This is a genomic window from Pseudomonas sp. NPDC087346, from assembly GCF_044744235.1.
Taxonomy (GTDB): domain Bacteria; phylum Pseudomonadota; class Gammaproteobacteria; order Pseudomonadales; family Pseudomonadaceae; genus Aquipseudomonas.
The window spans coordinates 1-54,883 of record NZ_JBIUXX010000033.1; the positions used below are offsets into that span (position 1 = coordinate 1).

General features: G+C 58.2%; 59 protein-coding genes and 1 pseudogene (1 of these 60 cut by a window edge). 20 read left to right on the forward strand and 40 right to left on the reverse strand.

The annotated features are described in order from the left end of the window. Positions 1-230 precede the first annotated feature (230 nt). The gene (locus ACIOZM_RS19250; protein WP_258449127.1) at positions 231-551 is read right to left on the reverse strand and encodes a phage holin family protein; all 321 of its coding nucleotides are present in this window, start codon (positions 549-551) and stop codon (positions 231-233) included. 125 nt (positions 552-676) lie between these two features. Between ACIOZM_RS19250 and ACIOZM_RS19255 the strand changes: the two genes are divergently transcribed. Then, complete coding sequence (locus ACIOZM_RS19255; protein WP_401216381.1) at positions 677-952, forward strand: hypothetical protein; 276 nt, start codon at positions 677-679, stop codon at positions 950-952. A gap of 57 nt (positions 953-1,009) precedes the next feature. Here the strand turns inward: ACIOZM_RS19255 and ACIOZM_RS19260 are convergent, their stop codons facing one another. The 16 genes from ACIOZM_RS19260 to ACIOZM_RS19335 form a co-directional block, all read right to left on the reverse strand. Continuing rightward, positions 1,010-1,288 (reverse strand): hypothetical protein, encoded by a 279-nt coding sequence (locus ACIOZM_RS19260; protein WP_401216382.1) that lies wholly within the window; start codon positions 1,286-1,288, stop codon positions 1,010-1,012. A 50-nt stretch (positions 1,289-1,338) separates the two neighbouring features. Beyond that, positions 1,339-1,704, reverse strand: coding sequence for a hypothetical protein (locus tag ACIOZM_RS19265; RefSeq protein WP_401216383.1), 366 nt, complete (start codon positions 1,702-1,704; stop codon positions 1,339-1,341). Between the two features lie 263 nt (positions 1,705-1,967). Next, the gene (locus ACIOZM_RS19270) at positions 1,968-2,432 is read right to left on the reverse strand and encodes a hypothetical protein (protein ID WP_401216384.1); all 465 of its coding nucleotides are present in this window, start codon (positions 2,430-2,432) and stop codon (positions 1,968-1,970) included. A gap of 152 nt (positions 2,433-2,584) precedes the next feature. Continuing rightward, positions 2,585-2,974, reverse strand: a complete 390-nt coding sequence (locus ACIOZM_RS19275; protein ID WP_401216385.1) for an antiterminator Q family protein — start codon at positions 2,972-2,974, stop codon at positions 2,585-2,587. Continuing rightward, positions 2,971-3,255, reverse strand: coding sequence for a hypothetical protein (locus ACIOZM_RS19280; protein ID WP_401216386.1), 285 nt, complete (start codon positions 3,253-3,255; stop codon positions 2,971-2,973). The genes ACIOZM_RS19275 and ACIOZM_RS19280 overlap by 4 nt, the downstream gene beginning before the upstream one ends. Then, entirely contained in the window at positions 3,252-4,625 is a 1,374-nt protein-coding gene (locus tag ACIOZM_RS19285) for a replicative DNA helicase (RefSeq protein WP_401216387.1), read from the reverse strand. Before ACIOZM_RS19285 ends, ACIOZM_RS19280 begins: the two co-directional genes overlap by 4 nt. Further along, positions 4,622-5,425 (reverse strand): ATP-binding protein, encoded by an 804-nt coding sequence (locus ACIOZM_RS19290; RefSeq protein WP_401216388.1) that lies wholly within the window; start codon positions 5,423-5,425, stop codon positions 4,622-4,624. The genes ACIOZM_RS19285 and ACIOZM_RS19290 overlap by 4 nt, the downstream gene beginning before the upstream one ends. Beyond that, positions 5,406-6,113 (reverse strand): helix-turn-helix domain-containing protein, encoded by a 708-nt coding sequence (locus ACIOZM_RS19295; protein WP_401216389.1) that lies wholly within the window; start codon positions 6,111-6,113, stop codon positions 5,406-5,408. Before ACIOZM_RS19295 ends, ACIOZM_RS19290 begins: the two co-directional genes overlap by 20 nt. Then, a complete protein-coding gene (locus ACIOZM_RS19300) occupies positions 6,110-6,334 on the reverse strand; it encodes a hypothetical protein (protein ID WP_401216390.1) in 225 nt (74 codons plus the stop codon). Before ACIOZM_RS19300 ends, ACIOZM_RS19295 begins: the two co-directional genes overlap by 4 nt. Then, the gene (locus ACIOZM_RS19305) at positions 6,331-6,948 is read right to left on the reverse strand and encodes a hypothetical protein (RefSeq protein ID WP_401216391.1); all 618 of its coding nucleotides are present in this window, start codon (positions 6,946-6,948) and stop codon (positions 6,331-6,333) included. Before ACIOZM_RS19305 ends, ACIOZM_RS19300 begins: the two co-directional genes overlap by 4 nt. Beyond that, complete coding sequence (locus ACIOZM_RS19310; RefSeq protein WP_401216392.1) at positions 6,945-7,727, reverse strand: phage antirepressor KilAC domain-containing protein; 783 nt, start codon at positions 7,725-7,727, stop codon at positions 6,945-6,947. The genes ACIOZM_RS19305 and ACIOZM_RS19310 overlap by 4 nt, the downstream gene beginning before the upstream one ends. Beyond that, positions 7,724-8,014 (reverse strand): hypothetical protein, encoded by a 291-nt coding sequence (locus tag ACIOZM_RS19315; protein ID WP_401216393.1) that lies wholly within the window; start codon positions 8,012-8,014, stop codon positions 7,724-7,726. Before ACIOZM_RS19315 ends, ACIOZM_RS19310 begins: the two co-directional genes overlap by 4 nt. Continuing rightward, a complete protein-coding gene (locus tag ACIOZM_RS19320) occupies positions 8,011-8,367 on the reverse strand; it encodes a hypothetical protein (protein ID WP_401216394.1) in 357 nt (118 codons plus the stop codon). Before ACIOZM_RS19320 ends, ACIOZM_RS19315 begins: the two co-directional genes overlap by 4 nt. Before the next feature lie 1,129 nt (positions 8,368-9,496). Next, the gene (locus ACIOZM_RS19325) at positions 9,497-9,745 is read right to left on the reverse strand and encodes a hypothetical protein (RefSeq protein WP_401216395.1); all 249 of its coding nucleotides are present in this window, start codon (positions 9,743-9,745) and stop codon (positions 9,497-9,499) included. Further along, the gene (locus ACIOZM_RS19330) at positions 9,742-10,068 is read right to left on the reverse strand and encodes a hypothetical protein (protein ID WP_401216396.1); all 327 of its coding nucleotides are present in this window, start codon (positions 10,066-10,068) and stop codon (positions 9,742-9,744) included. Before ACIOZM_RS19330 ends, ACIOZM_RS19325 begins: the two co-directional genes overlap by 4 nt. 505 nt (positions 10,069-10,573) lie before the next feature. Continuing rightward, complete coding sequence (locus ACIOZM_RS19335) at positions 10,574-10,873, reverse strand: Cro/CI family transcriptional regulator (RefSeq protein ID WP_401216397.1); 300 nt, start codon at positions 10,871-10,873, stop codon at positions 10,574-10,576. Positions 10,874-10,981: 108 nt separating this feature from the next. On the opposite strand from ACIOZM_RS19335, the gene ACIOZM_RS19340 reads away from it, so the two are divergent. The 8 genes from ACIOZM_RS19340 (at position 10,982) to ACIOZM_RS19375 (ending at position 16,222) form a co-directional block, all read left to right on the forward strand. Beyond that, positions 10,982-11,734, forward strand: a complete 753-nt coding sequence (locus ACIOZM_RS19340) for a LexA family transcriptional regulator (protein ID WP_401216398.1) — start codon at positions 10,982-10,984, stop codon at positions 11,732-11,734. A gap of 82 nt (positions 11,735-11,816) precedes the next feature. After that, a complete protein-coding gene (locus ACIOZM_RS19345) occupies positions 11,817-12,131 on the forward strand; it encodes a LuxR C-terminal-related transcriptional regulator (protein ID WP_401216399.1) in 315 nt (104 codons plus the stop codon). A gap of 127 nt (positions 12,132-12,258) precedes the next feature. Next, positions 12,259-12,444, forward strand: a complete 186-nt coding sequence (gene csrA / locus ACIOZM_RS19350) for a carbon storage regulator CsrA (protein WP_401216400.1) — start codon at positions 12,259-12,261, stop codon at positions 12,442-12,444. A 241-nt stretch (positions 12,445-12,685) separates the two neighbouring features. Further along, the gene (locus ACIOZM_RS19355) at positions 12,686-12,883 is read left to right on the forward strand and encodes a hypothetical protein (protein ID WP_401216401.1); all 198 of its coding nucleotides are present in this window, start codon (positions 12,686-12,688) and stop codon (positions 12,881-12,883) included. Further along, positions 12,876-13,226 carry a hypothetical protein gene (locus tag ACIOZM_RS19360; RefSeq protein WP_401216402.1) on the forward strand — a complete coding sequence of 117 codons (351 nt, stop codon included), beginning with the start codon at positions 12,876-12,878 and terminating at the stop codon, positions 13,224-13,226. The genes ACIOZM_RS19355 and ACIOZM_RS19360 overlap by 8 nt, the downstream gene beginning before the upstream one ends. A 186-nt stretch (positions 13,227-13,412) precedes the next feature. Then, the gene (locus ACIOZM_RS19365; protein ID WP_401216403.1) at positions 13,413-14,594 is read left to right on the forward strand and encodes an Arm DNA-binding domain-containing protein; all 1,182 of its coding nucleotides are present in this window, start codon (positions 13,413-13,415) and stop codon (positions 14,592-14,594) included. A gap of 52 nt (positions 14,595-14,646) precedes the next feature. Next, positions 14,647-15,717, forward strand: coding sequence for a hypothetical protein (locus tag ACIOZM_RS19370; RefSeq protein WP_401216404.1), 1,071 nt, complete (start codon positions 14,647-14,649; stop codon positions 15,715-15,717). Next, the gene (locus ACIOZM_RS19375; RefSeq protein ID WP_401216405.1) at positions 15,710-16,222 is read left to right on the forward strand and encodes a hypothetical protein; all 513 of its coding nucleotides are present in this window, start codon (positions 15,710-15,712) and stop codon (positions 16,220-16,222) included. The genes ACIOZM_RS19370 and ACIOZM_RS19375 overlap by 8 nt, the downstream gene beginning before the upstream one ends. 172 nt (positions 16,223-16,394) lie before the next feature. On the opposite strand, the gene ACIOZM_RS19380 is transcribed toward ACIOZM_RS19375, so the two are convergent. Further along, positions 16,395-17,435: a DMT family transporter gene (locus tag ACIOZM_RS19380; protein WP_401216438.1), complete on the reverse strand. Its 1,041-nt coding sequence runs from the start codon at positions 17,433-17,435 to the stop codon at positions 16,395-16,397. Positions 17,436-17,625: 190 nt separating this feature from the next. On the opposite strand from ACIOZM_RS19380, the gene ACIOZM_RS19385 reads away from it, so the two are divergent. Beyond that, entirely contained in the window at positions 17,626-18,057 is a 432-nt protein-coding gene (locus ACIOZM_RS19385) for a hypothetical protein (protein WP_401216406.1), read from the forward strand. A 10-nt stretch (positions 18,058-18,067) separates the two neighbouring features. Here the strand turns inward: ACIOZM_RS19385 and ACIOZM_RS19390 are convergent, their stop codons facing one another. Then, positions 18,068-19,006: a YeeE/YedE thiosulfate transporter family protein gene (locus ACIOZM_RS19390; protein ID WP_401216407.1), complete on the reverse strand. Its 939-nt coding sequence runs from the start codon at positions 19,004-19,006 to the stop codon at positions 18,068-18,070. A 140-nt stretch (positions 19,007-19,146) separates the two neighbouring features. Between ACIOZM_RS19390 and ACIOZM_RS19395 the strand changes: the two genes are divergently transcribed. Next, on the forward strand, positions 19,147-20,553 hold the full coding sequence (locus ACIOZM_RS19395) for a DUF2252 domain-containing protein (RefSeq protein WP_401216408.1): 1,407 nt from the start codon (positions 19,147-19,149) through the stop codon (positions 20,551-20,553). 51 nt (positions 20,554-20,604) lie between these two features. Here ACIOZM_RS19395 and ACIOZM_RS19400 read toward each other — a convergent pair whose 3' ends face one another. Next, positions 20,605-22,446, reverse strand: a complete 1,842-nt coding sequence (locus tag ACIOZM_RS19400; protein WP_401216409.1) for a hypothetical protein — start codon at positions 22,444-22,446, stop codon at positions 20,605-20,607. A gap of 260 nt (positions 22,447-22,706) precedes the next feature. After that, a complete protein-coding gene (locus ACIOZM_RS19405) occupies positions 22,707-23,285 on the reverse strand; it encodes a GNAT family N-acetyltransferase (protein ID WP_401216410.1) in 579 nt (192 codons plus the stop codon). A 169-nt stretch (positions 23,286-23,454) separates the two neighbouring features. On the opposite strand from ACIOZM_RS19405, the gene rimJ reads away from it, so the two are divergent. Both rimJ and ACIOZM_RS19415 read left to right on the forward strand, forming a co-directional pair. Next, positions 23,455-24,024, forward strand: coding sequence for a ribosomal protein S5-alanine N-acetyltransferase (gene rimJ, locus ACIOZM_RS19410; protein WP_401216411.1), 570 nt, complete (start codon positions 23,455-23,457; stop codon positions 24,022-24,024). 87 nt (positions 24,025-24,111) lie between these two features. Next, the gene (locus ACIOZM_RS19415; protein WP_401216412.1) at positions 24,112-25,551 is read left to right on the forward strand and encodes an ArnT family glycosyltransferase; all 1,440 of its coding nucleotides are present in this window, start codon (positions 24,112-24,114) and stop codon (positions 25,549-25,551) included. 117 nt (positions 25,552-25,668) lie between these two features. Here the strand turns inward: ACIOZM_RS19415 and ACIOZM_RS19420 are convergent, their stop codons facing one another. Next, a complete protein-coding gene (locus ACIOZM_RS19420) occupies positions 25,669-26,490 on the reverse strand; it encodes a phosphatase PAP2 family protein (protein ID WP_401216413.1) in 822 nt (273 codons plus the stop codon). Continuing rightward, entirely contained in the window at positions 26,487-27,158 is a 672-nt protein-coding gene (locus tag ACIOZM_RS19425; protein ID WP_401216414.1) for a histidine phosphatase family protein, read from the reverse strand. The genes ACIOZM_RS19420 and ACIOZM_RS19425 overlap by 4 nt, the downstream gene beginning before the upstream one ends. A gap of 387 nt (positions 27,159-27,545) precedes the next feature. Here ACIOZM_RS19425 and ACIOZM_RS19430 point away from each other — a divergent pair. Next, a pseudogene (locus ACIOZM_RS19430) lies at positions 27,546-28,424 on the forward strand (methyl-accepting chemotaxis protein); the annotation flags it as partial. A gap of 201 nt (positions 28,425-28,625) precedes the next feature. Beyond that, positions 28,626-29,330 (forward strand): methyl-accepting chemotaxis protein, encoded by a 705-nt coding sequence (locus tag ACIOZM_RS19435; RefSeq protein WP_401216439.1) that lies wholly within the window; start codon positions 28,626-28,628, stop codon positions 29,328-29,330. Between the two features lie 181 nt (positions 29,331-29,511). On the opposite strand, the gene ACIOZM_RS19440 is transcribed toward ACIOZM_RS19435, so the two are convergent. The 6 genes from ACIOZM_RS19440 to ACIOZM_RS19465 form a co-directional block, all read right to left on the reverse strand. Beyond that, on the reverse strand, positions 29,512-30,885 hold the full coding sequence (locus ACIOZM_RS19440; protein ID WP_401216415.1) for a DUF1329 domain-containing protein: 1,374 nt from the start codon (positions 30,883-30,885) through the stop codon (positions 29,512-29,514). Between the two features lie 131 nt (positions 30,886-31,016). Beyond that, a complete protein-coding gene (locus ACIOZM_RS19445; protein ID WP_401216416.1) occupies positions 31,017-32,975 on the reverse strand; it encodes a DUF1302 domain-containing protein in 1,959 nt (652 codons plus the stop codon). Positions 32,976-33,023: 48 nt separating this feature from the next. Further along, entirely contained in the window at positions 33,024-34,313 is a 1,290-nt protein-coding gene (locus ACIOZM_RS19450) for a phospholipase (RefSeq protein ID WP_401216417.1), read from the reverse strand. A gap of 230 nt (positions 34,314-34,543) precedes the next feature. Next, entirely contained in the window at positions 34,544-36,112 is a 1,569-nt protein-coding gene (locus ACIOZM_RS19455; protein ID WP_401216418.1) for an FGGY-family carbohydrate kinase, read from the reverse strand. Between the two features lie 20 nt (positions 36,113-36,132). Beyond that, positions 36,133-37,725, reverse strand: a complete 1,593-nt coding sequence (locus ACIOZM_RS19460; RefSeq protein ID WP_401216419.1) for a glycerol-3-phosphate dehydrogenase/oxidase — start codon at positions 37,723-37,725, stop codon at positions 36,133-36,135. A 5-nt stretch (positions 37,726-37,730) separates the two neighbouring features. Continuing rightward, positions 37,731-39,326, reverse strand: a complete 1,596-nt coding sequence (locus ACIOZM_RS19465) for an FAD-binding oxidoreductase (protein ID WP_401216420.1) — start codon at positions 39,324-39,326, stop codon at positions 37,731-37,733. A gap of 211 nt (positions 39,327-39,537) precedes the next feature. On the opposite strand from ACIOZM_RS19465, the gene ACIOZM_RS19470 reads away from it, so the two are divergent. Then, positions 39,538-40,554, forward strand: coding sequence for an AraC family transcriptional regulator ligand-binding domain-containing protein (locus ACIOZM_RS19470; RefSeq protein WP_401216421.1), 1,017 nt, complete (start codon positions 39,538-39,540; stop codon positions 40,552-40,554). Between the two features lie 196 nt (positions 40,555-40,750). On the opposite strand, the gene ACIOZM_RS19475 is transcribed toward ACIOZM_RS19470, so the two are convergent. From ACIOZM_RS19475 to ACIOZM_RS19505, 7 genes are all read right to left on the reverse strand, one after another. Then, complete coding sequence (locus ACIOZM_RS19475; protein ID WP_401216422.1) at positions 40,751-41,119, reverse strand: glyoxalase superfamily protein; 369 nt, start codon at positions 41,117-41,119, stop codon at positions 40,751-40,753. Between the two features lie 207 nt (positions 41,120-41,326). Then, positions 41,327-42,784, reverse strand: coding sequence for an amidohydrolase family protein (locus tag ACIOZM_RS19480; protein ID WP_401216423.1), 1,458 nt, complete (start codon positions 42,782-42,784; stop codon positions 41,327-41,329). A 1-nt stretch (position 42,785) separates the two neighbouring features. Further along, a complete protein-coding gene (locus tag ACIOZM_RS19485; RefSeq protein WP_401216424.1) occupies positions 42,786-43,646 on the reverse strand; it encodes a MurR/RpiR family transcriptional regulator in 861 nt (286 codons plus the stop codon). Between the two features lie 15 nt (positions 43,647-43,661). Beyond that, a complete protein-coding gene (locus ACIOZM_RS19490; RefSeq protein ID WP_166220365.1) occupies positions 43,662-45,011 on the reverse strand; it encodes a GntP family permease in 1,350 nt (449 codons plus the stop codon). Positions 45,012-45,325: 314 nt separating this feature from the next. Continuing rightward, positions 45,326-46,219, reverse strand: coding sequence for an NAD-dependent epimerase/dehydratase family protein (locus tag ACIOZM_RS19495; protein WP_401216425.1), 894 nt, complete (start codon positions 46,217-46,219; stop codon positions 45,326-45,328). Positions 46,220-46,322: 103 nt separating this feature from the next. Beyond that, positions 46,323-47,234: a LysR substrate-binding domain-containing protein gene (locus tag ACIOZM_RS19500; protein ID WP_401216426.1), complete on the reverse strand. Its 912-nt coding sequence runs from the start codon at positions 47,232-47,234 to the stop codon at positions 46,323-46,325. A gap of 187 nt (positions 47,235-47,421) precedes the next feature. After that, positions 47,422-48,012 carry an NAD(P)H-dependent oxidoreductase gene (locus ACIOZM_RS19505; RefSeq protein ID WP_401216427.1) on the reverse strand — a complete coding sequence of 197 codons (591 nt, stop codon included), beginning with the start codon at positions 48,010-48,012 and terminating at the stop codon, positions 47,422-47,424. Positions 48,013-48,207: 195 nt separating this feature from the next. On the opposite strand from ACIOZM_RS19505, the gene ACIOZM_RS19510 reads away from it, so the two are divergent. Then, positions 48,208-48,522 carry a putative quinol monooxygenase gene (locus ACIOZM_RS19510; protein ID WP_401216428.1) on the forward strand — a complete coding sequence of 105 codons (315 nt, stop codon included), beginning with the start codon at positions 48,208-48,210 and terminating at the stop codon, positions 48,520-48,522. On the opposite strand, the gene ACIOZM_RS19515 is transcribed toward ACIOZM_RS19510, so the two are convergent. Further along, the gene (locus tag ACIOZM_RS19515) at positions 48,512-49,276 is read right to left on the reverse strand and encodes a sulfite exporter TauE/SafE family protein (RefSeq protein ID WP_401216429.1); all 765 of its coding nucleotides are present in this window, start codon (positions 49,274-49,276) and stop codon (positions 48,512-48,514) included. The genes ACIOZM_RS19510 and ACIOZM_RS19515 overlap by 11 nt on opposite strands. A 213-nt stretch (positions 49,277-49,489) precedes the next feature. On the opposite strand from ACIOZM_RS19515, the gene ACIOZM_RS19520 reads away from it, so the two are divergent. Then, a complete protein-coding gene (locus ACIOZM_RS19520) occupies positions 49,490-50,374 on the forward strand; it encodes a LysR substrate-binding domain-containing protein (protein WP_401216430.1) in 885 nt (294 codons plus the stop codon). Positions 50,375-50,485: 111 nt separating this feature from the next. After that, positions 50,486-50,836 (forward strand): cupin domain-containing protein, encoded by a 351-nt coding sequence (locus ACIOZM_RS19525; RefSeq protein WP_236480390.1) that lies wholly within the window; start codon positions 50,486-50,488, stop codon positions 50,834-50,836. A gap of 220 nt (positions 50,837-51,056) precedes the next feature. Here ACIOZM_RS19525 and mmsB read toward each other — a convergent pair whose 3' ends face one another. Both mmsB and ACIOZM_RS19535 read right to left on the reverse strand, forming a co-directional pair. Then, positions 51,057-51,944: a 3-hydroxyisobutyrate dehydrogenase gene (mmsB, locus tag ACIOZM_RS19530; RefSeq protein ID WP_401216431.1), complete on the reverse strand. Its 888-nt coding sequence runs from the start codon at positions 51,942-51,944 to the stop codon at positions 51,057-51,059. Between the two features lie 9 nt (positions 51,945-51,953). Next, positions 51,954-53,480, reverse strand: coding sequence for a CoA-acylating methylmalonate-semialdehyde dehydrogenase (locus ACIOZM_RS19535; RefSeq protein WP_401216432.1), 1,527 nt, complete (start codon positions 53,478-53,480; stop codon positions 51,954-51,956). Positions 53,481-53,630: 150 nt separating this feature from the next. Here ACIOZM_RS19535 and ACIOZM_RS19540 point away from each other — a divergent pair, with 150 nt between their 5' ends. Continuing rightward, entirely contained in the window at positions 53,631-54,578 is a 948-nt protein-coding gene (locus ACIOZM_RS19540) for a LysR family transcriptional regulator (protein ID WP_401216440.1), read from the forward strand. On the opposite strand, the gene ACIOZM_RS19545 is transcribed toward ACIOZM_RS19540, so the two are convergent. Then, positions 54,575-54,883, reverse strand: the 3' portion of a protein-coding gene (locus ACIOZM_RS19545) for an OmpA family protein (protein WP_401216441.1). 144 nt of this gene lie beyond the right edge of the window; 309 of the gene's 453 nt are visible here — the last part of the coding sequence; its start codon lies beyond the right edge, outside the window — the gene reads right to left on this strand; its stop codon occupies positions 54,575-54,577. The genes ACIOZM_RS19540 and ACIOZM_RS19545 overlap by 4 nt on opposite strands.

The following is a 54,883-nucleotide window of genomic DNA, read 5'->3' on the forward strand; positions in this document are numbered from 1 at the left end:
AACCCAGCATTCCTTGTCAACCTGTCAACCACTGTCAACTAACTTTCCAGCCCTGTGGCTAACGCTTTCCCGCGGGTTTCCGACCCCGTACCCTTCAGATAACCCCAGGGTCCCCGGCGATGTCAGCGCCAAGTCAGGTCGGGGCTCACTTTTGACTCACAACTTCCTCCCTTGCCTATCACGCGGACCTGCATTGGCCGATCTCCTTGGAATATTTGATTGTCAACGACTTACTCGTCGACTTGAATGCCTGCCTTCTTTGCCAAGAACCGGGTGTACAACCCCCCCGCTACATCGGCACCAATTACCGCAATGACGATGCCCAATCCGGCAGCCAGATAGAGGTTGTTCCAGAGCGCCATTGCTAGCAGCAGCGTGGCCATTCCCAGCAAACCCGATGCGAGAAACCGCAAAGCCACTCGCTGCAGGATCTGTCGTAACCCGAGGTCGCTGCCCGATGCTCTCAGCATTTCCCCCGACAGGCCCGCCATGCTCAGCAGGATCAAAAGCCAAAGGGGCACATCCGCGAGAGCTTGTTGCTCCGTGCTCATCTGTAGTCCTCAAATAGGTTCGACCTCCATGTCACTGACATCCGCTTGAAGCAAGGAGTCAGGCACGGGGCCGAAAACGAAAAAGCCCCGGCGAATGCCGAGGCTCAGAAAAATGAATTACGACCGTGACAGTCACGCCAACCATGCAAAACGCTGCTTTTCCAATCGTGGCAAAATACCGGCTCAACTACTCGGAGAGCAGCATGAAGGACGATGGAAGCAGCATGACAGTGGGTGAACTGGTCGAAGCCCTGAGAGAGGTACCGAGGGATACCAAGATAAGGTTTCAGGGTGGCTTGAGCTTTTACCGCTTTAAGCGGCGTGGGGAGGATCTTATCCAGGTGGAGTTCAACGAACCTGTCTACGACGCCTTGGCCTACTACAAAAACCAGAGCAAATAGAACTCGGCGGCATAAAAAAGCCCGACGCAATGGCCGGGCTTTCTCTTAAATCACAGCCTAAAAGGCTTCGGGTGTTAGCTCAAGATCTTCGACAAGCCGAACATCCATCCCCATCAGAACACTCTTGCTGACGTCATCAATGTTGCTGACAGCCTGAAGCTTGTGCTCGATCGCTTGAGAGTAACGCTGTCTATAAGCATGTTCGTGTTCAAGAATCAGTGACAGCGCCTGCTCAAGTGGCAGGTTGGTCGCCATTGCAATCACTGTTTTTGATGGCGCGTCGGCAGGCTCGCCTTTCGGAGGCCAGAGCATTTCTTTCAACGTTATGAGAAGCATGTTCGTCCCTGATCAGTAAAAAAAACATCTCGATGGCTGGGCTTTCGCACTCAAGAAACCTGTCGGCTGTTGTGCCAGTAGAGATACGCCAGGCCAACCGGTGCAATGAAAACTGCAAATGACCAGCACATCGCCATCGTGAACCCTTTCACCATCAGCATAAGGATGGCGTTGACGAAGAATACGTTCCCGCCCATCACGTAGCCTACAACGCTTTCATATACGAACCGAGAGTATGGGTAGAGCAGCGTGCAGATGACCGACATCACAATCAGCCCAGGCTTACCCGTCAGGCCAGTTGGGCTATTGGCCGCGACCGACAAAATCAGAGCGGTAAACAACGACCCAAAAATAAGCTGCCTGATGTAGTAGCTGCGGGTCAGTCCGCCAAAAGTCTTCGACAAAAACAACTGCATAAGATCCCTCTAAAACGCTGATTTGAAAGCTGGCCATCATAACAGCATCACCACCCAGAATCAGAACCGGCGATCTAAGAATGGGGCATCCAGAGCTCCACGAATTGAAACTCGCGAAAACGTGGCGCGCATCAATCAGGATTACTTATCAAGCTTCCGAACGGGGACACCAGGCACATAGTCGTGGCTTTGCATCGAATGCTTCAGAAACGAAAAACCCCGGCAGTCGGCCGGGGTCCGAAATGGTAAACAACGGGTAATGTTTACATGGCTTCGGCCTTGCTTTTGAGAACGTCTGCAATTTTGTCCATCGAACTACGGTATGCGACGGAGTCATAACGAATAATACGCTCGCCGCCAATAAACTCTGCACTGTGGATACTGGGTTTGCCGTCCACTGCACTCAAGGCGAGATCAATTGATATTTCACGAACATTTCCTTGTGAAACGTCGGGTAGTGCTACGTTGATCGTGAAGGGGATCGATCGCTCCGTCTTCTCGTAATCCGATGGATCAAAAGTCGAATTGGTGCCTATGGATTTTTTCTGAGTGAACGTCACGTAGTGACGCTCGCGGCCTTCCAGAACGAAGGTTGGCGATGGCAGCTGCAAATATTTAACAAACTGCGTTCCAAACTCCTCAAGTAACCTAACAAGGTTGCTCCAGTAGGTACGTTCGTTACTTACTGCCGCACTGGAAGCGGCCTGCAGATCGGAAAAACTAGGCATCATGTGATCCTTCCGTGATGGCTTATTAGCATGTCACGAATCTGGGGCACAAAAAAGCCCGACGCAATGGCCGGGCTTTGTCTGTTGTGTCGCGCTTTAAAGCTGAACACGTTGCCATGAAAACAGGTGTTTATCCGCGTGGAAAGACTTTTTTACGAAGCCTCTCGAACTCGTTCTAACGCGCAGTCAACCCAGGCCACACCGGCCTTGATCACTTCTCGTGCTTTGGCTTCGCCGATGCCGGCAGCCCGGGCAATTCGCAGAGCAGGCCACTTGGCTCCGAAGTAAAGCCAGATTAAGTCGCCCATCTGTGTATCCCGGTTGATCAGACGTGCTACCGCGCCATCAATCACCAGCGCCAAGTCATCGGTGAGGCTGTATTCCTTCACACCACCAGTGCATGGCGTGTTGTCTCGGATCAACGCGCAGAGCGGCGACACATAGCTCGGCACTCCCATGCCATCCATGCGCCAGAAGCCCCACTGTTCCAGCAGCCACTCGGTATCGCCCAGAGCCTTGCCTACATACGTTCTTTTCTTCATGCTGCCTTCCTCGGGTTTGGCTCAGCAATGCCGAACAGCTCCCGCAGCAGCTTGTCAGCGATTTTGTTTTTGGCGTTGCCTTCGGCGATCCAGAGGCGAGCGAACGCCTCGAATCCCAAGCTGGCACGGGACGCGTGCCAGTCGGCAATGATGTCCATGAAAGCCGCCGAGCCAATCCGGCCGTTCGTCTTTTCCAGCAGTAGGCGGTTGCCTTGCTTCAGGAACTTGCATTCGACCGCAGTCAAGCTTTTGCGCGGAAGTGCCGCAGTTACGTTACTCATCGGGATGCTCCCCTGTACTGACTGGCGAAGGAGCGGTTGATCTCCACTTCTTCGTTGGATGGCTCGCGGTTGCCGGCGAAGTTGACGAATCGGGCGTACTGCCCCTGCTGCTGAACGAGGCAAGAACCGACCGGCGCGTGCCTGCACTTGGGCATGATCAGCTCGGTGACGCCGTTCTGGCCCTCCTCCGAGTCATTGTCTCGATGAACGAGAATGATGCAGTGAGCGTCCGCCTCGATCTGTCCGGAGTCGCGCAGGTCGGAGGCGATTGGTTTTTTGCCCGGGCGGCTAGTCGAGTTGCGGTTCAGTTGCGCCAGCAGGATCACCGGCACTTCCAGCTCCTTGGCGATGTTCACGATGCCGGTCGAGATCTTGCCGAGCTCCGAGGTACGGTTGAACGACTTACCGTCGGAGCCGATCAGGCCGATGTAATCGATCACCACCACGTCGAGGCCATGAGTGCGCTGTACTTGGCGGGCGATGCTGCGGATGCGCGCCACCGTCAGACCAGACTTGTCGCAAACGAACAGCGGCATATCGAGGATCTTGCTCACCGCCGAGGTCAGCCGCGGCCAGTCATCGTCCTGCAGCTGTCCGTCATCGAGTTTTCGCAGGTCGATACCGCCGATGGACGCCAGCGCACGATTGCCCAGCTCCTCCTCCGGCATTTCCAACGAGAACACCATGCCGACTCCGGCACCGCTGCACGCGATGTGCTGGGCGATCTGCAGACCGAGCGTGGTTTTACCGCTCCCCGGCAGGCCGGCCACGATGGTGACGGTCTTTTTCCGCAGGCCACGGATCATCTTGTCCAGATCTACCAGCCCGGTCGACAGACCAGATTGCAGCGTGCCGTTGAACTTGGAGTCGATGATGTCGATGTTGCGCGTCACCACCTCGTCCATGCGCTTGTAGTCCGGTTCTCCAGTTTGCAAGTCGCGCAGATCCGCCATTGCCAACTGAGCGCTGGCGATGATCTCGGCGACCGGCCGATTCTCGGTGGCCAGCTCGCGCACCGTGTCAGCAGCGTCCACCAGACGGCGCAGCACTGCGCGCTCTGTCACCACCTTGGCGTAGGCCTTCCAGTTGGCGGTGCTGGGCGTATTGCGCGCCAGCTCGCCGGCGTAGGCCATTGTGCGCGTGCCGCTAGGCAGGTACTCAGCGAAGTCATGAAGCGTTACCGGGTCGACAGGATTACCTGTCAAGTGACATCCAATCATTATTTGGAACAGCGCAGCATTCTCCGGATCGTGGAAGTCCGCCGCCGATACCTGACCGGTGATGGCGTCGAACAGCTCGCCATCCAGCAGCATTGCGCCCAGCAATGCGTGTTCAGCCTCATCGCTGAAAAGTTCGCGATATTCGCTCATGCGGTAGCCCTCTTCGAGGACCAACTGAAGCCGACTGCTTGACCACCATTCTGGCGCAGACGATCAAGAGCGCGGTCGCCGATGAACTGGCCAAGGGTGCTGGCCGGAAGGTTTGACACAACCACGGTGGGGCGCACCAGCTGATACCGGCGATCAATGACTTCGTGCAGCAGGCCAAGCTCGTATTCGCTGCCCTTCTGCGCGCCGACTTCGTCGATCACCAGCAGGTCCAGCCCTGCCAGTTCGTTGATCACGTCGCGCTCGGTGTATTCGGCGCCACGCACCATCGCGCCTTTGGCGATGCGGATGATTTCAGCGGCCGAGACGATGAGCGCCAACGCGCCGAACTTCCGGATCACCTGCTGCACGATGCCGCTGGCCAAGTGAGTTTTCCCAGTGCCTACATTGCCGGACAGGATCAGCGAGCGACCGGCGCGGTAGTTCTCCTCGAACTGGTCGACGTAAGACTGGCAGATCGCCAAGGCGCGAACCTTTTCCAGCGCCGCGCCAGTGGTGAAGTTATCCAGGGTGCAATCAGCAAAGCGCGGAGTGATGCCCGAGCCGATCAGCAGCTCGTTCAGCGCCGTAGCCTTGCGGCGAGCCAGTGCCTGCGTGTGTGCTTCACTGCGGGTGTCGGCAGTGTTCATCGCCTCCCACTGGCACCGACGGCAGGTGCGCACTAGGTAAGAGCCGTCGAACTGCTCTACTTCGGCGCCGTCGACCGTGCCGTGCGCCAGACACTGAGCCTCGAAGTAGCGAACATCCGGCACGCGGCTGAAGTTAGAAATTGGTTTGGCCATGTGGCGCCTCCGGATACATGTCGGGGGTGTGGGTCGGCAGGTTGTTGTAGGTCGAAGGTTTCGCGGTCGCCGGTGCTAGCTCGTCATGCCAGCGCTCGCCGTTGAGCCAGGTCGCGGCGTTCGGGATGTAACGCCCACCATCCTTCGCCCAGTCTTCAGAAACGCAGTGACTGCCCAAAGCAGTAATCAGGATTTGGCGTAGCTCCTCGTTCGGTTTCAGCTTCGCCCAAGCCTTGGCGGCGTCTTTGCGAGACTTCTTTTTCGGGTACAACTTCCAGAACTGTTCAAACCCTTCCATCGAGCCTGTAGTGCCCATAGGTTTAGGTTCATTGACTGGTTCAGAAAGGTGACTGGTTCTGGTGCTTTCTGTGCCTACACCCCCTGTGCTTTCTGGGCCTACAGGTGTGCTTTCTGTGCCTACACCCCAAAGGGTCAGGTAATACAGATTTGAAGAGTTCCCCTTGGGGCCTTCGCGATTCTCGATTCGTAGCAAACCCTGCTCGTTTAAGTTCTTGATGTGCCTACGAACTGTGCTGCGATCGATCTCGCACTGGTCGGCAATGTGCTGATAAGACGGCCAGCACTCACCTTGGTCGTTTGCGTTATCAGCCAGCTTGATCAGCACCAGTTTGCGCAGCGGATTGCCGACCTTTGTCTTCAAGACTTTGACCATCAAATCCATGCTCATAGGTCAAGCTCTCCAGTCACACGGCGAATGAAGGCGTCGTACCCTTCGGCCATTACCAGCCCCTGATCTTCAAGCGCTTGGCGATAGGCCTTGGCGGACCCGTACAGAACCCAGCGATCACGCTCTGGCAAATCTTTGAATGCCGTGTAACTCGGCCACGGGCCGGCAATCACCGACACGGGGCCTTTCTCGGCGGTTGTGGTTTGCGGTCGGATGCTCATTGCAACGTCTCCACCTTCACTTCCACCAACTGGACGCCAGCGAACGGAGATCCCGGGCCGAACATATCTGGCAGATATTCTTCTGGTGCCGTCTTGATCCATTCGATCATGGCCAAGAAGCAGGCCTCGAACAGTGGGCCACCCTCGCCCCAAGCCTCAGACTTAGGGCTGACGCTATCCTCCAATCGAGCAACGTAGATCAAATCGGCCAGGCTTTTTGAATCCCGGGCTGCCTCCTCCCTATGCACAGGGTTGATGCTAAGTAGGTCACACATCCCGGAAAAGCCGATGGACCCATAGGCGCCCTCAGCATCTTTGATCAGGTTGTAACCGAACCCAACAAGACCCTGTTTGATCATCTTGAGATCATCGTCGCGATGGCTCTTGGACTTCTCGATCAGTATGTCCATCTGGCGCTGGGCAAACGGAAGATACGCTTTAAGCTTCGCGGCCTCCCGCCGAAAGATGCGGCGCTCGTCCTGGATCTGCGCACGATGTCTGATGCTGTTCCGGATGGTCCGCCGCATCAAAATGAACAAGGTGCGCTGAGAGAGGTTTGGTTTATGCGCGATGCTGGCGATTTTCTCTGCCACTTCAAGACTCATTGTGCTCATGGCCGATCCTCCAGCAGATCTTTGTCGCGACTCGCCCATAAGGCTTGCAGTTTGGTCAAACCCTTGCCGGTAACGCGGCAGGTGAATTTGGTTTTCCGTACGCCCTCTTCCTGATCCCAATACGTATGCGGGGAAGCGACCAGGTAGCCGGCGCGGATTTTGTCTTGATAGGGAACATTGCGGCGATCAACCCAGCCTTTGAAACGCATGAACTCGAACAGGGTTTGTTGCCCAGTGCCGAGGGATTGCGCAACTTCACGCACGTAATGGACACCGTGAGAAATGACGACGTGATCGTGAAACTCGACCTTCGGAGCATCGGAAACGACCTTCTGCTCGAGCATCAGGTTTTCGCTTGATAGCTCCTTGTTGTCAGCCGTAAGGGCCACTACCTTGCCGACGTTCTCCAGCAGCAAGCCTTGCAGCACCACCGGATCACTGAGAGCGGCCATGACGCTGGCTTGAGGGTTGGCCAGCTTCTGCTCAAGCTCGGTCATGTAATCGAAGACCGACGCCTGCAAGTCATAGCTGTAGGACATAGCCATCAGGCACGACTCGCGTTTTGGGAAGCGGTAGCAAGGATTCTTTTTGCCGTTGCTCGCTGTGTAATAGGTGGAAAAACTTCCGGCTACTACTCCCAGCACCTTTGGCACTTTCTTGAGGAAGTCCCCATGATCCAAAACTGGACCATCCTCCGCGCGGCGCCCGTTTATGAAGTCGACCAATTCGAGACTGGTCATGGTGACGGCATCGCCGCCTTGGAATTTGGCGATGGTCATTGAACACTCCCGACGTTGATCGCATCGTGCGCGGCGCCGGCGTGGCGGCTCTTCCAGAAAAAATTGCCAGTATCAAAAGTAATCGACTCCAGCCGACTTTCGATCTCTGTGGCGATCGGGTTGCTCCAGCCGCCTTCGAGCGATGGCACGACCTGCGCCAGCAGTATCGACCGGAGATCGCGGAAGGTTGCGCGCGCCTCGTTCAGCTTGGCCATTTGCTCAGAGCTGACAGTCACGTCGGCGAGCAGCTCACCGTCAATGAAAAGAACAGAAGGGAGATTGTTCATTGGGCAGCTCCTTGGCGCGGGAGATTCTGGAATTCATCATTGGTGGCCTCCGCTGCGTCCAGTTCCTTTTGCATGTGCCCGACCTGGGAGTCGACATAATTGGCCCAGTCGTAACCAAGAAAACCACCTAGGGCGGCGAGGTCCTTAACGTTGTGAGAGTGGTTGTGTTTCTGGTCGGTCGAGACCGAGTTGAAAACGGCAGTCATGTGCTCCAACCGTTCATGAGTAGCGCGTAGCAGCTCTAAAGCATCACTGGCTACCTGTGAGGCAGCACTGGAGATAAGCGCTTTATTGGCTTTTTCCGGACAAGCCGATCCCCGTCCCGCGCATGCGCAGGTGTTGTTGTTCGTCATGAGTTAGCGCTCCTGATTCGTCAGGAATGCATCGACGGGCTCGGGGTCCCAGCGGACGGAACGACCAAAGCGGATTGGCTCAGGAAATCCAGGCGTCTTTGACCAGCGCCACCAGGTGGCGCGGCTGACTTGGTACTTGGCGCAGAGCTGGGCTGCTGTAGCGCGGGCACCTGGGATTGGCAGGTTGGGTACATCGGTACTGCGGGTGGCGGTTTGTGCCATGTGCGGTATCTCCAAGAACTGGAAAAACCGAGAGGATCGTTCTGTAGACCACCCGTACCTGTGAACAGGTCAAAAGGTGGCAAGCCATCGGAAAGGGCGCTACTGCATAAAAAACCAGTAGCGCATTATTCCCTTCGGTACTACAGTCCGCCCGAGTTTACCTTTTACGGTAAACTCATCGAAGCCGTCTCAAATGCTTCTCCCCTCGGGGTTTATGTGTTGCCCTAACCGGTGCACAGAGGGCGTCTCACCGCCCTTTCCCGATCTAACCCTCGGTATCTCACTACCGGGGGTTTTTCTTGCCTGCGATGCCGACTGAAAAATCTCAATCAGCGAACACCAGCTAGAGCAAATCAATTTGTTTCATTTATCACCAGAACACCTTAGGTGTGTTCGCATGGTAGCGGCGCATCTAAAAAAAAAGAACTGATTTTTTAACTTTTTGCATCGTACTCTCTGTCCAACTTCTATCCCCGTACATTTTCTCGCCAGAATTTACGTTTAAACTGTAACCACAGAAGCACTCTAGAGCACTCAGCAGCACTCACAATGCACTCACAATGCCTCAGTCACCCAGGGACTGACCGGCTAAACCCCCGTATTCATGGGGCCTAAAGGGACACAAATGAGCTCCTCTTGAGGTTCATTCGCTGTTCCTCCGTTGCTCTATTCGGTAACTTAGTCCATTATTTTCTCACTAGCGAAAATATGTCGCGACACAAAACGCACAAAACTAAAACGTGTCGCGACACGAAGCTCAGCGCACGAAAACAGTTCATTTGCGCCAATTTTTTACACTTAAAGTGTAAATATCCACGATACGTGTAGTTGCATATAACCTGCTCTACTCATGTTGCCCCTACATTCAACACGCACTGTTGCGCGACACGTTTTCAATGCCCATGTTTTATGTCGCGACACCAGCAGAAGCAGCCTTGAACTGGTCAATTGCATCATCAATTCCAGAGAAGCCGGTGTCGTCCAAATAGCTGACCAGGCCAATCAAGCGCTCAACGTCTCGACCGTCGGCGTCCTTCGCATCCCTAGCGATTGCTCGGGCGAGCGCAGACAGCCACTGGAGGTTTTCCCGCGCGACGATTAGTTGAAATTCGGCTTCGTCAGCCAGACCTTTGATGGTTGGGTCTGAGGTAATCATTGGACGGCCTCTCCTGCTGTTTCAGCGCCTTTTTGAACCGACCAGACCAACGCGCTGACCGTCTCGGCGAGAAACCCGAGCGCAGCCATGCCGTCGCAGTAAGCCAGTTCGCCCATGTTCAGGCTGTCGTGCATATGGCGGCAGATCTGACCAAGGCCAGATGACAAGACCTTTGCGGTTTGCAAGGCATCCTCGGCGTTCGCGCCAGGCGATACGTTCAGCAGCTGAATGCCGCGGTTATCGATCGGGGTATCGCAAAAGCCGACATGAGTTGTAAGCAAAACTTGCGACGCCAGTGGGTTGGTGCTATTTTTTGGGTGCATTGATTCGCCTCCTAAAGACGAAGTAGTACGAAGACCCCTGCGAAGGGTCTGGTTAAGAAGCCCGCCTGCGAAGCGGGCTTTTTTGTGCTTGGCGTTTAGGTTCCCCCATGATCCACGACACAAAATTAATGCAACCCCCTCCCCTGAGAGGGTCGTTACCTACCCCGGACGGATTGGCGGAATAGTTGTTCGAGCGCGCATATCACATCTCCAAAAACTGCAACTCACACCTATCAGTGCGAAGGCCGAGGGGCGCTATAACGATTAAATTTTTCCGAAAACGCCAACCCGTCGCCTTTATGTAATAAGTCGTCGCATTTTCAGAAAATCCGCGCATGCGCGGAAATTTCAGAGGGCTCCCATCTAACTTGGTGACTGACGAGTGCTCCTTTTTTCATTTGGCAGGCAAAAGTCAATCATAGGAAGGCGCTGACCAGGCCCTGGAGGGGCCTTCCTTTTGAATTGCAATCGCGCAGTTCTGGAAGATACCCATTAGGCGAGGGCCTCAGGAGGGGCGAGGTTTTTGGGCGAACTTGGTACTGGATGGATTCACAGGTACATCTGAACCTGACGCTTCAAACCCTGTGGGATTATTATTTGCGTGTCGGTTGGGCGTGTGATGGCGCCGCTGACCCGGGAAGGGTTTTTCTTCGATGGCGGACAAATTGCCGTCGTTGGAAACGATCACAAAAATGGACCGCCCTTCACGGATAGCCTTACTCAAAGAGCCTTGACTCATACCCAGTTTTTCGGCTGTCCCGGCATGTCGCTTTGCTGCGTATTCAGCAAGAGGAATTCGTTGCACCGGAGTGACTCCACAATTTCGGTTCTATTTAAATAGTGCTGGCGGGATTTTTTAAAGTCAATGCTTGCGGCATTTGAATTTTAATGCCGCCGGACATATGGTCGGATTATGAAAAAGAAAGAGCTCGCCCCCGAAAGCAAAGAGGAATGTGCTGCGCTCAAGGCCATTTTCATGGAAAAGCGTAAAACGCTCGGCTTGACGCAAGAAAAAGCCGCCGCTGCGCTAGGGATGAACCAAGGTTCATTCAGCCATTACCTCAATGGCAGAAATCTTATAAACACCCCTTTCGCGGTCCAGGTGTCTCGGCTTCTTGGCGTGCCTGTCGAGAGCTTTTCCCCTCGTATCGCAAAACATATCGCGATGATGACTCGGTCGATCTCAGGCGAAGGGCTTGCAGACATGCATCAGGGAGAGCGCGATGAATCCACTTTGGAGCCGGCCGCCCAACGGTGGATAAAAGCAAAGAAGTATCCGCTGATATCGTGGACTGAAACCGGCAACCAAGTGCATCCGCTTAGAAACAAGAGGATGCAGCAAGGGGTGGAGTACCTACCATCCACCGAGGACGCCGGCGAGAATGGATACTGGCTCACCGTGGAGGGATCTTCCATGAGCCACAGTGGAAGTCCTAGTTTCCCTGCTGGAACTCGCATCTTGATCAAGCCGCAAGGCTTCGATTTGATCAGCGGCAAGTATTACATTGCTGAAAATAATGACGGGGAAAAGACCTTTAGGCAGTTCGTAAAGGAGGCAGGGACTTTTTACCTTGTTCCGCTCAACCCCTCGTATAAGCCGGTCGAAATCGGTGAGGAATGGCTAGCAATCGGTCGCGTCGTTGATGTGAAAATGGCAGGCCTTTAAAAAATAATCCCGCAGGGATTGACTTGTATAAATCCCGCCAGCACTATAGCTCCATCTTCTACGAGATTTGGAGCTTCACATCATGGAATTTGTCACTTGTGGTTTATGGCGCGGCCTCCTTGGTCATGGCCTTGCTGAGCGCGAGCTGTTTTGCCTGCTATCGGTAGCTGCGGGTCACACTGATAAGGAAATTGCCCGCAAGGACGGCCTCTCACCTCGATCAATCAAAGGTCGCATTGAGTCAGCAATGCACAAGCTGGGTGTCTATAGGCGTCCAGCATTGGTCGCTGAGGCTATGCGCCGCGGCCTGATTTCCATAGCAATTCCATTCCCCGCTTACCCAGATCCACATCACCATCAAGAACAGACCTCCACAAATAGCGTCTTCATCGCGTGATCAACGGCGTGCGCCTGTGCGCGGGCGCAGTCCGGTGATCAGCGAAGCCTGACCCATTCCAAGACGATTTTTTGCGAAAGCCAACAACGCGGCCGGGATTCGCTCGGCCTGAAAAAGGAGCAATGCAATGCTGATCCTCACCCGGAAAGCTGGTGAAACCATCCGCATCAATGACGACATCAGCATCACAGTGCTTGGCGTCAGCGGTCAGCAAGTGCGCTTGGGTGTCACGGCACCAGCGAACGTTGAAGTACATCGCGAGGAAATCTACCAGCGCATTCAGGCGGGTCTGCCGAAGGGTGGTCAACGATGATTCGCACTCTTTTAATCTCGCTACTGCTGACGGCGGGTCACGCAAGCGCCAGCGAACAGGTCATCAGTGTGCAGCACGACAGCCAGCGCGGCGTTACTTGCTGGATCGTGAACAACACCGGCATCAGTTGCCTGCCTGACCGTTCGCTCCCACAGGTAAATGTGAAGCCCAGTCACATTAAGAACGAGCCGATGCCAGCGGCTTCGCCAGCCCCGCTCCCACAAGTTGAGAGGTTCCAGCTATGACGATCGTGACTCAAGGAACGCATCTGCACCTGCAAAGCGACCTGGAAAAACTCGGCGAGCGACTGATCCGCTTCGGCCAAGCGCTCAAAAGCCCTGACACCACTGTCGGGCAGTTGACCGCGCTGGCCAGCTCTTGCGGCATCAAGCTGAAATTGCGAGCGGTTGCTGAGTCGGAGGCTCGCCGTGATGGCTAAAACAATCCTGCGCGTACGCCAGGGCGCGATCGCCTACTACTTGAACGAGTCATCGGTAGGAGCCAAAAACAGCGGCCGTCGGTTCATCCTGAGCCGCACCACCGACCACGGGAAAACGAAAGACGGTTGGATCAAGGTCAACTCGACAGAGCACCAGGTGCTGATCGATGCAACGGGCGATGCCGAGCGGTTCGCCGCCTGCGCCAACTTGTATGCAAGCAAACCACGTCGCCCACACGTTGACCGTCATCACATTCGTGGGATGGCCGGAAAGTGGGAAGGCGTGGCATTTCCAGCTCGCGTGACGCATGGCCGTGACGCGACACAAAACGCGAACGATTAAAACGTGTCGCGACACGAAACACGGTGAAGTCATGCGCTACGTGACCGTCAGGAAATTTTCCAGCGAGTCTGGCTACACAGAAGACGCGATCCGCTCAAAGATCCGTGACGGGATCTGGCGGCTCGGTGAGATATGGATCAAAGCGCCGGATGGCCGGACGCTTCTCGACGTAGAAGGATATGAGTCATGGGTAGAGGCGGGCGGGGAGTTCGGGCGGTCTCCGATACGAGCATCGAAATCACGTTCATGTATCGGGGCGTCCGGTGCCGCGAGCGGATCACGCTCAAGCCCACCGCCACTAATCTGAAGAAAGCCGAACAGCACAAGGCTGCGATCGAGCACGCGATATCGATCGGCACCTTCGACTATTCGGTGACGTTTCCAGGATCTGCCCGGGCGGCGAAGTTCGCGCCCGAGGCGTCCCGCGAAACCATGAACGGCTTTTTGACCAAGTGGCTCGAGGCGAAGAAGAAGCATGTCGCGAGCAGTACGTTCGATGGCTATCGAAAGCTGGTCACGCTGCGCCTGATCCCGGCCCTTGGCGACACTATGCTCGTGGAGCTGAAGCGCAAGGCGGTGCGAGATTGGCTCGACACCCTAGAAGTAAGCAACAAAACACTCAGCAATATCCAGAGCTGTCTCCGTTCCGCGCTCAACGATGCGACTGAGGAGGAGATGATCGAGCAAAATCCGCTGGCGGGCTGGACGTACTCCCGAAAGGCCGCGCCGCCAAAAGAAGACGACGTCGACCCGTTCAGTCCCGAGGAGCAGCAGGCGGTGCTGGGTGCACTCACCGGCCAGGCACGCAACATGATGCAGTTCGCCCTATGGACTGGCCTACGCACGAGTGAGCTGGTGGCGCTGGACTGGGGCGATATCGATTGGCTGCGGGAAGAGGTCATGGTGAGCCGCGCAATGACCCAAGCCAGCAAAGGTACAGCTGAAACCACGAAGACCGCTGCTGGGCGTCGAAGTGTGAAGCTCCTTCGGCCAGCACTGGAAGCGTTGAAAGCGCAGAAGGCGCACACGTTCCTTGCTGACAATGAGATATTCCAGAACCCACGCACCCTCGAACGTTGGGCGGGCGACGGGCCGATCCGGAAAACGATGTGGGTGCCCGCAATGAAGAAGGCAGGAGTTCGTTACCGCCGCCCTTACCAAACCCGACATACGTATGCCTCGATGATGCTGTCCGCCGGCGAGCACCCGATGTGGGTTGCCAAGCAGATGGGACATACAGATTGGACAATGATTGCGAGGGTGTATGGGCGCTGGATGCCAACGACCGATGACCAAGCGGGAAGTAAAGCTGAAAACCTTTTCAGTGCTCTTCCCGCGACGAAAGCCGAAGGTCTATATGGCGCTTAGCCAGCCTCAATGGTAGCTTCAACCCTCACCTTCTCCTAAAAGGACTTTCGGAATGCTTCAAAGCGGATATATCAATTTCTTTAATGCAAATAAGTGCGGCCTCTACCGGCATTTCAGCGAAGTACCTAAAGGCTTAGATTTAGCTGAAACATTTTCAAAGCTTAAAAACTGGAAGAACGGCCGTAACTTTGAAGCGACAAATCCGTGGGATGCCGGTAAAAACAAGAACAAAACTCCTTGTTACTGCCACGCTGTGCACCATGATGAAGAAACAGGAGATTATTTCCTAGTATTGTGGAAGGGAGATTCTGATCGACACGGCCCACTGTACGGTATAACAGTAAACGCGGACGGAACCATTGAGCAAGCGGTAGAACAAACAAAAACCAAGACTAACAAACAGATGATTTGGGGGAGGCCATGCTATTACTGGGTTATTCCTGAACTAGATATAATCGCTTCAATAAAATTTGACAACTCACGCACAGACTCAGCAATGTTTCAAGATTGGGTCAGCGGCTGCATGAATTTCAGAGTACCGTTGCCAGAGTACAAAGTCAGCTCAACCGAAAAAGGCTTCACCAGGTTTGAGATGATAGATGACGACGAAGACAAGTTTAAGTATTACTTTCAATTTGATCTGTCGATGAAGTCGCTATCCACTTCGTCAGCGGAAATGCAGGATTTAGCAAGACGAGTAACTCAGATAGTTAGGCGCGAGACCGTCTCTATTAAAGAGGTCGATAAACGAAAAGGCTTCGCAAATTATTTCAGAAAATTCACGGTACCTTTTATTTCTGCGGAAGACAACTCATCGCGAAAAGTTGAGTTGCGTATTGAAGCGCAGCCAACAACCAAAGAAATTGAAAAAATTATCGAAACCCATGCTACCAATCACGATGCGAATGTATGGGAAGATGTTGGGTTTGTGCTGGACAACAAGCCGGGCAAGATTGTCTGGGCAAGTAAATATAGACTAACAGAGCATATCTCGATAGAAGACAATGGACGTCCAGTTTTCCAAGCAACCGATATATATGCTACTATTAAGGCCAGTCGAGATCGCTATTTAGCTCCTCTCAAAAAAGACATACTAACCAAACAGGCCGAAGCAAATGGTTAAATTATCACTCATGGCTCTAGCTGCCGCCTTATTTGGCGGAGTGGTATTTTGGCAAAACTCTATATTCACGTACTCAGATTTCAAAGATTATTGCAACACGCTATTAGCCATTTCGGGCATGGTATTTACGATCATGGGTATATGGATAGCATTCGTTTATCCTAATGCCATAAAACGATTGCAGGATCCAGACAAGATAAAAATTGCAGACTTCACCGCCACAATGCAAGACACCCGCCGTTTAGAAAGCATCGTCGGAAGCATTATGGAGTCCGGGACAGTTGCAATTTGTATAACAATGATTTATTTGTTTAAACTTGTAATCTCGGGAATGCCAATTTATATCGAATATCGTGAGGCGATTAAGGCGACGGGAGCAGGAATTGTAATATTTCTCACCCTAGTTCAATGCTCGGCAGTCATGAGTGTCATTTACGCTAACTATCTTTTCATCGACGACCTGCACACACGCAGGGAAGCGCAAGAAAGGAACGCCGACGTTTGAGAATGACAGCAAAATGGCAGCATATGCGTTGTAAGCGACGTAACACGCGGACTAGACGGGGGTTCAAATCCCCCCGGCTCCACCAACGCTAAACAACAAAGCCCGCCCAGTGCGGGCTTTGTCGCATCTGGAGCCTCATCTTTCATTCACCCGCAATGAAAGTCCCCCCCACTCAATGCCCATGCCGATGATGAATATCCGGAAAATGCCGATGACTATGCCGGATCGGCACATGCTCATGCGGATGACTATGCGGCTCTACCCCGTCCCACTCAAAATCATGCTGATGCTGGTGATGTTCATCATGCGTATGGCGATGGCGGTGTTCGAGGGGTTCATGTTGATGCTCGTGAGCATGATTCTCCGTGAGGTGAATCCACACGCCGATGGCCATCAGTGCCGCGGCGATCAGGAACATCAGCGAGGTTGACTCGCCCAGTATCAGTATCGAGATTCCTGCGCCCAGAAATGGCGCGGTGGAAAAGTACGCTCCGGTGCGAGCGCTTCCAAGACCACGAAGGGCGAGGACGAACGCCACCAGGCTGACACCGTAGCCGAGAAAACCGACCAGCATGATCGGCGCAATTGTGATCGCGCTGGGTAACTGCGTGCCTATCGCCAATGCCAGACAGCAATTGACCAGACCCGCCGCCAGACCTTTGCTGCCGGCGATAAACACAGCGTCGGAGGCTGAGACTTTGCGGGTCAGGTTGTTATCGATGGCCCAACAGAGGCAGGCGAATGCCACCGCCAGCGGTCCGATCCAGTCTTCCGCCGACACCGTCCGTTGCGGCCACGAGAGAACGACGCCGCCGGCAACGATTGCGAGCATGCCGATCACCATTCGTCGATCAGCATTTTCCCGGAACACCACCCACGCCAATACCGCCGTGAGCACCGATTCCAGGTTGAGCATCAACGACGCAGTTGAACCCGAAGTCCTGGTCAAACCGAACATCAGTGCAACCGGCGCAAGCACGCCTCCGAAGCAAATCGCACCAACCAGCCATGGCCACTCTCCGGCTGCAAGTCCGGGGGAGCGCCAGCCTCGATCACGAACAACGCGCACGATGCTCAGGCCCAGGCCGCTGCCCAGATAAAGCAATCCGGCCAACAGAATGGGAGACGTCTGCATGCCCAACAGTTTGGCGAGCGGCGTGCTGGCGCCAAACAACGCCGCCGCAATCAGCGCGTAGACCACGCTCAAATTCATCATGGGATTCGCCCTGTCAGGCTGATGGGAACAGATGAGCATCATCACCTGACCCGAGTGAGAATTATGTGAACAGTTTATTCGTGCCGGAATAACTGATTTGGGCAGTAAGTCTCCCCGCCGAAGGATGCAAACTTATACTCAACGCCACGGTTACGCGTATGCGCCATCAATACTCAGGAGGAGAAACATGAAAATCCACATCGCCGCCGCTCTGGCCCTACTGGTTTCCCTGCCCGCCATCGCAGCCGACGCGCCCGCCCCACGGGTTCAGCAAGTCACCTACAAAAGCTCCGTCGGCAGTGTGCAGTTCAAACAGTCAATCAAGGGCTACCAAACCGACGAATACAAACTGAACGCCAAGGCCGGGCAGATTTTGACCGTCGACTTCAAACCGTCCAGCACGTCCGCGTACTTCAATGTCATCGCCAAGGGCTCGGATGAGGCGCTGTTCAACGGCTCGATCAAGGGTAATCACTTTGCTGGTCCGTTACCGGCCGATGGCGAATACACGGTACAGGTTTACCTGATGCGCAACGCCGCACGGCGGGATGCAGTGGCCAAATACACGGTGACCTTGATCCTTGCCGACGACAAAACGAACAGCAACAAAGCGCCCTGAAGACATCTGCTCAGCGATAACCCGACAGCCATTTCGGGTTATCGCGCAACACTGCCCGCCCGCCAATTCCCAGCAAAATCCCCGACACAATCGCTGCCAGCGGTACCACGCCGATCCAGGTCATCGTTGGAAACACCAGCAGGATCTGCGAGTCATTGCCGCCCAACATCATCGAGGCGCCAATCCCCATCAATACGCCCGCCAATAGATGACGCCCCACTGCTGACTTTTCCAGCCGCTGATAGCGAAAAGTCTGGCGGTGCAAGGTGTAAACCAGCATGCCCAGCATCAGCATGCCGAACACGGCCAAGCGCTGCACGGTCAGCGCACTTTCATCCATCGCCCAAAACAGGCGCGAGACGTCATAGAAAAACACGCTCGGCGTCCACAGTGGTTCGAAGGTGTAGAGGGCGCTGGTCAGCGCGCCAAGCAGCATGCTTGAAACCACCACGCGCCGGTCGCCGTGGATGCGGATCAAGAACAGCAGCACCAGCAGCACGATGCTGATGGTCAGCCAATACTGGTGGCTGGAAATCGTCGGCATTTGCAGGATTTTGTGCTCGGCGAGCATGTTCAGCTGATGCCAGAGGACGATGCCCAGCACCCAACCGATCACCGTGAACGCTTTAGCGAAATGACCGCTGGCCAGTTTGGTCAGAGTGCCGACGCTGCACCCGTCATTCAGCACCGAAGCAAGACCGAACAACAGGCCGCCAGCGACCAGCGAGCCATAACCGACTTCAGGAATGAACAGCGGCTGACTAAAGCCGAACGCGCCATACAACGGCCCCAGCAGCAGGCCGAACAAGCCGCAGGAAATCAGCGCGACAAACAACGTCGGCCGGCGCCGCAACAGTTGCCCGGTGGCATTCACCAGACACATGCCCATGCGCTGGGACACCCAGCCGATGAGGAAGGCCAGCAGCAACGAGATCAGCAGTGAAAGCACGAGCCTCCCTGTTTCCGGGTCGCGGGATCGGACGAACGCTGAAGTAGAGATTAGTCGTTATGCAGCCCGCCGGATAAACCGCGAAACCCCTTCTACACTCACAGCGCAATCGCCCTCCAACGCCGACAAAAAGAGCGCTCATGACCACCCTCAAAGACCGTATGCAACAAGGCAAGGATGCCCGCAAGGACTGCTCGCGAAGCGCTCAGGCAACCACCGGCAAGATGAACCGTGACCCGATCCCGTTGATCAAGGCATCGAGTCAGGGCCGCGTCGCATCGCTGGTCGAACTGCGTTACGGGCGCATGCTGGTCTCGCCGTTTACTTTTTTTCGCGGCAATGCGTTGTTGCAGGCCCACGATCTGTCGAGCACGCCGGACATGGGGCTGACCGGGCCGATCTGTGGGGACGCGCACTTGATGAACTTCGGCGGGTTTGCCACGCCGGAGCGCAATCTGCTGTTCAGCGTCAATGATTTCGACGAAGCCCATCCCGGACCGTGGGAGTGGGATCTAAAACGGCTGGCGGCAAGTTTTGTGGTAGCGGCGAGGGATCTGCGCCACGGCGATTCAGTCGAGGAAGATGTCTGCCGGCAGATGGTCAGCGCTTATCAAGCGACCATGCTCGAGTGCGCCGAACAAGGTGCGCTGGAAACCTGGTACGAATCCATTCGCTACGAAGATTTGCTCGATCAGGCGCGCAAGAGTGCGCTGGAACATGTGCAACGCGCCATCGACAAAGCCGAGCGGCGCACCCACGCCGAACTGCTCCCAAAGATCAGCGAGCGCGATGCCAAGGGGCATCTGATTATTCGCGATGACCTGCCGGAGATTTTCCATCTGCACAAAAATACGACGCTGCTGGACGCCGACGATGACTGGTTGCGGCTCTCGGATTGGCGCCCGCTGTATGACACGTTCATGCGTGATTATCGGGGCACGCTTCAGGCTGACCGACGCGAGTTGCTATCGCGTTTTAACGTGCATGACATGGCGTTCAAAGTGGTCGGCGTCGGCAGTGTCGGCACCCGCTGTCTGGTGGCGCTGCTGACTGACGATCAGGAATGCCCACTGTTTCTGCAATTCAAGGAAGCGCGGCGCTCGGTGCTGGCCGACTACGTCAAGGCCAGATGCCGGGTGCGTCACGAAGGGCAACGGGTGGTCGAAGGGCAGCGATTGATGCAGTCGGCCAGTGATCTGTTCCTCGGCTGGACCACCGGCCCCAACGGTCGGCATTTTTATGTGCGGCAATTACGCGACATGAAGATTTCCGCCGAACTGGAAAACTTCGACGCCGAAACCTTCGCCGCCTACGCCCGGGTTTGCGGTCGGGCACTGGCCCGCGCCCATGCCAAGGCCTCCGGTAACGCAGCACAGATCAGCGGTTACATCGGCAAGGGCGATGCACTGGCGGATGCGCTGGTCAAATACTCGCGAAACTATACCGAGCAGAACGAACGCGACTTCGAGCGCTTTCAGGAAGCTTGCCGCAAGGGCCGACTGCGGGCGCGCTCAGAGGCTGATTTCGCGGCGGATCACATGCCCTGAGTCAGCTCAAAATGCCGGAGGCAGGATAAATCCAGCCCCGGCAACCCGCCTCTACCACGATAGCGCTTTGGCAATTTGTTCCGCTTCGAGCCTTGATCGACCACTGTCCGTGACAGGTGCGCGCAGCATCGATCGTTGCTCTTTGCGATCGACGATCCAGAAGACCATCTTCGTCGGTGTCTTGTGCGTGATGCCACTGAACAGGTCCTCACTGGAGACCTGTTGTTCGTCCGGCAGCGGCGTCACATCGAACTCCCATTGGTGTCCGCTTGGCTGAGCGCCGCCACTGGCATCCGACTTGGGTGAAAACCCTGTCTTGCGTACACCGGCGGCTTGCAGGCTCAGGGTTTTCGACATGAAGTCCCGCAGCAACAATTCCAGTTCCTGGTCAGACGACTGCGACATGCCCAAGATGAGACCCAGTTGTGCCCCGGTCTGCAGGTTTTCATAAAAGAAACGACCTTGGGATTCCATGCGCACACGGTAATCGCCGACCCGCAGAGGTAAGTGCACGCCTTTGATGCGGTTGACCAAGGTATTTCCGTCGTTCGGTACGGCCCAGCCTAACGTCGCACCAGTTTCCATCCACGCGATGAGTTTGCGGCTCAGTGCGACAGCCTCCTGGTTTCGCCCCTGGCGATAAGCAATGTCCGCTGCGTAGTCGAACGCATTGTGGCGGAGGATTTCATCGGCATAGGCGCTCTCCCAGGCAGGCATGGCCACGTCCAGCGAGTGGCGTGCAGCGTCGAGGTTTCCCTGGCGGTATTGCGCCAGGCCAATGTAGGTCTGCAGCCGTGCGATTTCTGGCGCAAAGTACGCATCGGGCAGCGCCTGCTGCGCCAGATGAGCCGCCTTGTTCATGCCACCGGGAATCGCTGCAGTTGACTCGATATCGCGAACTTGCTCGGCCATCGGCCGCTGGCGAAACAACGGTGGTGCGCTGTTCCATTTCAGCGCGGCAAACAACTGGTGCATTTGCTCCGCGGCCAGAGCCTCGTCTCCCGGAGCAAACGTTACATCGATGTCCATGCGCCAATCGCCACGTTGCATCAGCCAGTGAACATTGATGCACTCCTTACCCTCACACACCGATGGCTCTCCGCGCTTGAAAGATGTCAGGCCATCAAGGGCGAGATCAGGCATCGCCAATTCAAGTGGGGTTGCCTGGTGTCGCTGCTGGTAGGACTTGAGCGATTCCTGGCGCTGTGCGGCACTTACCCTGCGTTGGGCTTCGTCATAAGACAAGGCGATCTCGGCACTTAAACGCCCGCCCTTCAACTCCTGCGTATAAAGGACATAGGTGTTGTCATCGCGTCTTGCCGCTGGCTCGAACTTCGTCACTTTCCACTGCCCGAGCATCAGCGGCATCGAAAAATCAGCCAGGGTGTAGCGCAAGCGCGGCTCCTGCGGCGACAAACTCCATAAACCGGCATCGGGGCTGGCAACGGCGAACAGTTTTTCCTGCAGACGGGTGACCTGTGTTTTTTCACCCGCCTGCATGCTCGCTTCGATAGCCCGGCCAAGCATGCTGATAATTCGCGAATCGCGTCGGTTCGAGCGCCCGTCGGCGGCAGCTTGCCGGTCCCAGTACGCAATCTGCTCCTGCGCGGCTTGGCGGGCTTCGTCGTATCGGGCCTGCTTGTGCAGCAATTCAACCAACAAGGTTCCAGCATCAAGGTCGGTGAAGTCGAGGACGCCACCGCTGCTGCGTCCGGTCTCCATGGCCGCTCTAGCTGCAACCGTGGCCTGCGCCAACAAGCCTTCGCGGTTCAAGCGTTGTGCGTCGCGCCACAGCGCCGCCGCGTTAGGGGCCGGCATTGTCGGGACCTGAGCCTCGGCCTGCGCGCAGCAGACGACCGCAGCCAGGATCATGGGAACAATGCGATGCAACATGTGCTTCTACTCCTTGTAGATAAATCATCCGGTTTTGCGACGCGGGCTCTGAATCAGAGAAGGCTTGCCGATTGGCTTGCCTGAACAGTCCGTCATGCATTTAGTTGCCTATGATGACTGCCGAGGCTCCTCAGCGTGAAGCGCTGTTTACGCCGACTGCGTTTTGCACGCCTTGTAAGCGGGATGAATTGCGCGACAAACCAGATGAATTTTTCTTCACCGCTCCCTTGTAATCAAACCTGTACAGTCCACTCGCTCATTCAAGAAACTACGGTTCGCCCGCTCTCCTGCGGGCTTTTTTTTGCCTGGCGTTTGGCGGCGAAGCGATACACGTATGTGTCTTGCACACCATGGCATTGCGATTGTCGAGCCCGAGGGTGAACCCTGATCAAGGCAAAGCCCGCCGCTTCGGCCAGGCGCTGGCTGCGTAGATTGGCCGACGAAGTGGTCAGGTAAAACGTCGAGTCAGGCCAATACCTCACCAACAACGCAAGAGCAGCGCACATATAGCCTTTGCCCGAATGTTCAGTGTTGACCCAGTAACCAACAACAAAACGGCCATGTTGACGCGGTTTCAAGCCGATACAGCCAATGATGGATTGCCCGTCAGCACTGACGATGAACCATCGGCGCTCACCGGTTTCATCGCAGAACTGATCACGAGCACGCAGCAAGGATTCAAGCGCCTGCTCCTCGGTGGTGTGTGGTCGGGCCCAGTGCAAAAACTCCGAATGCTGCGGATAACTGACATTCAGCGCTCGCTGGAACGCCTCGCACAACGCCGGGTCCGGGGACCTCAACGTCAGCGACTCCGGGCCGACCGTAAACGCGAATTCCATTGCACGCTCCCTGAAAATTGCTCGAAACCTCTTTTATGTAAAAAGGCATACCCCATTCTTGCATGTGCAACTGGCCGCCAGATTTATAGGGCTGCTCATTCACAACCCGTTTGTATTTTCTGCCGCATCGGGCAATTCTGCCCTTTGGCCTCACTCACTGGAGCACCCGATGCCGCTGCTTTCCCTGCGCTGCCAACGCCTGACCCTCGCGGTACTTGCCCCGGAACAGGCGCACCTGGAAAGCGCTTTTTACCAGCGCAACCAGCGTCATCTCGCGCCGTGGTCGCCGATCCGCACCACCGATTATTTCTCCACCGAGCAAATCAGCCGACGCCTCGAAGTGCAGGCCAGCGCTTTCGAAGTCGGGCTCGCGGTGCATTTCGCGCTACTGACGCACGATGGTGAGCAGATGATTGGCGCCTGTAATTTCAGCGGGATCATTCGCGGGGCGTTTCAGGCGTGTTATCTGGGTTATCACATCGATGCAGACCATCAGGGTCAGGGTTTGATGCAAGAGGCGCTGGAAACGGCGATCAGCTATATGTTCGACAGCCAGAACCTGCACCGGATCATGGCCAACTACATTCCCGGCAACGAGCGCAGCGCCCGGCTATTGGAGCGTCTGGGCTTTGAGCAGGAAGGCTACGCCAAGGCGTATCTGAACATTGCCGGACGCTGGCAGGATCATGTGCTGACCTCACGGGTCAATCAGCAATTCGAAGCGCCGGATCAGCGCTAGTCGCGACGACTTGGATGAGTTTCACAATTTGTTAAGCAATGGCGAAGTATTCTCCTGATTCTCACCCTATCCGGTTGCCTGAAACTCATGCCTCGTGCCGCCACTTCACTATTCTTGCTTGCCGCCCTGCTGTTTTTTTTCGCACTGGGTAACCATCAACTGCAAGGCTCCACTGAAGCCCGGGTCGCCGGGATCGCAATGGAAATGCATCTGGACGATGACTGGGTGACACCGCGTCTGTTCGGCGCCCCGTTCCTGGAAAAACCACCCCTGAGCCTGTGGCTGGACGCCGGCGCCATGCGCGTGTTCGGTGTTTCGCCGTGGGCGGTGCGGCTGGCGTCGGCGGTGGCCGGGTTGCTCAGCGTGATGTTGCTGTACGGCATGCTGCGCCGCTTCGAGCGGCCGAAAATGATCGCGTGGACGGCGGGCATTCTGCTGGCGACCATGGCCAGTTACTGGAGCAACGTGCGCGGGGTCGGAGAGGATGCGCTGCTGGCGCTCGGTGTGACCATGGCACTGTTGGCGTTCTTTCAGGCGCAACGCTCGTCGACGATGGGGAATTCGTTGCTGTTTGTCGCCGGCATTGCGATTGCCACGTTGAGCAAGGGCGTGCTCGGTCTGGCGATGCCGGGGGTGGTGATTTTTGCCTACTTGCTGGCGGACAACCTGATGGACAAGCGCCTGAAAATCGGCGACTGGCTGCGCCCGGGACTGCTGACGCTGGCCGGCCTGATACCGCTGCTGATCTGGCTGGCGGTGCTCTATCAGCGAGGCGGCGCGCAAGCCGTTGGCGAAGTGCTGCTGACCAACAGCGTCGGGCGCTTCAGTGGCTCGTTCGTCGAGGCCGGTCACTACGAACCGTTCTATTACTACCTCGCCAAATTACCGGAAGCGTTCCTGCCGTGGAATATTCTGGTGTACCTGGGGTTGTGGCACTTCCGAAAGGAGTTGAAAGCCAACCGTTATCTGCTGTTTTTCAGCCTGTGGATCGTTGCGCAATTCATCATGCTGACCCTGGCGTCGAGCAAGCGCACGGTGTACCTGATGTCGATGACCCCGGCCGCTGCGGTGATCGCGGCTGAGTACGCGGGCGTGTTGTGGGAGAGATTGAAACAGCGTGAAAGCACGCAACGCCTGGTTGGCCGGATTGCCCGCCACCGTCAGCCCCTGACCATCGGCGTACTGACGCTGGTCATCGGCAGCTATCTGGCTGCCGCGCAATGGGCGTTGCCGCGCGCCGACAAAGAACTGTCCTTCCTGCCACTGACCGAACACATCCAGACCCTGCAAGCCAGCGGTCATCAGGTTGCGCTGTTTCAGGCCAACGAACGGTTGGGCGGCGCCAGCGTGTTTTATACGCAGAGTGTGCTTAACGGACTGGATACCGATGCGCAACTTAAGGACTTTCTTGCGGCCTCCACTTCCCATGTGGCGGTAATGGCCGGAGACAGCGACCCTGTCGCGCCGTTCAAGGTGCTCAAGTCGCTGATGGTCGGGCGCCAGGCGTACTACTTCGTCAGCTACTGAAACCACCATCGGAGCAACACGTCTTTCGTGGCGAGGGGATTTATCCCCGATGGGCTGCGCAGCAGCCCCTCTTTTGGGCCGCTACGCAGCCATCGGGGATAAATCCCCTCACCACAATCAGATTGAAGTCTGTGGTTCTGCGGCGTACTCAGCCTTCTGCGATTTTTGCAGCACCGGCTTATCCAGCCGCGCCCGCCCATAAAACGCCAGCGCCGTCAGCAAACACGCGAGCCAGACAAACACCCCGGCCCAGAACGTGTGCGACATGTAATGCCAGCCTTGCAGAACCCGCGTGGTGCCATAAACGAAACCGAGCAACAACGAGCCCCACAACAAGGCGCTGGAGAAACGCCATTGATAACGGCGTGCGACAAAGTACAGCGCCATCATGGTAAAGCCGCCCGACGCATGCCCACCCGGCCAGCAACGGCCAGCACCGGCTTCATGGAACAACTGGAAGTTGCTGTACCACTCGATGTGGGCCATCTGGCCGCCGTAAAGCGTGGTTTCGATCGGGCAGTAAACGCTGGTGTGCGACTTGAGAAAATGAATCACCCCGGTACAAACCGCGAAGGCAACCACCACAAACAGAAAGTCCCGACGATGATCGGCGGTAAATCGCAGTAACGGCGCGACTTTGCTACGTTCCAGAAAGCCTGCCAGACGCGGACGTTTCTGTGGATTGACCAGCGGCCAGACCACCGACAGCATCGCCCCGATCAGCGCAATTTCCGCTGTCCAGTTCGGAATGATCCGCGCCCACTTGTGGGTAAGTTTCTCGAAGAAGTGAATCTTGTCGAGCGGAAAGCTGTGGGTCAGCGGATCGAACAACAGGTTGCTGAAGGCGACATCGATGTTGGTCATGTCGAACAGGCAGAACACCAGCGCCGCGCAAACCAGCGGGATGCCGAAGTTGATTGCATAAAAACGTGAAGTCATCGGGTGGTCACCGTGCGCCAGTCGGAAGCTTCAATGAAGCCGAGCATCTGTGGGGCCGCCGGGCTGGCAGCGGAAACGAACAGTGACGCGCCGTAGCCGAGGTTCGACGCCGGCACCTTGAGGTCTTTCTCCAGTTGCGCCATGCATTCGCTGTGGGTCACCAGAATCAGGTTACGCCCGGGCACTTTGTGCGCGAGAGCATCCTGCAACATGCGGCCCTTGCAATTGATCAACCAGTCTTCGCCGGTGGCAGCCTTGTTGAACATGTAGCCGGCGGTCTGCACGGTGCGCAGTACCGGGCTGTTGTAGATGTCGGCCTTGTCCAGGCCCAGGTGTTCAAACTGCGCGCCGACGCTGACTGCAACTCTGCGCGAACGGTCGGTAATGCCGTCGTCGCCGCTCAGGCACGGCGCCTTCGAGTGATCGCAACGCTCGACGTGGCGCACAAGAACGATCATCTCGCCCTTGGCCCACCCCGTCGCCAAGGCCTTGGCCCCGGACGCATTACCGTGGGCCAGATCAGGCACTGCGGAGGGCGCGAGCAGCCACAGGGTCAACGGAATGACCAGCACCGACGCCGCCAATACCACCCAGGTATTGCGAAAGCGCGCCAGCCCGCTCAGATCAATCGAGCGTTTTACGCCGAACAGACTCAGTCTCAATTCCACAAAAAGGCACCTCACCGGCATGCGTCACTTATCACGATGCGGCGAGGGTAAAGATCTGCCCGTGGGCAGCCAGTGAAACTCTTGTGAAAAAAACCTTGGGATTTCCTTGTTACAAATTCCACAGGACAAAATCCTTTCAGCTCTCGCGTTTGCGGCCGATACAGACCTGCTAACACCCTTGCTGGCTCAAAAAAACAACAATCTTCCAGCCTAACTGACGATCAAGAAACCAACGTTTCTGGAGGAATTGTTATGAATAGCTGGTTCGGCAACATCAGCGTGAACCTCAAACTGGGCCTGGGCTTCGGCCTGGTTCTGGCACTGACCTGCGTCCTCGCCCTGACTGGCTGGACCAGCCTCGGCGGCCTGATTGACCGCAGCAACTGGATGAGCGATATCACCCAGCTCAACTCCGGCCTGACCAAACTGCGCGTGGTGCGCCTGCAATACATGCTGACCAACGGCGACGAAACCGCCGCGCAGAATGTGCAGACCACCCTTGAAGGTTTCGCCGCCCAGCAACAAGCGCTGATCAGCAAATTCAAGAGCCCGGAAAACGTCAAACTGCTCAAGGAGCAGGCGGCGACCATCGCCGAGTACCAGACGTCCCTGAACAAAATGCGCAATGCCTACCGCACCGGTAACAGCGCCCGCGACACCATGAGCGTCAACGCCGAGAGCGCCTACAACCTGATCGAGTCGATCAGCAACCGCGTCCAGCAGATGGCCATGAGCGAACAGCGTTTCGAACAGTTCCAGGCGATCACCACCGCCAAGGAAGCGTTCATCCTGGCGCGCTACGAAGTGCGCGGCTACACCGCCACCACCAACGCCGAGACCGAGCAGAAAGCCGTCGGCCAACTCGACGTGGCCATCGCCAGCCTCAAGCAACTCAGCGTGCACTTTGCCGACAGCCAGCAAGACACCCTGCGTCAACTGGAGACCGCACTGGTCAACTATCGCAGCGCGTTGATGGCCTATAAAAACGCCAACACTGACGCCGTGCAGGCGCGTAAGGAAATGACCGATCAGGGCACCACCATCGTGGCCCTGAGCGAGCAGCTGTACCAGATTCAACTCGACCGCCGTGACATCGAAAGCGCTCAGGCGCGGACCTTCCAGTTGATCAGCACCCTGCTGGCACTGCTGGTCGGCGTGATTGCTGCGGTGATCATCACCCGTCAGATCACCCGCCCGTTGCAAGAAACCCTGGCCGTGGTCGAGCGCATCGCCAGCGGCGACCTGACGCAAGATGTCAAAGTCACCCGCCGCGACGAAATCGGCGTGCTGCAACAAGGCATCGCACGTATGGGCGTGACCCTGCGCGACCTGATCAGCGGCATCCGCGACGGCGTCACACAGATCGCCAGCGCCGCCGAAGAGCTGTCAGCCGTTACCGAGCAGACCAGTGCCGGCGTCAACAGCCAGAAAATCGAAACCGATCAGGTTGCCACTGCGATGCACGAAATGACTGCCACCGTGCAGGAAGTCGCGCGCAACGCCGAAGAAGCCTCGCAAGCCGCAGCCGCCGCTGACGGCCAGGCCCGCGAAGGCGACAAAGTGGTCAACGAAGCCATCGCGCAGATCGAGCGTCTGGCCAGCGAAGTGGCGCGTTCCACCGAAGCCATGAGCGTGCTGCAACAGGAAAGCGACAAGATCGGCAGCGTGATGGACGTGATCAAAGCCGTCGCCGAACAGACCAACCTGCTGGCACTCAACGCGGCGATTGAAGCGGCGCGTGCCGGTGAAGCCGGTCGTGGTTTCGCCGTGGTTGCCGACGAAGTGCGCGGCCTGGCTCAGCGCACGCAGAAATCCACCGAGGAAATCGAAGGTCTGGTCGCCGGTCTGCAGAACGGCACTCAACAGGTTTCGGCGGTAATGAACAACAGCCGCGCCCTGACCGACAGCAGCGTAGCGCTGACCCGCAAGGCCGGTTCGTCTCTGGAAAACATCACCCGCACGGTGTCGAACATTCAGTCGATGAACCAGCAGATCGCCGCTGCCGCCGAACAGCAAAGCGCCGTGGCCGAAGAGATCAGCCGCAGCATCATCAACGTACGCGACGTCTCGGAACAGACCGCCGCCGCCAGCGACGAAACCGCCAAGTCCAGCATTGAACTGGCACGTTTGGGCGGCCAGTTGCAGACGCTGGTCAGCCACTTCCGCGTCTGACTTTCGCTCAGCGCTGAAGCGACAAAACAGATCGCGAGCAGGCTCACTCCTACAGTGTTTTTGGTTGTTCACAGAATATGTGTTCAACCCGCTGCCCTTGTAGGAGTGAGCCTGCTCGCGATTGCGTAAGGTCAGTCACCTCGATATCCACTGAATTCCAACAGAGATCGTGATTCGCCTCTCAGCGGGTTCCGCGTTGGCGCAAGGCTGACGGCATGAAATACGCGTCTTCCGGCACTGCCTGGGCGAAGTCGACGGTTTCCGACTCTTCGTTGTCGAGGTTCTGCACGTAGTAACGGCGGGCCTGCAAGTCGTGGAAGACGTCCAGCGCGCTCCAGGTGGTCGGCAGGTCGTAGAAGTTTTTCAGGTAGGCCATCGACACCCGCCACAACTCCCCTCGCCCGTCGTATTGATCGACCAGTGCGGCACCCCAGCTGTCCTCGTCGAGAAACAGCACGCGTTTCGAATAGATATGCCGAGCGCCCGGTTTCAGCGTGCCTTCGACCACCCAGACTCGGTGCAGCTCATAACGGGTGTATTGCGGGTTGAGGTGGCCCGGTGTGAGCAATTGCGCGTACTTCACGTCGGGGCTGCCGACTTTGTAGCTGTTGTACGGAATGTAGACCTCTTGCTTGCCCTTGAGCTTCCAGTCGTAGCGGTCCGGCGAGCCGTTGAACAGGTCGGTGTCGTCGGCTGTGCGCAGACCATCTGATGAGGCAATCGGCGTGTCATAGGCAAGGTTCGGCGCACGACGAACGCGGCGTTGGCCGGCGTCGTAGACCCAGGCCTGACGCGCATCCTTGAGCTGATCCAGCGTCTCGTGAATCAACGCCGCACCACCGGCCAACCGCGCCGGGCTCTTCACGAATGCGAGGTAATAAAACAGGATGTTTTTCAGATCGGCAAACTGCCCGCCCGGACGGTAGTAATTGAAGAGTGCTTCCTGCTGCGAAGTCACCAGCGCGAAGCTGCCGTTGCGCTGTACCGGCGCTTCGGAGGCACGGCGGACCACGTAGATGCCTCGATAGCGGGTGATGTGATTCCACAGCACTTCGATCCCGTCCTTGGGCACCGGAAACGGCACGCCGCCGTAGGCATCGGAGAAACCGCTACCACCCTCCAGCAGCTTGGCCGAGGTCGCGTTCTTGAAGGTGTTGTCATACAGCCACTGCGGCGCCGAGCCTGAACGGCGAGTGGTGTAGATCGGCATCTGGAAAGTGTCAGGGTAACTGTTGAACAGCGCGATCTGGCCCGGACTGAGGTGGGCCTTGTACTGGTCAAGGTTGACTTTGGTGATGGTGAACAGCGGCTTGTCTGCCGCGTAGGGATCGGGGTGATGCTGACCCGGTTTGTAGCCGGCCGGTGCCTGGGTGATGCCGCCCGCCCAGGCGGGAATCGTCCCGGCGGCGTTGCCGGCCCTCTCGGCGCCGAATGGCGTCAGGGTGGTTTTCAGTTGCTCGGCTTGCTGAGGGCTGATCGCGGCAAGTGCGCTGCCTGCAGCCAAGCCAAGAACCAGCGCCAACGAAGTCTTGGTCAGTCTTGAAATGTGAAACATGTTCTTCTCCAAAATACAGGACCCTGTGGGAGCTGGCTTGCCAGCGATAGCGGTGGATCAACCAACATGGATGTCGAAAGTGCTGCCGTCATCGCGGGCAAGCCCGCTCCCACAGGGGGGATGATTGGAACTCACAAGAAATACTTGAGGTTGAAGCCAACGTTGTCGCGGTCACGCAGGCCGTTGTCCTGTCCGCCGCCATAGAACTCGGTGTATTGCAGCTCGGCTTCGAGCTTGTTCTGGTAGTTGGCCTTGATCCCCAGCGTGTAAGCCTTGCGGCCCTCGATCGTATTGCCTGCCTGATAGCTGTTGCCCTTGAAGTCATCCTTGTAGACGACGTAGGGCGAGACGTTGACCCCGGCGTACACATCGTTCCAGGTGCCGTTGAACATCACCGTGTAGCTGTAAGAATCACGGTTGACCTGATCGTCGCGATCGCCGCCGGACACATACGAATAGTTACCGGTGCCGGCGTAGTAACGTTTGCTGCCGTCGTAAGCGGTGTATTGCAGACTGCTGCCGCGCAAATGCTCGGAGGCCAGTTCGAACACGCCGAACATCGAGTCGAACGACAGAGTCGGGCCGAAGTTGTAGATGCTCCCCAGCGAGGTGTTGAAGGCTTCGACGCGCTCGGCGTTATTGATCTCGCTGTTCAGCGTGACCATCTGCCCGCCGACGTTGATCGCCTTGCCGGTCACCGCCGCAGCGGCACCGTTGGCCAGGTCACCGATCAAGTCGTTGGTGGCCGCAACGCCGATGGGCAGGTTCGGCCGATAGGCGATCTCGCCGAACACAGAGGCCTCGCCCAGCGTGGTGTTGAAGCTGAAACCGTACATGCGGATGTCTTCGGCGTAGCGTCGATGCGCCTGGATATTGCCCATGACATCGGCGGTGGCCAGACCGTTAGCGAGTGCCCCGGCCTGACTACCGGCGACCGGGGTAAGCATGTTGGTCAGGGCGTTCATGTCGATGCCCTTGTAACCGCCAAGATCGGCGGCGATGGTCGGTTCCTTGGCGTGGTAATTGACCATGTACAAGCCGAACTCGGTGCTGTTGAGTTGTTCGGCGATGTAGCGAAAAGCGAAGCCGAACTGGCCGTCGTTGCGCGCGTTGTAATCCTTGCCGATGGACGCGACCTTGAGGGTGTTGCCGTAGGCCGGTGTCACGCCGTTGGCGTACAGGCCAGTGCTTTTCAGCGCCGGACCGAGCGTCGGGTTATTACCCAGTGCGCTGTACAGACCGATGACGTTGCCAAAACCCGGCACTGGCGTGTCGAGGGCGGTGCCGCTGAAATTGTTGTAACCGGTGTTGCCGCCGTCGGCGAACAGGTCTGTCTGCGAATAGAACGTACCGACCGGATCGATGCGGGTTTCTTTCCAGTTGGTCTGATAAAAACTTTCCATGGTCAGGCTGTCGGTCAGGCCGACGTTGAAGCTCAGCGCCTCCACCGGCACCAGCACTTCCTTGACCTCGGCACCGGGCAAGCGGTACTTGGCCGCGTCCACCGGGTTGGTGGTGTTGATCCCGCCACGATAGAAAATCCCCTCGCCCCAGTTGAACACCTGACGCCCGACACGCGCAGTGACCGGCATCTGCGCAACGTCCCAACTGCCGTGGACGTAGGCGTCGAGCATCTCGATCCGGCTGCCGGCGATATCGCGAGTCTGACTGGTGAAACGGTCGTCGTTCGGGTAGCTCTGGCTCGGTTGCGACGGACTGTTGTTGCGGTAGTAATCGTTGCGTTTGTCCATCAACTGCGTGTCGTAAAACGCCGTGCCGCGCACGAACAATCCGTAGTTCTGATAGTTGGCCTCAAGCTCCGAGGTGATCTTGTACACCTCGGAAACCAGCCCGGTGTCGAAGTTGCGATTACCGTCGTTGGTGTTGACGTCATCGTTGTTCTTGTCCCGGCCCTGCACCCGCCATAAACGCCCGTAGGACAGGGTCGTGTCGATCGAACCGGTGACCTGTTTGTCCAGCACGCTGAACTCCACGGCATGCGCACCATCGATCGAGCACAGTTGCAGCAGCCCTGCCAGGCCGACGCCGGGGAGCGCCGCGCCGGTCAGGCGAAATCGGGTGTTGATCATCTGTGTTCTCCTTCCCTGTTCTTATTGTTTTTGGTGTTGCTGCGATGGCTATGGGGCCAATCCCGTGCTGACATAAATCCGGCTGTGCGCGCCGAAATGGCCGAGCAATTTGAACAGTTGCTCGTTGAGTGCCGGATGGTTGAAATCTTCGCGTTGCAGCTGATTGCCACTACTGAAATCACTGGTGACCGGTGCGGTTTCCAGCCACTGACCGATGGCTTCATCGAACGCGCCGGAGTCTTCGACGGACTCGGCGCTCACCACTTCGCGCAGGTAATCCACGGAGTACGGCGGATAAGCTTGGTCCTGGGCTGAATCGGTGTAGGCGTCGAGCATCGGATGTGCCTGACCGGCACGCAGCACACGGCGCAGCCAGGTGGACTGATACTTCTCGACCTCCATGTGCCGGGTGGCGACCCGCTCGATGGAGGCCTTTTTGTCAGCATCGAAACCGGCCAGCGCCTTGCCTTCCAGCAACAGCAGGCTGGCCAGTTCGACACCGGGCAATGGCTTGGCGTGATACGGCTGAGTCAGGTCCTGTACGTGATGCAGACCCCAGCCAAGAAAGCGATAACCCCAGTAACGATGACCCGTGGCGAACGCCAGTCGCGCCAGCCCCATGTACTGATAGGCGCGCCAGTCCGGCCAACTGCGCTCGAGAAATCCGGCAGCCGCATACACCACCGGGCTTTCATGGAAGAAGCCCATGTGAAACGGCGCCTGCGAGCTGTACTGAAACCGCGCATCGCCGAACGGCTGCGGGCCGAAGCCATACAGAGCGCCAACTGCGCCGGGGTTGTCGCTGAACAGGTTGATGTCATGACCGTAATCCGGCTCGTCGGCAGCGGTGGCCAACACTGCCAGCGCAGTGACTTTTTCGTGGTCGTCGAGACGAATGAAACGCTGACGATTCCATGGTGAGAGGGTTTGCTCGACCATCACCTGCTCGGCCTTGAGATGCTCTCGTTCCGGCACGTCTTTGCCAGGCATCGGCTGAATGACCATCGCCAGATGGATCTGCGGATTGATCCGCAACGCAGTGAGAAAGTCGTGGCGCAGATTGTCCCCCGGTACGTCTGGCAGACGCAGATTGTCGGGACGCTGCGGGTATTGAACGAAGTGCTCGCGGGCGAAGCGTTCCTGCTCTTCAAGCAGCGCGGCGACGGCTGAATATTGCTCGGAAAGAAATTGTTCCAGCGGCTCGACTTCGACCTGCGGCGCATCGCGCAACGCTGGCAGATCCTGCAACGCCAGGTAGCTGCCGACCGTATGGTTTGACCAGCCCCAGGCAGTCGAGGTCGTCGCACAAAGCAGCAACAGGAGAAATGTCAGCTTCATTGTTTTTAGTTCTTATTGGATGTGCTGTGGGGGTTGAGCCTAACAACCGTCCCCGGTGCTGACACTGTCCAATCTCACCAGAAAAGTTCTCCGATAGCGCCACATCGCATGAACCATGCGATCCCTGTAGGAGCTGCCGAAGGCTGCGATCTTTTGACTTTGATTTAAAAAAACAAGATCAAAAGATCGCAGCCTTCGGCAGCTCCTACAGGGGATTTGTGGTGATTTTTTCAGGCGGGATAGCCGGTGATTTTGCGGATGCTTTGGTACAACGGTTTGAGCTGCCGGTACATGCGTAGATAGACCTCTTTGTACAGGCGCTGATAGACCTGCTGCGCCTCGGGTTGCGGCATGAACACCGCCCCCACCCGCGTCATCGCCGCAATCGCGGTGGGAAAATCCGCGTGCAGCCCCAGCCCCACCGCACAGCAAATCGCCGCGCCCAGACCGGACGCTTCATACACATGCGGACGCTCGGCCGGCAGACCGAAAATATCCGCCGTCAGCTGCATCGCCGCATCACTCTGCGAGCCACCGCCAGCGACTCGCAGGCGCTTGATCGAGACCTTCGAGCGCTGCTCGATTTTCTCCATACCCTGGCGCAAGGCATACGCCAGCCCTTCCAGAATCGCCCGGTAAATATGCGCGCGGGTGTGCACATCGCCGAAGCCGATCATCGCGCCTTTGGCTTCCACGCCCGGCTCGCGAATCCCCGGCGACCAATACGGTTGCAAAGTCAGCCCCATCGAGCCCGGCGGCACAGCGTTGACCAATTCATCGAAGAGTTGTTCGGGCTCGATGCCCTGCTCTTTTGCCTGCTGTATCTCGCGCAAACCGAACTCGTTCTTGAACCAGCTGACCATCCAGTAGCCGCGATAAATCATCACCTCGCAGTTGTACTGATCCGGCACTGCCGACGGGTACGGCGGAATCAACGGGACGATTTCCCGATAGCGCGAGCGGGTGCTGGTGATCGTCGCCGTGGTGCCGTACGACAGACACACCGTGCTCGCATCGACCACGCCGGAACCGATCACTTCACAAGCTTTGTCGGCACCCGCAGCAATCAGCGGCAGTCCTTCGGGAATCCCGGTGTGACGGCTGGCTTGGGCGGTGATGTAGCCGAGAGTTTCCCCGGGTTTGTGCAGGCTCGGCAATTGCTCGGGACGTACCGCCAGCGCCTGCCATTTCCAGTCACTCGGCGCGGCCCATTTCAGGCGTTTGAAGTCGAATGGCAAGTAACCGACGCAACAGCCCACGGAATCGACAAAACGCCCGCACAAACGATGGGTGAGAAACCCCGAGAGCAGCAGAAACTTGTCGGTCGCCGCCCACACTTGCGGCTGATGGCGAGCGATCCAGTTGGCCTCCGCTTGAGCGCGAAAATAATCCACAGTGGCTTGCGCGCCCACCAGTTTGAACAACCAGCCCCACGGCCCCTTGATGCCGCCCTCGACTTCACTCTGCCGCTGATCGAGCCACAGAATCGCCGGGCGCAGCGGCTTGCCTTCGGCATCGACGTTGATCACCGTGCCGCGCTGAGTTGTCAGCGACACCCCGGCAATCTGCGAACGATCAATCCCGGTTTGCTCCCACACCTGCTGACAAGCCTCACCGAGTTTCGCCCAGTAATATTCCGGGTCCTGCTCGGCCCAGCCGGGTTGGGTCGAGTAATACGCCTGCAACTCGACCTTGCCTTTGCCCAGCAGATTGCCCTGCAAATCGAAAAGCAATGCGCGCACGCTCTGGGTGCCATTGTCGATCGCCAACAGGTAACGCTTGTTCGGGTGGTTATCCATGGAGCTCTCTTCAAGGGGCGTCAAGGCGTGACATCCGGCAAACCATGATGGCGTTGCCACAGGGCCTGATAACGTTGCAGCTCTTGCTGCCAGAACTCATCGCTCCAGCCGAGACGTGGCTGACAGAGCTGGCGAATGGCGGCGAAAGAGTCCTCGCCGCCACGGGGCAATAACAGACCGAGCCGGGTACGGCGCAACAGCAAATCATCCAGATGCAGGACCATTTCCGCCTCACAGGCGAAGGCCAGTTCCGCCCACAACGTGTCGGTGCTGCCGACCGTTTCGTGACCCACCCCGGCGAGCAGCTGCGCCAGTTTCGGCAGGTCGCGGCCATGCCTTCCGGCCAGACGTCGCCACTGGCCGGTGCTGAGTCCAGGGATCGCCAGCGGCGGCACCACGGCAAACACGGGCGCGGCGTCATCGACGAAGGGCCGGCCGATCATGCTCGCGCAGGCCTTGAGCACTTCGATGGCTTGCGGGCGAAACGTGGTGAGTTTGCCGCCGGCCAACGTCACGCAACCGGGCTCCTGCCACAGCACATGCTCGCGGGTTTCATTCGACGGTTTGCCTTGATGTTCGCCCGAGCTACCGACCACCGGACGTACGCCGGACCAGGTCGAGAGCACGTCGCTCGCGGTCACTTCGGCGCCGGGGAATTGTTGAGTGCAGGCCGCCAACAGATAGTCGAGTTCATCTGCGCTGATGCTCGCACTCTGATCCAGATCGCCGTGATGATCGAGGTCAGTGGTACCGACCACCGTCGCACCTTCCCAAGGAAAAACGAACACCGGTCGATGGTCGCGCTCGTGCAGAAAAGTGAAGGCCTGCGCCACCGGCAAACGCCAGCCCGGCAGCAATAAATGACTACCACGCAATGGACGTAATTGGCGTGGAGCTTCGGACGGCCGCAGGCGTTCAGCCCACGCACCGGTCGCCACGGCCAGCACACTGCAACGCAATTGCAGGGAGACACCGGCCTCGCAGTCTTCGATCTGTACGCCGCAGACGCACCCCTCTTCACGCAGCAAATGCTCGACGCGCACACCGTTGAGCACCACCGCGCCATCGGCCCGAGCCTCGCTCAACACGCGCATCACCAAACGCGCATCATCGGTCAGCGCATCGACAAAACAGGTGCCACCGAGCAAGTCGTTTTCCTTCACCCCCGGCGCCAGATAACGCAGTTGCTGTGCGTCATGAAAACGATGGCTACGCCGCCCGGCCAACGCGTCATACACCGACAACAAACCGCCGAGCACTCGCGGCCCGGGAAAGCCGCCACGGTAGTGCGGCATCATGAAACTCATCGGCTCGACCAGCCCCGGCGCCTCGTCGAGCAGACGCTGACGTTCGCGCACCGAATCACGGGTCAGCCGCCACTGGCCCTTGGCGATGTAACGCAAACCGCCATGGACCATTTTCGAAGATCGACTTGAAGTGCCCCAGGCGAAATCCCGTTGTTCCAGCAACAGACAGCGCCAGCCCCGGCGCGCTGCTTCACGCAGAATTCCGGCACCGCTGATGCCGCCACCGATGACGATCAGATCCCAGGTTTCATCCGCCAGCGTTGGCAGCGTTTTCTGACGCCACGCGGCGTTCCAGTCGAGGCTCATGGCCGTCACTCCGGCAACAATGTGCCGGGGTTCAAACGCCCGGCCGGATCGAAGTGCCGGCTCAGCGCCTGCAAAGTGCCCAGCGCCAGCGCTCCTTTCTCACGCAGCAGGTACGGCGCGTGATCCTTGCCGACGCCATGCTGGTGGCTGATGGTGCCGTGGTTGTCGACGATGGTCTGACTGGCCGCGTGTTTCAACGCCTTCCAGCGTGCCAGTGTGGCGGGATAATCGGCTGCCGGGCGAAACACGTAAGTGGTGTAGATGCTTGAGCCTTCGCCGTAGACATGGGACAGATGCGTGAACACATGCACTCGTTCGCCCTCCGCCGCCAAGGCATCGCGCAGGCTGTTTTCGATGAGGCTGAGCAGGTTGTCGACGTTGCTCCAGTCGGTGGCGGTTTCGAGGGTGTCGACCACGTAACCGGCGTTCCACAGGTTCTCGCGCAGGTAGGGAAAACGGAAGCGGTTCTGCGCCCACTTCTTGCCGAGCAAGGTGCCGGTGAACACGCCGCCGAATGCTTTCAGATGCTGTCGGGCCTGACTCAGCGACAGCGCGTTTTGCCGACGATTACCGGTCACGCCGAAGGTCAGCAGGCATTTGCCCTCGCCTGCCCCGCGCAGGTTCAGGTACTTTTCCAGCCAGGCGATTTGTTGCGGATGCCCGGCCAGCGCCAGTTGGGTTTCGGTTTCCACCGCGTTGGACAGACGCAGCATCGACAGCGGCACCCGCGCCTGGGCCAATTGGCGAATGGCTTGCAACGCCTTGGTCCAGTTCGGCAGGAAAACGCCGTAGAAACGCTCATCGGCAGGCAATGCGCTGACCCGCACCTTGACCTCGGAAATGATCCCGAAGCGGCCCTCGCAACCGAGCACCACTTCGCGCAGATCGGGGCCGGCAGCCGAGGCCGGGAAAGTGGCGATTTCCATCGGCCCGGCAAAAGTTTCCAGCGTCCCGCCGGCGAACAATTGCTCGATACGTCCATAGCGCAGCGACTGCTGGCCACTGGAGCGACTGGCGACCCAACCGCCCAGCGTCGACAGCTCCCACGACTGCGGGAAATGCCCCAGCGTATAACCGCGAGCACGTAACTGACTTTCCACCTGCGGCCCGCTGGCACCGGGGCCGAAGGTGGCCAGCAGGCTCTGCTCGTCGAGATCGATCAGGCGGTTCATTCGCGCCAGAGAAACCGTGACTACCGGCCGCGCAGAACTCGGCGGGTTGATATGCCCCGCCACCGATGTTCCGCCGCCATAAGGAATCAGGCACAAGTCCTGCTCCTGAGCGAGCGCCAGCAATTGGCGTATCTGCTCGGCAGTCTCGGGAAATGCCACGGCATCGGGATAGTTACCCAGCGAGCCTTCACGCAACGCCAGCCAGTCCGGCAAGCTCTGGCCTCGCGCATGCAGCAACCGGTCATGGGCATCGACGCTGTACAAGGTGTGCGCCTGCAACCGCGACGCCGGAACCTGGGCCAACGCGGCTTCCAGCGTGGCGTCGGGCAACGCTCTGCCAGCGCCGAGTCGCTCATTGAGAAACTGCGCGCCCTGCGCCGGCAGTTCGACCACCGTGCTTGCATCTCCCCAGCCGTTCCAGCGTCGCATGCGTGTTTCCTTTTCTGCAGTCTGATCAGTGATATTTCAGGCCCCCATACTAGTCAGCCGCCGCAAAGTGTCACGGTCGCATCCGGCCAGATCGAGTAGCCAATTGAGTCAAACGTCGTGCAAGCGTCAGCCATTTACTTTAGTCGTGGTTTCAAATTACCTTTCAGGGCATTCATCCGCTCATGCAGGCCTTGATCAAGGGATTACGATCATGCAATCGCTCGGCTTCACTTCAGTTCCGCCACTGCTCAAGTACGTGCGTCATGCCGAGCAACTGGGCATGGCCATCGAGCCTGCGCTGGCGGCGGCCGGGTTGCAGGCGCAGCAGTTGAGCGACAACAACCTGCGCCTGCCGGGCGAAGTCCATGAACGTTTGCTCGATTATTTCTGCGAACACTCGGGCGATCCGCTGTTCGGTCTGAACGCCGCGAATTTCGTCCTGCCCAATTCCTGGAGCGTGCTGGGTTACATCACCATGAATTGCGCGACCCTGGGCGATGCCATGAGCCGCATCATGCCGTTCGAAAAACTGGTGGGCGACATGGGCGTCAGCCGCACCGAGGTAACGGGCAGCGACCTGCACCTGATCTGGACCTGCCGTTATCAGCGCCCACGTATTCGTCGGCATCTGGTGGAAAACGTGCTCGGTTCCTGGGTGCAATATGCACGCTGGATCGCCGATACGCAGCTTTCGCCCGCCGCCGTCTGGCTCGAACATGCACAACCGGCGGACACCACGCAGGATCAATACGAGCAGTTCTTCGCCTGCCCGGTGCTGTTCGATCAGCCTTATTCAGCGTTGATTGTGCCGCTGCCGTATTTGCAGTTGCCGTTGCGTCAGGCCGATGCGCACTTGCTGCGCACGCTGGAGGAGCACGCGCAGGGTTTGATGGCCACGCTGGAAGATGCGTCGCTGGAGCAGCGGGTGAAAAGCATTTTGCGTCAGTTGCTCAAGGAAGGGCTGCCGCGCAAGGAGCAGGTGGCCGAGCATCTGGCGGTGTCGGTGCGCACGCTGCAACGGCAGTTGCATCAGGCGGGGACGTCGTATCAGCAGATTCTTGATGATTTGCGCCAGGAGTTGGCCGAGCATTATTTGCTCAACAGCAACTTGCCGATTCAGGTCATTGCGCAGTATCTGGGGTTTACCGAGCCGCGGTCGTTTCATCGCACGTTCAAGAGCCGGCGCGGGATGCCGCCGGGGGAGTTTCGGCAGACTCATAGAGGTTGACTGCACGGGCCTCTTCGCTGGCAAGCCAGCTCCCACATGATCCGAGTCGTACACAAAACTTGTGATTTACACAGAACCCTGTGGGAGCTCCCACATGATCCGAGTCGTACACAAAATTTGTGATTTACACAGAACCCTGTGGGAGCTGGCTTGCCAGCGAAGGCGTCAGTAGCTGCACCGAATACTTTCTTACGGATCAGAGGCTGATCGCGTTGGTAAACACCAACCGATTACCAAACGGGTCGGCAATGGTCATGTCCTGACTTCCCCACGGCATCGCTTGAATGCCCGGATGCGAGAACTTGTAATCCTTGGCAACCAACTGCTGCTGAAACGCCTCCAGCTCATCGGTCTCGATGCGCAGTGCCGAGCCCGGTGTGGCATCGCCATGATGTTCGGACAGATGCAGCACGCACTCGCCCCGCGACACTTGCAGGTACAGCGGGAAATTCGCCTCGAAGCGGTGCTGCCAGTCGATTTTGAAGCCCAGAAAATCGACGTAGAACTCTACAGCTTTGGCCTCATCGAAAATCCGCAGGATCGGGGTGGTTTTACCGAAGCTCATGGGGTGCTCCCTGACTGATTGGCCCAAGAGTGTAGCTGGGCTTGATGTCAGCAATTCGGCTTGTTGGCAGGATTCTTTAATCTCACAATGCCACTATCCACGAAAGATCAAAAGATCGCAGCCTTCGGCAGCTCCTACAGGTACACACCCATGTAGGAGCTCACGAGTGAAACGAGGCAGCGATCTTTTGATCCTGCCGTTACACACTCAGCAAAAGCCGTCGCGCAAATCGCCTTGCCGCGCCAGAAACCGTCCTGCCCGCTGTCCATTCGCTTGCCCGTCGCGATAGCTCAACACGCCATTGATCCACACCCCGTCAATCCCCTGCGCCGCCCGCTGCGGATCGTTGAAATCCGCGACATCACGCACGGTCAGCGGATCGAACAACACCAGATCCGCCCAATGACCTTCACGAATCTCGCCCCGCTCCTTCAGCCCGAATCGCGCCGCCGACAGACCGGTCATCTTGTGCACGGCGGTGTGCAACGGAAACAACCCGACGTCACGACTGAAATGCCCCAGCACTCGTGGGAACGCGCCCCACAGACGCGGATGCGGGAACGGATCTTCCGGCAGCCCGTCAGACCCGACCATCGACAACGGATGCGCGAGGATGCGTCTGACATCGCTCTCGTCCATGCCGTAATACACCGCGCCCGCCGGTTGCAGTTTTTTCGCCGCATCGAGCAGCGGTAGATGCCATTCGGCGGCGATGTCGATCAGGTCACGCCCACCCATTTCCGGGTGCGGGGTCGACCAGGTAATGGTGATGCGATGCGCGTCGGTAACCTGCTTCAAATCCAGCGTCGAAGAGCTGGCCGCATACGGATAGCAGTCGCAACCCACCGGATGAGTTTTCGCCGCTTCTTCCAGTGACGCGAGCAATTGCGGACTGCGCCCCCAGTTGCCCGCACCGGCACATTTGAGGTGGGAAATGATCACCGGGGATTTAGCATGTCGGCCAATCTGGAAAGCCTCGTCCATCGCCTCCAGCACCGGTTCGAATTCACTGCGCAAATGCGTGGCATACACCGCGCCGAAGGCCGAAAGTTCTTCGGTCAATTGCATCACTTCATCGGTCGATGCACTGAGCGCACTGGCGTAGGCCAGCCCTGTGGATAAACCCAATGCACCCGCCTCAAGACTTTCACGCAACTGCTCGCGCATGGCAGCGATTTCGTCAGGCGCTGCGGTGCGGAACAAATCGTCGAGGTGATTGCTGCGCAGCGCCGTGTGACCGACCAGCGCCGCGACGTTCAACGCGGTATTGGCCGCTTCGACTGCTGCGCGGTAGTCGCTGAAGCGTGGATAGACGAACGCGGCCGCCGTGCCGAGCAGGTTCATCGGGTCCGGTGGATTGCCTTTCAAACTCACCGGAGACGCACTGATCCCACAGTTGCCGACAATCACCGTGGTAACGCCCTGACTGAGTTTGGGCAGCATCTCGGGCTGGCGGATCACCACCGTGTCGTCGTGGGTGTGCACGTCGATGAAACCCGGCGCCAGCACCCTGCCAGCGGCGTCAATTTCTTCGCTGGCGCGGGCATCGTGCAGGTCGCCGATGCGCTCGATGCGGCCATCGCGGATCGCCACGTCAGCGGTGTAACCGGGGCTGTTACTGCCGTTGATAACGAGGGCGTTGCGAATCAGAGTGTCGTACAACATGTCAGTCTCCCAGCGGCAGGTGATCGTCGCCGCCACGGTATTCGTCGAGAGCGAGTTTAATCCTTCGAAGCCGCTCCTGGTTGTCTTCAGGATTGGCCAGCGCCAGTTCGGTCGCGAGCACGTCGATGGCCAGCAGCATGCCGTAGCGCGCCGCCGTCGGCTTGTAGATGAACGAAGTCTCCGCACTTTGCAGCGGCAGGACGATGTCGGCGAGTTCGGCCAGCGATGAATCAGCGAGAGTGATGGCGAGGATGCGCGCACCGTAGTTGCGCGCCAGCTCGACGGTCTCCAGCAGTTCCGGGGTAATGCCGGTCAGCGAGCAGACAATGACCACTTGCTCGGCGTTCAGGCTGGCGGCGGTGACGCGCATCATCACCGCGTCATGACACACCGCAATCGGATAGCCGAGGCGCACCAGGCGCACCTGCAATTCATCGCTGCACAGGGTCGAGCAACCGCCCATGCCGAACGCATGAATCATCCGCGCCTGGCCGAGCAATTTCACTGCATCGGCGAAGCGTGACTCGTCGAATCCGGCCAGATGCTGACGCAACGTGGTCTCGATATCGCCAACGATCTGCCCGTAAAACGCCGACTGTTCCGGGGTGCCCGCCGGGTCGAGAAAACGGCTGCCGACGCCGCTGGCCTGGGCCAGTTGCAAGCGCAGGTCACGCAGGTCGCGGCAGCCAACCGTGCGGGCAAACCGCGACAGCGTGGCGGTGCTGACTTCGGCGCGTTGCGCGAGGTCTTCGAGGCTGGCGGAGGCGGCAAATCCAACGTCGTCGAGCATCAGCCGGGCGATGCGCCCTTCGCCGGCGCTGAAGGAATCCTGACGGGCGCGGATCTGATAAAGGATGTCCATGGCGGATGGCTCCGGTTACAGCAGGTAAGAAAGTCCGACGGTCAGACCGAAAGCGACCAGCGAGATCAACGTCTCCAGCACGGTCCAGGTCTTGAACGTCTGCGCGACCGTCATGTTGAAGTATTCCTTGATCAACCAGAAGCCGCCGTCGTTAACGTGGGAAAAGATAACCGAGCCCGCGCCGGTCGCCAGCACCAACAGTTCCGGGTGTGGATAACCCAGACCAATGGCCACCGGCGCGACAACGCCCGAAGCCGTCGTCATCGCCACGGTGGCCGAACCGGTGGCGATGCGCATCAACGCGGCGAACAACCAGCCCATGATCAGCGGTGACAAATGAAATTCGTGGGCGAGGCCGACGATCTGATCGGTGACGCCAGCGTCGACCAGAATCCGGTTCAAACCACCGCCAGCGCCGACCAACAACGTGATACTCGCGGTCGGCGCCAGGCATTCATTGGTGAATTTGAGGATCGATTCCCGGTTGAATCCCTGGGCGATACCCAGCGTCCAGAAGCTCAGCAAAGTCGCCAGCAACAGCGCGATCACCGAGTTGCCGATGAACAGCAGGAATTGATTGAAACCGCTGCCCGGTGTCGAAATCAGGTTGGCCCAACCACCGATCAGCATCAACACCACCGGCAACAGAATGGTCGCCATGGTGATGCCGAAACCTGGCAGCTTGTCCCGTGGTTCGCGGTCGAGAAATTGCTTTTCCAGCGGGTTATCCGCTGGCAATTGAATGCGCGGCACGATGAACTTGGCGTACAGCGGGCCAGCGATAATCGCCGTCGGAATACCAATCGCAATCGCATACAGCAGGGTCTGCCCGACCGATGCCTGATAGGCCTGCACCGCGAGCATCGCGGCCGGATGCGGCGGTACCAGCGCATGCACCACCGAAAGGCCGGCGACCATCGGCAGACCGACCATCAAAATCGACACACCGACGCGCCGCGCCACGGTAAAGGCAATCGGTACCAGCAACACAAAACCGACTTCGAAGAACAGCGGCAATCCGACCAGAAACGCGATACAGACCATCGCCCAGTGCGCATTCTTCTCGCCGAATTTATCGATCAAGGTGCGCGCCATCTGCTCGGCGCCACCGGACTCGGCCATCATCTTGCCGAGCATCGTCCCCAACGCCACCACCAGCGCAATATGCCCCAGCGTCTTGCCGACCCCCGCCTCATAAGCACCAACCACACCTGACGGCGGCATCCCGGCAACCAGCGCCAGACCGATGGAAATCAGGGTGATGACAATGAACGGATTAAGTCGGTAACGCGCGATCAGCACGATCAACGCGATGATAGCCACGGCGGCATAAACCAGCAGCCAATAGCCGAAGGACGGTGTCATGCGGTACTCCTCGAAAGGGTCACGTTCGAATGGGTTGTGAAACTCATAAATCATTTCGAGATCGAGTTTTCAAACGCCATGAAAGTAATTTTCGTGGAGAGACAAGGTTTGTCGCGGATAGATATGTCTTGTCGCGACTAATGAAAATTGATGGGCCGGATTTTCATGTGCATCTGTCAAATACAAAAACCTGTGGGAGCTGGCTTGCCAGCGATGACGGCTGCACATTCAACAATGATGCTGACTGTTCGACCGCTATCGCTGGCAAGCCAGCTCCCACAGGTTCGGGCGTGTTTACATGGGCGGTGTCGGGCTCACACCATTTCGTTACGAATCCATTCAACCACCGACGTACGTTTCGGCGCCCAGCCCAGCAGTTCGCGGGCGTGTTTGCCGCGTACGCGGCTGTTGGAGCCGAGGCCGTAGTTGGCCATTTCGTAGCCCCATTCGGCTTCGGCGTCTTTCAGTGGCCAGTCTTGTGGCTCGCCGAGGTTCAGAGCCTGGGCCATGGCGGTGGTCATGTCGATGAACGACGCTTCGCCGCTTTCGACGAAATAGAACGTGCCCGGAACGTTTTTGGTCAGCGCCAGCAAATACAGGGCGACGACGTCTTCGATGTGCACGTTGGACCAGATGTTCTGGCCGCTGCCGACATGCCGGACCACGCCGCTTTTACGAGCCTGTTTCAGCAGACGCGGCAACTGCACGCTGTCGCGATTGACCCCGAGGCTGTGGCCGTAGATCAGCGTGTTGCAGATGACTGCCGAGTTCACGCCGTCCTTTGCAGCAGCGAGGATCAGGTTGTCGATGGCCACACGGGCGGCTTTGTCGACAGTCGGCTCCGGCAGGTTGTCTTCGTAGTAGATGACGTCGCTGGATTTACCGCCCGACGCATCGCCGACGATGCTCGAACCGCTGGTGTGCAGGAATACTTTGTTCGAACCGCGCAAGGCGTCGAGCAAGGCTTCGACTGCGCCGCGATGGTCGCTGCTGGCGGCGTTGATCACCGCGTCTGCGGCGCGGGCCTGTTCAGTGAGCAGGTTTTTGTCATCGAGGGTGCCGATAACCGGGGTGATACCGAGTACTTTCAGCTCTTCAGCCTGTTCGGCGCTGCGCACCAGGCCGGTGACTTTATGCCCGGCCTGAACCAGACCGGTGGCGATCGAGCCGCCGATAAAACCGGCGGCGCCGGTGACGAATACGTTCATGGAGAAACTCCCTGCGTGAGTAAGTGATGGGACGAGTATCGACCGCTGAGCGCGAGGGAAAAACCCGCCCTCGCCCAATTCACTCTTGCGCAGAGGTCACGAATCAGCCCTTGAAATCGGCGCTGGCGTAAGCAGCGAGTTTGCTCTGGATGAAGTCGAGGAAGCACTGAATCCGCAGCGCCAGTTGCGAGTTGCGGTAGTACACAGCGTTGATCGGCTGGCGATAACCGCTGTTGAACTCCGCCAGCAACACCTTCAAGCGTCCGGCGCGAATGTCGTCGATGGTCATGAAGTGCGACAGGCAGGTAATGCCCTGCCCCTCCAGCGCCAGATGCCGAACGGTCTCGCCGCTGGAGGCGCTGATGGCTGGCGTGACCGGCCAACGGTCGCCGTGCACATAACGCAGCGGCCACTGGTTGAGGCCTTCGTTCTGAGTGAAGCCGAGCAAGGTGTGTTGATTGAGGTCGGCCACGGCCAACGGCGCGCCGTGTTTTTCCAGATAGGCCGGGCTGGCGACGATCAGCAACGGACTGCAACCCAGCGAACGCGCGTGCAGCGTCGAATCGGCCAGGGTGCCGATGCGGATGGCGACGTCGGTGCTTTGTTCCAGCAGATCGATGATCAGGTCGTTGCTGTTGAGTTCAAGCTGGATGTCCGGGTAGAGCCGGCGGAATTCGTCGATGTACGGCACGACGGCGTGCAGCATGAACGGCGAGGCGGCGTTGATCCGCAGGCGTCCGGAAGGGGTTTGCTGGCGTGAGGACAGGCGTTCTTCGAGTTGGTCCATTTGATCGAGGATCAGTTTGGATTGCTCGAAGAAATACTTGCCCTCTTCGGTCAGGTCCATGCGCCGCGTGGTGCGGTTGATCAGCGTGGTGTCGAGCTTGGCTTCGAGCCGCGACAAGGTGCGGCTGACCGCCGAGGGCGTCTGTCCGACTTGTTCGGCAGCGGCGGATATCGAACCGCACTCGATCACGCAGACGAAAATCTGCAACTCATCGGATCTGGCTTTCACGGGTGTCCCTTTTCAATAGCCGGCACCATTCCATTGTGGAGAGTGTAGGTACTTGTGGCGAGGGGATTTATCCCCGTTGGGGTGCGAAGCGGCCCCGCTCTGGACTTTTCAAGGAGGGGACTGCTGCGCAGTCCAACGGGGATAAATCCCCTCGCCACGGTAAATCTCCTTATCCCGGCAAACCAAATCAAGCCTTGAGGCCAAACACCTTGGTCAGATGCTGCTCATAACGCGCCACATCGTTCTCGATGTTCGGACGTTTCATCACGTCCACACACAGGAACGTCGGCAGCCCGGTCATGCCCAGAAACTCATTGGCCTTGTGGAACGGGAAGTACACCGCGTCCACACCTTTGGCTTCAAAGAAATCAGTCGGGTCATCGAAGGCTTGCTGCGGTGCGTTCCAGGTCAGCGACAGCATGTATTGCTTGCCCTGAATCAAACCACCGCTGCCGTACTTCTGCGACGCATCGGAACGGGTGCGACCGTCGCTGGCATAGAGGCTGCCGTGGCCTTCGGTAAAGACTTCGTCGAGGTACTTTTTCACCGTCCACGGCGCGCCCATCCACCAGCCCGGCATCTGATAAATGATCACGTCGGCCCAGAGAAACTTGGCGACTTCTTCGGCGACGTCATAGCCCTCGTCGATGAAGGTGGTTTTGACGTCGACGCCGCCGCGATCCAGCACGCTCAGCGCCGCTTCGTGCAGGGTGGCGTTGTAGCGACCGTCGGAGTGGGCGAATTTTTTACCGCCATTGAGCAACAGGACTTTTTTCACGGGAGAGCCTCGATCGGATTCCGATGCGCAGCCATTGGCTGGATGGAGAAAGGAAAATTGAATGGCGGCAGATTAACGATCGGCCTCGCGCGGAATAAGCCGTGGCTGCGCAAAATACATTTGAGCAAAACGCACGAATCGACAGCGGATTGTTGCCGTAGCATTCGCAGCCATCTGATCTTGAGGAGTTTTGCGATGAGTGAACGTCTGGGTTTTATCCTGCACGCCAAGACCCGCCCGGAAAAATCCGCGGCCTTCGAAGCACTGTTTCGCGCCTACGTTGAGCCGAGCCGCAGCGAACCCGGCTGCATCGAATACCACATGCTGCGCGACAAGGAAGATCCGTCGCTGTTTATCTTCTACGAGATCTGGGCATCCCAGGCGCATCTCGATGTGCATTCGAACTTGCCGCACATGACGGCGTTTTTCGCCGAACGCATGGACTATCTGGAACGCGATTTCGATATCCGTCAGATAGAAATGCTCAGCGCGTCTTCCGCTAGCCGCTGATCAGCAGATGGGCGCCGAGCGCGCCCAGACCGACAAAGAACACTCGTTTGAACAACACCGCGCTGATTCGCTGACGCAACCATTGCCCGAATAGCATGCCGAGCACGGCCGGAATCAGCGCCAACAACGAGGCGCTCAATTCCGCACCGCCGAGAGCGCCACGCCACAGCAGACCGCCAGCCAGTGCCAGGGTCGAGACGGTGAACGACAGGCCCAGGGCTTGCACCAGTTCATCGCGGTTCAAACCCAGCGCCTGCATGTACGGCACTGCCGGAATCACGAACACGCCGGTGGCCGAGGTGATGACGCCGGTCACCACACCGCACAGCGGACCGAGCCACGGTTCATGCCGAGGATTGACGCTCAGTGTCGGCAGCAACAATCCGCTCAACGCATACAGCAACAGCGCCGCGCCCAAGGCCCGCACCACCCAATGCCCGCCCGCCATGCCGATCGACACGGTGCCGATAGCGGTGCCGAGGAAGATCATCAGCAGCATCGGCCACAGGCGTTTGATCAGTCCCTTCAGATGGGCGCCAAACGCCAGTTGCCAGATATTGGTCAGCGTCGCCGGAATGATCAGTAATGCAGCTGCCTGTGACGGTGCCATAGCCAGACCGAGCAAGCCCATGGCGACAGTGGGCAGGCCGAGGCCGATGATGCCTTTGATCATTCCGGCGAGGATGAAGGTGGCGATGACCAATATAGACAAGGCCAGACCAAGGTTTTGATAGAAATCTGCGAGTGTGTTCATGGCGCTACTGTGCGCTGGTCGGGGCTGGCTGAAAATCTGCCATATACTGAGGCTGCCTCTCTCATTAAAAGAGGCTGAAAAAACTTGAGACTACTGGCTTCATCGCCAGCAGGCTGGCTCCCACAGGTTTCGCACTCACCTCCGATCCACTGTGGGAGCTAGCCTGCTAGCGATAGGGCCCGCCCAGACACCACAAAAACCAGAGGCTGCCCGATGCACTTCGACCTCACCGACCTGCGCCTCTATCTGCACATCCTCGACACCGGCAATATCACCGCCGGCGCCGCCCGCAGTCACTTGTCACTCGCCGCTGCCAGCGCACGCATCCGTGCGATGGAAGCGTCGCTGGGCACCGAGTTTCTCGACCGCGGCCGCCGTGGCGTCACCCCGACACCTGCCGGTAAAGCACTGGCGCACCACGCACGCATCCTCCTGCAACAGGCCGAACGCATGCAGCAGGATCTGGCCGATTACGCCCAAGGCGTCAAAGGTCAGGTTCGCCTGCTGTGCAACACCACGGCAATCACCGAGTACCTGCCCGAAGTGCTGGCAGATTTTCTGCGCCAGCACCCCAATCTCGATATCGATTTGCAGGAACTGCCCAGCGCGCGCATCACCCACGCCTTGCGCCAGGGTGCGGCAGATCTCGGTATCGTCTCCGACGCGGTGGACACCAACGGCCTACAGACTCTGGCATTTCGTGACGATCCTTTAGTGCTGATTCTGCCCCTCGATCATCCTTTGGCCGACGCCGTTGACGTCACTTTCGCCGACAGCCTGCGCCATGACTTTGTAGGACTGAACGTCGACAGCGCACTCGCGGTGTATCTGGAAGAACAGGCCTTGCACGGCGGTTCCCGCATGCAGATCCGCATCCGCGCCGACGGTTTCGACGGAGTCATGCGTATGGTCGCCCGAGGTGCGGGGCTGGCCATCGTGCCGCTGGCGGCCGTCGAGCGAGCGCCAGCGCAATCCTTCAAATGCCTTGAACTCAACGAACCGTGGGCACGGCGCACCCTGCAACTCTGCGCCCGGGATTTCGCCGCGTTGCCGGGTTATGCAAAAGCCTTGTTGCAGGCCTTGACGGCTCAGGCGTGAACTTGCAAAGCGCGTTTCTGAGCAGGTTGATGTCGAGCACAGACAACTGACCGCTGCCCGGGCGCTATACGGTGCTGTTTGTTTTCTCTCAGCCCACTGCCCGGAGTTCCCATGACCGCGACCGCACCTATCACCGTTCTGCGCGACACCCACCCGCTGCCGGTACTCGATGCCTGCAAATGGGAAAAACTCGAAGGCGACCCGCACACCGTCAACCTCAACGCCTACACCAGCGAAGATGGCAGCAAGATCATGGGCACCTGGATTTGCACGCCGGGCAAGTGGTATGTGGAATACGTGAAGTGGGAATACTGCCATTTCCAGGAAGGCTACTGCGTCATCACCCCGGAAGGCATGGCGCCGATCCATCTGCGTGCCGGGGATATTTTTGTCATCGAACCGGGGATGAAAGGCACGTGGGAGGTGGTCGAGACCGTGCGCAAATATTTCGTGTTTGCCTGATGCAAAAAAGCCGGGAGATCACCTGTGGCGATTCCCGGCAAATGTACTGATGGCCACGATAGACCCTGTGGTGAGGGGATTTATCCCCGACCGGCTGCGAAGCAGTCGCAAAACCTGAAGGCTCGGTTTGACTGATCTTTCGCGGGGGCCGCTTCGCGACCCAACGGGGATAAATCCCCTCGCCACAAGAGCCCGATTGCCCGGGCTCTTGTGGTGAAGGTTACTGCGGCTTGCGATAGCTATTGATGATCGCCGAGAAGTCCTTGCCCCCCTCCCCGCGCAAGCTCATCGCCTGATACAACTGCTGCGCTACTGCGCCGAGCACCACCGGTTGGTGCGCCTGACGTGCAGCTTCGGTCGCGAGGCCCAGATCCTTGAGCATCAGTTCAGCACCAAAACCACCGGTGTAACCGCGTGATGCCGGCGCCGTTTCAATGACCCCCGGCCACGGGTTGTAGGTGTCCGAACTCCAGCAACGCCCGGTCGAACTGTTGATGATCCCCGCCAGTACGCCGGTATCGATGCCCAACGCATCGCCGAGGGCCATGGCTTCGCTGACGCCGACCATGGAAATCCCCAGCAGCAGGTTGTTGCAGATCTTGGCAATTTGCCCGGTGCCGACGTCACCGCAATGCACGATGTTACGGCCCATTTGCGCCAGCACCGGTTGCAGAGTGGCGAACAGTTCCGGGGTGGCGCCGACCATGAAGGTCAGCGTGCCTGCCGCCGCGCCGCCAGTGCCGCCGGAGACCGGAGCATCCGCCACGGTCACGCCTTGTTTGGCGGCTGCCGCTGCCACATCGCGAGCGGTCTGCGGATCGATGGTGCTGCAATCCACCGCCGGCACGCCTTTGCCGATGCCGGCCAGCACGCCATCCTCACCCAGCCAGACGCTGCGCACATGCACGGCGGCGGGCAGCATGGTGATGACCAGTTCGGCATCCTCGGCGGCCTCGCGGGCCGTGGCGCGAATGCTCCCGCCGAGTTGTTCCAGCTCCGCCAACACGGTTTTGTTCAGGTCAACCAGGTTCAACGAGTGGCCGGCCTTGATCAGGTTGCGCGCCATCGGCGCGCCCATGTTGCCGAGGCCGATAAATGCGATTTTCATGGCAGTTCCTCAGCGCAGATTGATAGTGGTGTTCACGCCGTCGTTGACGCTGTCGTCATCAAACCAGCGCGCCGTAACGGTCTTGGTCTGAGTGTAGAACTGCACCACTTGTTTGCCGTACGGGCCGAGGTCGCCGAGTTTCGAACCACGGGAACCGGTGAAACTGAAGAACGGCACTGGCACCGGAATCGGGATGTTGATGCCGACCTGACCGACGTCGATTTCGGTCTGGAATTTGCGCGCTGCAGCGCCACTCTGGGTGAACAGGCCCGTGCCGTTACCGAACGGGTTGGCGTTGACCAGCGCAATTGCCTGATCGAGGGTGTCGACTTCCAGTACCACCAGCACCGGGCCGAAGATTTCCTGGGTGTAGATCTGCATGTCGGTGGTCACCCCGGAGAACAGGGTCGGGCCGACAAAGTTGCCTTGCTCGTAACCCGGCACGCTGATGTCGCGACCATCGAGTTCGAGCTTGGCGCCTTCCTTGATGCCGCTTTCGATCAAATCAAGAATTCGCGCCTTGGCTTTTTTCGAGATCACCGGACCGACATCGGTGCCCGCCTCGTTACCGGCGTTGACCTTGAGTTTCTGCGCCAGTGCTTTCAGATCAGGCAACCATTTTTTCGCCGCACCGACCAGCACTACCACCGAGGTGGCCATGCAACGCTGACCCGCCGCACCGAAACCGGCGCCGACCAGTGCATTCAGCGCTTGCTCGCGATTGGCATCCGGTAGCACCACGGCGTGGTTCTTCGCGCCCATCATCGATTGCACGCGTTTGCCATGTTTGCCGGCGAGGTCATAAACGTGGGTGCCGACAGCGGTCGAACCGACGAACGACACGGCTTTGATGTCTTTGTGCGTGCACAGGCCATCAACCACATCTTTGCCGCCATGCACCACGTTAAGTACGCCAGCCGGAACGCCAGCCTCAATCGCCAGCTCCACCAGCAGCAGCGTCGATAGTGGGTCCTGCTCGGAAGGCTTGAGCACGAAGGTGTTGCCGCAAGCGATGGCCATCGGGAACATCCACAGCGGAATCATCGCCGGGAAGTTGAACGGGGTGATCCCGGCACATACGCCGATTGGCTGACGCAGGGTGTAGGTATCGACGCCGCCAGCGACGTTTTCGGCGAACTCGCCCATTTGCAGAGTGCCGATGGAGCAGGCGTGCTCGACCACTTCCAGACCCCGGAAAATATCGCCCTCGGCGTCGGCAATGGTCTTGCCCTGCTCGGCGCTCAGGACCACGGCGATGCGCTTGGAGTGTTCGCGGATCAGCGCTTGCAGCTTGAGCATGATGCGCATGCGGGCGCCGATCGGGGTCAGCTTCCAGGTCTGGAAGGCGCGTTGCGCGGCGCTGACGGCAGCGTCGACTTCAGCCGCGGTGGCGAACGGGACTTTGGCCAGCACTTGCTGGGTCGCCGGGTTGACGATGTCGTGCCATTCGGTGGACTGCGATTCGACCCATTCACCGTCGATCAGCAGTTTGACCTTTTGTACGGTGGTCTCGTTGGGCGTAAGCGATGCGTTCATGCTGGTCTCCGGAACTTGTTTTTATCGTAGGGAGCCAAGGCGAGAAGTTCGCCTTGCTATGAGGCGTGTACCGCGAATTGGTTGTCGGACTGTTTTTGGAGTATAGATGTGCAAACTTCTAATAAGAACGCACATAAAAGCCCGTCCATCATGCAAAAAAACATCACCTCTTTAGGTTCGCTGAACTGGGACGACCTCAAGTTTTTTCTCGAAGTCGCCCGTACCCGCAAGGCCAGCACCGCGGCCAAACGCCTGGCGGTCGACTACACCACGGTGTCGCGGCGCATCAGTTCGCTTGAGGCTGCGCTGGGGACGTTATTGTTCGAGAAATCACGCACCAGCGGCTTCGTGCTGACCGCCGAAGGTCAGCGTTTGCTGGGTTATGCCGAGTCGATTGAAAGCACGCTGCACATGGCCTGCGAGCAAGTGTCCGGCTCCGGCGTCGCGCTTTCCGGACATGTGCGCATGGGCTGCACCGAAGGTTTCGGCAGTTTTTTCATCACCCCGCAACTCAGCCACTTCGTCGATGCTTACCCGGCGATCTCGGTGGATATCCTGCCGCTGCCGCACTTCATCAGCCTGTCCAAGCGCGAAGCTGACATCGTCATCGCCCTCGAACGCCCGGAGCACGGGCCGTACGTCTGCTGCAAACTCTGCGACTACCGTTTGCAGCTGTATGCGACTCAGGACTATCTCGACAAACACCCACCGATCCGCCGCCCCGCCGACCTGGGCAAGCATCAATTCATCAGTTATGTGGATGACCTGGCGTTCAGCTCGGAGCTGCTGTATCTGGCGAACGTGCTGCCGGGGGCCAATGCGCATTTGCGCAGCACCAGCGTGATCGCGCAATTCGTCGCGGCGCAGCAAGGACGCTCACTGGCAATTCTGCCGTGCTTCCTCGCCGCCCAAGACCCGCGCCTGCTGCCGGTATTGCCAGCGGAAATCGACATCACCCGGCAGTTCTGGATGTACTGCCGGGAGGATCTGCGCAAGCTCAAGCGGATTACCCTGTTGTGGGATTACATCCGTGAGGTGACCGAGCGCAATCAGCCGCTGTTGATGGGGGAAAGCCGGGAGATGCAGTTCGCCGATTAATCGGCGCTGACCACAATCGCCACCCGGCGGTTTTCCGTACGACCCGCCGCCGTGTCGTTGGAAGCCACCGGTTCGCTGCTGCCCAGGCCCTGCAACTGAATGTTCTGTTCTTTCATGCCGACTGTGCCCAGCACCTTGGCCACACTCTTGGCGCGGCGCAGGGACAGTTGCTGGTTGTAGGTTTCCTTGCCCGAGGCGTCGGTGTGGCCATCGACACGCACCCGCTCGATGCCGACACCCAGCAACGCCTTGCCGATACGCTGGACGATTTCGGTGCTCTGGTTGTTCAGGCTTTCGATGTCACT

Excerpts from the sequence above, each read along its gene's own strand:
- ACIOZM_RS19465 (WP_401216420.1), bottom strand. The coding sequence starts at position 39,326 with ATGCGACGCTGGAACGGCTGGGGAGATGCAAGCACGGTGGTCGAACTG.
- ACIOZM_RS19310 (WP_401216392.1), bottom strand. The coding sequence starts at position 7,727 with ATGACCATCGCCAAATTCCAAGGCGGCGATGCCGTCACCATGACCAGT.
- ACIOZM_RS19275 (WP_401216385.1), bottom strand. The coding sequence starts at position 2,974 with ATGAAGAAAAGAACGTATGTAGGCAAGGCTCTGGGCGATACCGAGTGG.
- ACIOZM_RS19290 (WP_401216388.1), bottom strand. The coding sequence starts at position 5,425 with ATGGCCAAACCAATTTCTAACTTCAGCCGCGTGCCGGATGTTCGCTAC.
- ACIOZM_RS19345 (WP_401216399.1), top strand. The coding sequence starts at position 11,817 with ATGGAATTTGTCACTTGTGGTTTATGGCGCGGCCTCCTTGGTCATGGC.
- ACIOZM_RS19485 (WP_401216424.1), bottom strand. The coding sequence starts at position 43,646 with ATGGACATCCTTTATCAGATCCGCGCCCGTCAGGATTCCTTCAGCGCC.
- ACIOZM_RS19285 (WP_401216387.1), bottom strand. The coding sequence starts at position 4,625 with ATGAGCGAATATCGCGAACTTTTCAGCGATGAGGCTGAACACGCATTG.
- ACIOZM_RS19260 (WP_401216382.1), bottom strand. The coding sequence starts at position 1,288 with ATGCTTCTCATAACGTTGAAAGAAATGCTCTGGCCTCCGAAAGGCGAG.
- ACIOZM_RS19360 (WP_401216402.1), top strand. The coding sequence starts at position 12,876 with ATGGCTAAAACAATCCTGCGCGTACGCCAGGGCGCGATCGCCTACTAC.
- mmsB (WP_401216431.1), bottom strand. The coding sequence starts at position 51,944 with ATGAAAATCGCATTTATCGGCCTCGGCAACATGGGCGCGCCGATGGCG.
- ACIOZM_RS19490 (WP_166220365.1), bottom strand. The coding sequence starts at position 45,011 with ATGACACCGTCCTTCGGCTATTGGCTGCTGGTTTATGCCGCCGTGGCT.
- ACIOZM_RS19270 (WP_401216384.1), bottom strand. The coding sequence starts at position 2,432 with ATGCCTAGTTTTTCCGATCTGCAGGCCGCTTCCAGTGCGGCAGTAAGT.
- ACIOZM_RS19365 (WP_401216403.1), top strand. The coding sequence starts at position 13,413 with ATGGGTAGAGGCGGGCGGGGAGTTCGGGCGGTCTCCGATACGAGCATC.
- ACIOZM_RS19300 (WP_401216390.1), bottom strand. The coding sequence starts at position 6,334 with ATGAGCATCCGACCGCAAACCACAACCGCCGAGAAAGGCCCCGTGTCG.
- ACIOZM_RS19470 (WP_401216421.1), top strand. The coding sequence starts at position 39,538 with ATGCAATCGCTCGGCTTCACTTCAGTTCCGCCACTGCTCAAGTACGTG.
- ACIOZM_RS19440 (WP_401216415.1), bottom strand. The coding sequence starts at position 30,885 with ATGTTTCACATTTCAAGACTGACCAAGACTTCGTTGGCGCTGGTTCTT.
- ACIOZM_RS19320 (WP_401216394.1), bottom strand. The coding sequence starts at position 8,367 with ATGACGAACAACAACACCTGCGCATGCGCGGGACGGGGATCGGCTTGT.
- ACIOZM_RS19315 (WP_401216393.1), bottom strand. The coding sequence starts at position 8,014 with ATGAACAATCTCCCTTCTGTTCTTTTCATTGACGGTGAGCTGCTCGCC.
- ACIOZM_RS19380 (WP_401216438.1), bottom strand. The coding sequence starts at position 17,435 with ATGAATTTGAGCGTGGTCTACGCGCTGATTGCGGCGGCGTTGTTTGGC.
- ACIOZM_RS19395 (WP_401216408.1), top strand. The coding sequence starts at position 19,147 with ATGACCACCCTCAAAGACCGTATGCAACAAGGCAAGGATGCCCGCAAG.
- ACIOZM_RS19540 (WP_401216440.1), top strand. The coding sequence starts at position 53,631 with ATGCAAAAAAACATCACCTCTTTAGGTTCGCTGAACTGGGACGACCTC.
- ACIOZM_RS19520 (WP_401216430.1), top strand. The coding sequence starts at position 49,490 with ATGCACTTCGACCTCACCGACCTGCGCCTCTATCTGCACATCCTCGAC.
- ACIOZM_RS19455 (WP_401216418.1), bottom strand. The coding sequence starts at position 36,112 with ATGGATAACCACCCGAACAAGCGTTACCTGTTGGCGATCGACAATGGC.
- ACIOZM_RS19445 (WP_401216416.1), bottom strand. The coding sequence starts at position 32,975 with ATGATCAACACCCGATTTCGCCTGACCGGCGCGGCGCTCCCCGGCGTC.
- ACIOZM_RS19480 (WP_401216423.1), bottom strand. The coding sequence starts at position 42,784 with ATGTTGTACGACACTCTGATTCGCAACGCCCTCGTTATCAACGGCAGT.
- ACIOZM_RS19265 (WP_401216383.1), bottom strand. The coding sequence starts at position 1,704 with ATGCAGTTGTTTTTGTCGAAGACTTTTGGCGGACTGACCCGCAGCTAC.
- ACIOZM_RS19375 (WP_401216405.1), top strand. The coding sequence starts at position 15,710 with ATGGTTAAATTATCACTCATGGCTCTAGCTGCCGCCTTATTTGGCGGA.
- ACIOZM_RS19355 (WP_401216401.1), top strand. The coding sequence starts at position 12,686 with ATGACGATCGTGACTCAAGGAACGCATCTGCACCTGCAAAGCGACCTG.
- ACIOZM_RS19475 (WP_401216422.1), bottom strand. The coding sequence starts at position 41,119 with ATGAGCTTCGGTAAAACCACCCCGATCCTGCGGATTTTCGATGAGGCC.
- ACIOZM_RS19280 (WP_401216386.1), bottom strand. The coding sequence starts at position 3,255 with ATGAGTAACGTAACTGCGGCACTTCCGCGCAAAAGCTTGACTGCGGTC.
- ACIOZM_RS19460 (WP_401216419.1), bottom strand. The coding sequence starts at position 37,725 with ATGAGCCTCGACTGGAACGCCGCGTGGCGTCAGAAAACGCTGCCAACG.
- ACIOZM_RS19415 (WP_401216412.1), top strand. The coding sequence starts at position 24,112 with ATGCCTCGTGCCGCCACTTCACTATTCTTGCTTGCCGCCCTGCTGTTT.
- ACIOZM_RS19340 (WP_401216398.1), top strand. The coding sequence starts at position 10,982 with ATGAAAAAGAAAGAGCTCGCCCCCGAAAGCAAAGAGGAATGTGCTGCG.
- ACIOZM_RS19510 (WP_401216428.1), top strand. The coding sequence starts at position 48,208 with ATGAGTGAACGTCTGGGTTTTATCCTGCACGCCAAGACCCGCCCGGAA.
- ACIOZM_RS19450 (WP_401216417.1), bottom strand. The coding sequence starts at position 34,313 with ATGAAGCTGACATTTCTCCTGTTGCTGCTTTGTGCGACGACCTCGACT.
- ACIOZM_RS19385 (WP_401216406.1), top strand. The coding sequence starts at position 17,626 with ATGAAAATCCACATCGCCGCCGCTCTGGCCCTACTGGTTTCCCTGCCC.
- ACIOZM_RS19420 (WP_401216413.1), bottom strand. The coding sequence starts at position 26,490 with ATGACTTCACGTTTTTATGCAATCAACTTCGGCATCCCGCTGGTTTGC.
- ACIOZM_RS19495 (WP_401216425.1), bottom strand. The coding sequence starts at position 46,219 with ATGAACGTATTCGTCACCGGCGCCGCCGGTTTTATCGGCGGCTCGATC.
- ACIOZM_RS19305 (WP_401216391.1), bottom strand. The coding sequence starts at position 6,948 with ATGAGCACAATGAGTCTTGAAGTGGCAGAGAAAATCGCCAGCATCGCG.
- ACIOZM_RS19535 (WP_401216432.1), bottom strand. The coding sequence starts at position 53,480 with ATGAACGCATCGCTTACGCCCAACGAGACCACCGTACAAAAGGTCAAA.
- ACIOZM_RS19515 (WP_401216429.1), bottom strand. The coding sequence starts at position 49,276 with ATGAACACACTCGCAGATTTCTATCAAAACCTTGGTCTGGCCTTGTCT.
- ACIOZM_RS19525 (WP_236480390.1), top strand. The coding sequence starts at position 50,486 with ATGACCGCGACCGCACCTATCACCGTTCTGCGCGACACCCACCCGCTG.
- ACIOZM_RS19435 (WP_401216439.1), top strand. The coding sequence starts at position 28,626 with ATGACTGCCACCGTGCAGGAAGTCGCGCGCAACGCCGAAGAAGCCTCG.
- ACIOZM_RS19330 (WP_401216396.1), bottom strand. The coding sequence starts at position 10,068 with ATGCACCCAAAAAATAGCACCAACCCACTGGCGTCGCAAGTTTTGCTT.
- ACIOZM_RS19370 (WP_401216404.1), top strand. The coding sequence starts at position 14,647 with ATGCTTCAAAGCGGATATATCAATTTCTTTAATGCAAATAAGTGCGGC.
- ACIOZM_RS19250 (WP_258449127.1), bottom strand. The coding sequence starts at position 551 with ATGAGCACGGAGCAACAAGCTCTCGCGGATGTGCCCCTTTGGCTTTTG.
- csrA (WP_401216400.1), top strand. The coding sequence starts at position 12,259 with ATGCTGATCCTCACCCGGAAAGCTGGTGAAACCATCCGCATCAATGAC.
- ACIOZM_RS19400 (WP_401216409.1), bottom strand. The coding sequence starts at position 22,446 with ATGTTGCATCGCATTGTTCCCATGATCCTGGCTGCGGTCGTCTGCTGC.
- ACIOZM_RS19295 (WP_401216389.1), bottom strand. The coding sequence starts at position 6,113 with ATGAGCATGGATTTGATGGTCAAAGTCTTGAAGACAAAGGTCGGCAAT.
- ACIOZM_RS19405 (WP_401216410.1), bottom strand. The coding sequence starts at position 23,285 with ATGGAATTCGCGTTTACGGTCGGCCCGGAGTCGCTGACGTTGAGGTCC.
- ACIOZM_RS19325 (WP_401216395.1), bottom strand. The coding sequence starts at position 9,745 with ATGATTACCTCAGACCCAACCATCAAAGGTCTGGCTGACGAAGCCGAA.
- rimJ (WP_401216411.1), top strand. The coding sequence starts at position 23,455 with ATGCCGCTGCTTTCCCTGCGCTGCCAACGCCTGACCCTCGCGGTACTT.